The organism is Kribbella sp. NBC_01505 (assembly GCF_045040285.1).
In the GTDB taxonomy this organism is placed as follows: domain Bacteria; phylum Actinomycetota; class Actinomycetes; order Propionibacteriales; family Kribbellaceae; genus Kribbella.
The window spans coordinates 6,994,347-7,052,017 of sequence record NZ_CP109425.1 but is presented as its reverse complement, the minus strand read 5'-3'; the positions used below and the strand labels follow the sequence as shown (position 1 = coordinate 7,052,017).

Annotated in this window: 43 protein-coding genes, 1 tRNA gene and 1 pseudogene (2 of these 45 cut by a window edge); 22 read left to right on the top strand and 23 right to left on the bottom strand. The window is 68.5% G+C overall.

The window, feature by feature from the left end; genetic code table 11:
- Nucleotides 1-1,011, top strand: the 3' portion of a protein-coding gene (locus OG474_RS33250; RefSeq protein ID WP_405057564.1) for an alpha/beta hydrolase family protein. The gene continues 147 nt to the left of window position 1, outside the view; the window shows 1,011 of its 1,158 coding nt (coding positions 148-1,158); the start codon falls outside the window, past its left edge; its stop codon occupies nt 1,009-1,011.
- Here the strand turns inward: OG474_RS33250 and OG474_RS33245 are convergent.
- On the bottom strand, nt 1,008-1,484 hold the full coding sequence (locus tag OG474_RS33245) for a GNAT family N-acetyltransferase (RefSeq protein WP_405057563.1): 477 nt from the start codon (nt 1,482-1,484) through the stop codon (nt 1,008-1,010). The genes OG474_RS33250 and OG474_RS33245 overlap by 4 nt on opposite strands.
- Before the next feature lie 52 nt (nt 1,485-1,536).
- Between OG474_RS33245 and OG474_RS33240 the strand changes: the two genes are divergently transcribed.
- Nucleotides 1,537-2,091 (top strand): TetR/AcrR family transcriptional regulator, encoded by a 555-nt coding sequence (locus OG474_RS33240; protein WP_405057562.1) that lies wholly within the window; start codon nt 1,537-1,539, stop codon nt 2,089-2,091.
- Here OG474_RS33240 and OG474_RS33235 read toward each other — a convergent pair.
- From OG474_RS33235 to OG474_RS33215, 5 genes are all read right to left on the bottom strand, one after another.
- Complete coding sequence (locus OG474_RS33235) at nt 2,080-3,516, bottom strand: RNB domain-containing ribonuclease (RefSeq protein ID WP_405057561.1); 1,437 nt, start codon at nt 3,514-3,516, stop codon at nt 2,080-2,082. The two genes, OG474_RS33240 and OG474_RS33235, sit on opposite strands and share 12 nt — an antisense overlap.
- Before the next feature lie 13 nt (nt 3,517-3,529).
- Entirely contained in the window at nt 3,530-4,648 is a 1,119-nt protein-coding gene (locus OG474_RS33230) for a bifunctional RNase H/acid phosphatase (protein ID WP_405057560.1), read from the bottom strand.
- Complete coding sequence (locus OG474_RS33225; RefSeq protein WP_405057559.1) at nt 4,645-5,253, bottom strand: zinc ribbon domain-containing protein; 609 nt, start codon at nt 5,251-5,253, stop codon at nt 4,645-4,647. The genes OG474_RS33230 and OG474_RS33225 overlap by 4 nt, the downstream gene beginning before the upstream one ends.
- A gap of 169 nt (nt 5,254-5,422) precedes the next feature.
- The gene (locus tag OG474_RS33220; RefSeq protein WP_405057558.1) at nt 5,423-6,556 is read right to left on the bottom strand and encodes a Nif3-like dinuclear metal center hexameric protein; all 1,134 of its coding nucleotides are present in this window, start codon (nt 6,554-6,556) and stop codon (nt 5,423-5,425) included.
- Nucleotides 6,557-6,569: 13 nt separating this feature from the next.
- On the bottom strand, nt 6,570-8,198 hold the full coding sequence (locus OG474_RS33215; protein WP_405057557.1) for a glycoside hydrolase family 13 protein: 1,629 nt from the start codon (nt 8,196-8,198) through the stop codon (nt 6,570-6,572).
- A 93-nt stretch (nt 8,199-8,291) separates the two neighbouring features.
- On the opposite strand from OG474_RS33215, the gene OG474_RS33210 reads away from it, so the two are divergent.
- Complete coding sequence (locus tag OG474_RS33210) at nt 8,292-9,545, top strand: ROK family protein (protein WP_405057556.1); 1,254 nt, start codon at nt 8,292-8,294, stop codon at nt 9,543-9,545.
- Here OG474_RS33210 and nagZ read toward each other — a convergent pair.
- The 4 genes from nagZ to OG474_RS33190 all read right to left on the bottom strand — a co-directional run bounded on the left by nagZ (nt 9,529) and on the right by OG474_RS33190 (nt 14,640).
- Nucleotides 9,529-11,061 (bottom strand): beta-N-acetylhexosaminidase, encoded by a 1,533-nt coding sequence (gene nagZ, locus OG474_RS33205; protein ID WP_405057555.1) that lies wholly within the window; start codon nt 11,059-11,061, stop codon nt 9,529-9,531. The genes OG474_RS33210 and nagZ overlap by 17 nt on opposite strands.
- Nucleotides 11,062-11,094: 33 nt before the next feature.
- A complete protein-coding gene (locus OG474_RS33200; RefSeq protein WP_405057554.1) occupies nt 11,095-11,961 on the bottom strand; it encodes an ornithine cyclodeaminase family protein in 867 nt (288 codons plus the stop codon).
- Nucleotides 11,962-12,014: 53 nt separating this feature from the next.
- Complete coding sequence (locus OG474_RS33195) at nt 12,015-12,254, bottom strand: hypothetical protein (protein ID WP_405057553.1); 240 nt, start codon at nt 12,252-12,254, stop codon at nt 12,015-12,017.
- Between the two features lie 2,134 nt (nt 12,255-14,388).
- Nucleotides 14,389-14,640, bottom strand: a complete 252-nt coding sequence (locus tag OG474_RS33190; RefSeq protein WP_405057552.1) for an aconitase X — start codon at nt 14,638-14,640, stop codon at nt 14,389-14,391.
- 334 nt (nt 14,641-14,974) lie between these two features.
- On the opposite strand from OG474_RS33190, the gene OG474_RS33185 reads away from it, so the two are divergent.
- Nucleotides 14,975-15,892, top strand: coding sequence for an ROK family protein (locus OG474_RS33185; protein WP_405057551.1), 918 nt, complete (start codon nt 14,975-14,977; stop codon nt 15,890-15,892).
- Nucleotides 15,893-16,315: 423 nt separating this feature from the next.
- Here the strand turns inward: OG474_RS33185 and OG474_RS33180 are convergent, their stop codons facing one another.
- The 4 genes from OG474_RS33180 to OG474_RS33165 all read right to left on the bottom strand — a co-directional run bounded on the left by OG474_RS33180 (nt 16,316) and on the right by OG474_RS33165 (nt 28,296).
- Entirely contained in the window at nt 16,316-26,752 is a 10,437-nt protein-coding gene (locus tag OG474_RS33180; protein WP_405057550.1) for an amino acid adenylation domain-containing protein, read from the bottom strand.
- 548 nt (nt 26,753-27,300) lie between these two features.
- Nucleotides 27,301-27,374: transfer RNA gene (locus OG474_RS33175), tRNA-Val, on the bottom strand.
- A 24-nt stretch (nt 27,375-27,398) separates the two neighbouring features.
- Entirely contained in the window at nt 27,399-27,854 is a 456-nt protein-coding gene (locus tag OG474_RS33170; RefSeq protein ID WP_405057549.1) for a peroxiredoxin, read from the bottom strand.
- Between the two features lies 1 nt (nt 27,855).
- Entirely contained in the window at nt 27,856-28,296 is a 441-nt protein-coding gene (locus OG474_RS33165; RefSeq protein WP_405057548.1) for a DUF3052 domain-containing protein, read from the bottom strand.
- Nucleotides 28,297-28,592: 296 nt separating this feature from the next.
- Between OG474_RS33165 and aceE the strand changes: the two genes are divergently transcribed.
- Nucleotides 28,593-31,322 carry a pyruvate dehydrogenase (acetyl-transferring), homodimeric type gene (gene aceE / locus OG474_RS33160; RefSeq protein WP_405064640.1) on the top strand — a complete coding sequence of 910 codons (2,730 nt, stop codon included), beginning with the start codon at nt 28,593-28,595 and terminating at the stop codon, nt 31,320-31,322.
- Between the two features lie 199 nt (nt 31,323-31,521).
- Here aceE and sfnG read toward each other — a convergent pair whose 3' ends face one another.
- The 3 genes from sfnG to OG474_RS33145 form a co-directional block, all read right to left on the bottom strand.
- Nucleotides 31,522-32,634: a dimethylsulfone monooxygenase SfnG gene (gene sfnG / locus OG474_RS33155; protein WP_405057547.1), complete on the bottom strand. Its 1,113-nt coding sequence runs from the start codon at nt 32,632-32,634 to the stop codon at nt 31,522-31,524.
- Complete coding sequence (locus tag OG474_RS33150) at nt 32,634-33,851, bottom strand: acyl-CoA dehydrogenase family protein (RefSeq protein WP_405057546.1); 1,218 nt, start codon at nt 33,849-33,851, stop codon at nt 32,634-32,636. The genes sfnG and OG474_RS33150 overlap by 1 nt, the downstream gene beginning before the upstream one ends.
- A gap of 64 nt (nt 33,852-33,915) precedes the next feature.
- Complete coding sequence (locus tag OG474_RS33145) at nt 33,916-33,987, bottom strand: putative leader peptide (protein ID WP_405064639.1); 72 nt, start codon at nt 33,985-33,987, stop codon at nt 33,916-33,918.
- A 1,465-nt stretch (nt 33,988-35,452) separates the two neighbouring features.
- Between OG474_RS33145 and OG474_RS33140 the strand changes: the two genes are divergently transcribed.
- The 8 genes from OG474_RS33140 to OG474_RS33105 all read left to right on the top strand — a co-directional run bounded on the left by OG474_RS33140 (nt 35,453) and on the right by OG474_RS33105 (nt 42,197).
- A complete protein-coding gene (locus tag OG474_RS33140) occupies nt 35,453-35,977 on the top strand; it encodes a GNAT family N-acetyltransferase (protein ID WP_405057545.1) in 525 nt (174 codons plus the stop codon).
- 100 nt (nt 35,978-36,077) lie between these two features.
- Nucleotides 36,078-37,028 (top strand): Gfo/Idh/MocA family protein, encoded by a 951-nt coding sequence (locus OG474_RS33135; RefSeq protein WP_405057544.1) that lies wholly within the window; start codon nt 36,078-36,080, stop codon nt 37,026-37,028.
- On the top strand, nt 37,022-37,744 hold the full coding sequence (locus OG474_RS33130; protein ID WP_405057543.1) for a creatininase family protein: 723 nt from the start codon (nt 37,022-37,024) through the stop codon (nt 37,742-37,744). The genes OG474_RS33135 and OG474_RS33130 overlap by 7 nt, the downstream gene beginning before the upstream one ends.
- Entirely contained in the window at nt 37,741-38,499 is a 759-nt protein-coding gene (locus tag OG474_RS33125) for an amidohydrolase family protein (RefSeq protein WP_405057542.1), read from the top strand. Before OG474_RS33130 ends, OG474_RS33125 begins: the two co-directional genes overlap by 4 nt.
- On the top strand, nt 38,496-39,587 hold the full coding sequence (locus OG474_RS33120) for a mandelate racemase/muconate lactonizing enzyme family protein (protein ID WP_405057541.1): 1,092 nt from the start codon (nt 38,496-38,498) through the stop codon (nt 39,585-39,587). Before OG474_RS33125 ends, OG474_RS33120 begins: the two co-directional genes overlap by 4 nt.
- Nucleotides 39,584-40,459 (top strand): amidohydrolase family protein, encoded by an 876-nt coding sequence (locus tag OG474_RS33115; RefSeq protein ID WP_405057540.1) that lies wholly within the window; start codon nt 39,584-39,586, stop codon nt 40,457-40,459. The genes OG474_RS33120 and OG474_RS33115 overlap by 4 nt, the downstream gene beginning before the upstream one ends.
- Nucleotides 40,456-41,223, top strand: a complete 768-nt coding sequence (locus OG474_RS33110) for an amidohydrolase family protein (RefSeq protein WP_405057539.1) — start codon at nt 40,456-40,458, stop codon at nt 41,221-41,223. Before OG474_RS33115 ends, OG474_RS33110 begins: the two co-directional genes overlap by 4 nt.
- Nucleotides 41,224-41,240: 17 nt before the next feature.
- Nucleotides 41,241-42,197 (top strand): dihydrodipicolinate synthase family protein, encoded by a 957-nt coding sequence (locus OG474_RS33105; RefSeq protein WP_405057538.1) that lies wholly within the window; start codon nt 41,241-41,243, stop codon nt 42,195-42,197.
- Nucleotides 42,198-42,206: 9 nt separating this feature from the next.
- On the opposite strand, the gene hisD is transcribed toward OG474_RS33105, so the two are convergent.
- The 3 genes from hisD to OG474_RS33090 all read right to left on the bottom strand — a co-directional run bounded on the left by hisD (nt 42,207) and on the right by OG474_RS33090 (nt 45,743).
- Nucleotides 42,207-43,466 (bottom strand): histidinol dehydrogenase, encoded by a 1,260-nt coding sequence (gene hisD / locus OG474_RS33100; protein WP_405057537.1) that lies wholly within the window; start codon nt 43,464-43,466, stop codon nt 42,207-42,209.
- A 9-nt stretch (nt 43,467-43,475) separates the two neighbouring features.
- Nucleotides 43,476-44,864 carry a hypothetical protein gene (locus OG474_RS33095; protein WP_405057536.1) on the bottom strand — a complete coding sequence of 463 codons (1,389 nt, stop codon included), beginning with the start codon at nt 44,862-44,864 and terminating at the stop codon, nt 43,476-43,478.
- Nucleotides 44,865-44,957: 93 nt separating this feature from the next.
- On the bottom strand, nt 44,958-45,743 hold the full coding sequence (locus tag OG474_RS33090) for an IclR family transcriptional regulator (protein ID WP_405057535.1): 786 nt from the start codon (nt 45,741-45,743) through the stop codon (nt 44,958-44,960).
- A 165-nt stretch (nt 45,744-45,908) separates the two neighbouring features.
- Between OG474_RS33090 and OG474_RS33085 the strand changes: the two genes are divergently transcribed.
- The 6 genes and pseudogenes from OG474_RS33085 to OG474_RS33060 all read left to right on the top strand — a co-directional run bounded on the left by OG474_RS33085 (nt 45,909) and on the right by OG474_RS33060 (nt 52,045).
- Nucleotides 45,909-47,888, top strand: coding sequence for an ABC transporter substrate-binding protein (locus OG474_RS33085; protein ID WP_405057534.1), 1,980 nt, complete (start codon nt 45,909-45,911; stop codon nt 47,886-47,888).
- 161 nt (nt 47,889-48,049) lie between these two features.
- A complete protein-coding gene (locus OG474_RS33080) occupies nt 48,050-49,045 on the top strand; it encodes an ABC transporter permease (RefSeq protein WP_405057533.1) in 996 nt (331 codons plus the stop codon).
- Entirely contained in the window at nt 49,042-50,130 is a 1,089-nt protein-coding gene (locus OG474_RS33075) for an ABC transporter permease (protein WP_405057532.1), read from the top strand. The genes OG474_RS33080 and OG474_RS33075 overlap by 4 nt, the downstream gene beginning before the upstream one ends.
- 8 nt (nt 50,131-50,138) lie before the next feature.
- Nucleotides 50,139-50,468 (top strand): annotated as a pseudogene (locus tag OG474_RS33070) (ATP-binding cassette domain-containing protein); the annotation flags it as partial.
- 61 nt (nt 50,469-50,529) lie between these two features.
- A complete protein-coding gene (locus OG474_RS33065) occupies nt 50,530-51,195 on the top strand; it encodes an ABC transporter ATP-binding protein (protein WP_405057531.1) in 666 nt (221 codons plus the stop codon).
- Nucleotides 51,185-52,045 carry an ABC transporter ATP-binding protein gene (locus OG474_RS33060; protein ID WP_405057530.1) on the top strand — a complete coding sequence of 287 codons (861 nt, stop codon included), beginning with the start codon at nt 51,185-51,187 and terminating at the stop codon, nt 52,043-52,045. The genes OG474_RS33065 and OG474_RS33060 overlap by 11 nt, the downstream gene beginning before the upstream one ends.
- Here the strand turns inward: OG474_RS33060 and OG474_RS33055 are convergent.
- Nucleotides 52,005-52,382: a winged helix-turn-helix transcriptional regulator gene (locus tag OG474_RS33055; protein WP_405057529.1), complete on the bottom strand. Its 378-nt coding sequence runs from the start codon at nt 52,380-52,382 to the stop codon at nt 52,005-52,007. The two genes, OG474_RS33060 and OG474_RS33055, sit on opposite strands and share 41 nt — an antisense overlap.
- 85 nt (nt 52,383-52,467) lie before the next feature.
- On the opposite strand from OG474_RS33055, the gene OG474_RS33050 reads away from it, so the two are divergent.
- The 3 genes from OG474_RS33050 to OG474_RS33040 all read left to right on the top strand — a co-directional run bounded on the left by OG474_RS33050 (nt 52,468) and on the right by OG474_RS33040 (nt 55,489).
- A complete protein-coding gene (locus OG474_RS33050) occupies nt 52,468-53,307 on the top strand; it encodes an SDR family oxidoreductase (RefSeq protein WP_405057528.1) in 840 nt (279 codons plus the stop codon).
- 98 nt (nt 53,308-53,405) lie between these two features.
- On the top strand, nt 53,406-54,872 hold the full coding sequence (locus tag OG474_RS33045) for a peptide MFS transporter (RefSeq protein ID WP_405057527.1): 1,467 nt from the start codon (nt 53,406-53,408) through the stop codon (nt 54,870-54,872).
- A gap of 89 nt (nt 54,873-54,961) precedes the next feature.
- Nucleotides 54,962-55,489: a hypothetical protein gene (locus tag OG474_RS33040; protein ID WP_405057526.1), complete on the top strand. Its 528-nt coding sequence runs from the start codon at nt 54,962-54,964 to the stop codon at nt 55,487-55,489.
- A 1,738-nt stretch (nt 55,490-57,227) separates the two neighbouring features.
- On the opposite strand, the gene OG474_RS33035 is transcribed toward OG474_RS33040, so the two are convergent.
- Together OG474_RS33035 and OG474_RS33030 are read right to left on the bottom strand one after the other, a co-directional pair.
- Entirely contained in the window at nt 57,228-57,410 is a 183-nt protein-coding gene (locus OG474_RS33035; RefSeq protein WP_405057525.1) for a hypothetical protein, read from the bottom strand.
- 94 nt (nt 57,411-57,504) lie between these two features.
- Nucleotides 57,505-57,671: the end of a pirin family protein gene (locus OG474_RS33030; RefSeq protein ID WP_405057524.1), read on the bottom strand. The gene runs 841 nt beyond the window's last position; only the last 167 of its 1,008 coding nucleotides appear in the window; its start codon lies off the right edge, out of view; it ends in the stop codon at nt 57,505-57,507.

Sequence of the window (57,671 nt, the reverse complement as noted above, 5' to 3'; positions counted from 1 at the left end):
GTCGGACGGCAGACGTTCGAGTGGACGGACGCAGGCCGGAAGGATCCGTACGTCGCCGGGCCGCGGAAGCTGGCGGTCTTCGTCTGGTATCCGGTGGCCAAGGGCGTGACCGGACGCAAGGCGGCTTATGCGCCCGGGCAGTGGAGCGGCCTGCAGGTGAAAGGGCCGGCCTCGATTCTGGAAGGGCCGGTCGACAGCTTGCAGGATCACGCACTGGATCACGCAGAGGTCGCGCCCGGCCGCTTCCCCGTCGTCGTGCTGATGCCCGGCATGGGACTGTCCGCGCCGATGTACGCGACGCTCGCCGAGGACCTCGCCAGCCACGGATACCTCGTGGCCGGCGTCACGCCGACGTACAGCGCGAATCTCACCGTGCTCGACGGGAAGACGATCGAGAGCATGCCGGCCGCGAACCCGCCCAACCTCGGCGAGAACTCGCCGGGCGCGATCCAGGCCGGTGACCAGCTGGTCGGATTCTGGGCCGCCGACGCACGGTTCGCGGCGACCCAGGTGGCCAAGGTGTTTCCGGACAGCGCCGACCCCGCGTTCGGGCCGTCGTACGTGGGGCATTCGTTCGGCGGCGCCGCTTCGCTGGAGGCCTGCCGGACCGATCCGCGCTGCGCGGCCGCGGTCGACCTCGACGGCAGCCAGTACGGCGAGGTCGTGAAGAAGGGTGTGCAGGCGCCGATCATGCTGCTCGGCGCGGACGACTCGTGTATCACCAGCGTCTGCGGACCGGATGCCAAGGGCGACACCGACCGCGCCCGCGCACTGTCGTTGCTCAAGGCAAGCACCAACACCTCGTGGTGCGCGACGATCCCCGACACCCGGCACTTCAACTTCACCGACTACGGCGCCTACTACCTCGCCTGGCCGCTGCGAAAGCGTCTCCCCCTGGGCAGCGTCGACCCACGCCACGCACTCACGCTGCAGAACGGCTACGTGAGCACGTTCCTCTCCCACGCCCTCCGCAACACCCGGGCCGCCGGCGCACCGGCCTGCGCCTCCTAGAGGTCGAGTTCGTAGGTTTGGCCGTGGAGGCTGTCGCCCCAGTCGCTGTGAGGTTCGGTGCTCGTGAGACGGAAGCCGCGGGCCAGGTAGATGTGGCGGGCGGCGACCAGGGGGTCGTTGGTCCAGAGGACCATCCGCTTGTAGCCGGCCTCGCGAGCGAAGGCGAGGCAGGTGTCGACCAGCTTGGCCCCGAGGCCGTGGCCGCGAGCGGCCGGAGTCAGCAGCAGTAGGCGCAGCTTCGCGGTGGACTCGCCGGGGCCGCGCACGCAGAAGACGCTGCCGACGCGCTCGCCGTCCACCTCGGCGATCCAGGCCGCTTCGCGACTGTCGTCATGATCGGTCGCGTACGCCGCGACGATCTGCGCGATGAGCGTCTCGTACGCGATCCCCCAGCCGTATTCGGCCGCGTAGGTCTCGCCATGCGACTGCACCACCCAGCCCAGATCGCCCGGCACACCCAGCTTCCTGATCATCAAGCCCGTCCAATCTACTGACACGACTGTTTCAGTACGCCATACTAAGCAGGTGCCGACGACGAAGCCAACCCCTTCCGCGCGGGAGCAGGAGCTGCTCGAGCGCGCCTACGAGTACTCGCTCGGCCACGGCCTGGCCGACCTCTCGCTGCGCCCGCTCGCCACCGCGATCGGCTCCAGCCCGCGGGTGCTGCTCTTCCTCTTCGGCAGCAAGGACGGCCTGATCCGGGCACTGCTCGCCCGCGCACGCACCGACGAGCTCGACCTGCTCCAACAGATCCAAAGCCGGTACGACGAACCGCCCGGCCTGACCGTGGTCGCCCGCGAACTGTGGACCTGGCTGGCCGCCCCAGGACACCGTCCCCTGATGGCCTTCTGGGTCGAGGCCTACGGCCGGTCGCTGGTCGTGCCGGACGGCCCGTGGGCCGGCTACGCCAAGTCCACAGTCGCCGACTGGCTCGAGCTGCTCGAGGCCAGTCAGCCGGATGCGACCGAGGCCCGGCGAACCGGCGTACTAGCAATGTTGCGGGGTGCGTTGCTCGACCTGCTGGCGACCGGCGACCTGGATCGCACGACCGCCGCAGTCGAGGACTATTTACGGGATTAGCTCGAAGGTGACGCTGCGCTTGACGATGTCCGCCTCGACGAGCTTGACGCGGACTGCCTTGCCGAGCGGCAGCTCCGTCGTACTGGTGACGCGGCCTTCGACGGCGTGTGCGGAGAGGACGACGATGCCGCGGTTGGGTTCGCGGTCGTCGAGGTCGGTGATGACGCCGTCGAACTCGGAGCCGACCTGGTCCTTCATCAGGCCCGCCTCGACCATGCCGACGATCGCGCGCTCGTAGGCGTTGGCGCGACGATCCGCCTCTTCCATGAGCTTCGGGAGCTCGTCCATGGACTCGCGCACCCAGGCAGGCACCTCGGTCCCGGCCGACAGTGCGAGGCAGATCTCGCCGGCCCAGCGATCGATCAGGCGCCGCAGCGGGGCGGTGACGTGGGCATACTCGGCCTTCATCGCGGCGTGCTGCGGGTGCTCCGGCACACTCCCGTTGAACGTCACGTACCCGGCGCCGCGGAACAGCACCGTGCAGGCCGCGAGCATCGCGGCATGCGCCGGGACCTTCGGATCCAGACCGTGGATGAACTCCGCGTACGTCGTCTCCCGCGGCCAGTCGATGCCCAGTGCCTTGGCGGTGTGGCCGAGCTTGTTGCGCAGGTCGTCGCGGGCCTCGGGGAGGGTCCGCAGGATGCCGATCTTGCCCTTGATCATCAGGCCGGCCGCGGCCATCCCGGTGAGCAGCGAGATCTGCGCGTTCCAGCCCTCGACCGGCAGCGGGGCGCGGAACTCCAGGCTCCACGCGCCGTCGGAGGTGACGACCTCCTGGTCGGGGATCGGCAGGTTCACGCCACCGCGTTCGAGCTCGAGCTGCTCACGGAGCTTGCCGACCTCGCGCAACAGTTGCAGCGACTCCGACGCCGTACCGGCATCGAGGTCCTTCTGCACACCGGCGTAGTTGAGCTTGGCGCGCGACTTCACCAGCGCGCGTTCGCAGGTGACGCCGGTGCGCTCGCCGCGCGCGTCGAGCGGGATCGTCCACAGCACCGCCGGCCGAACCTGGTCGGGCAGCAGCGAGGCCGCGCCCTCCGACAGCTCCGGCGGGTGCAGCGGCGTCCGCTTGTCCGGCGCGTACAGCGTGACGCCGCGGCGACGCGTCTCCACGTCGATCGGGTCGCCGTACTGAACGAACGCGGCGACGTCGGCGATCGCATAGTGCACGACGTAGCCGTCACCGGCGCGCTCGATGTGCAGCGCCTGGTCGAGGTCCATCGAGTCCGGCGGATCGATCGTCACGAACTCCAGATCGGTGCGATCGGGCGCCGGCAACCGCGGCGCCGTACCGGCCTTCAGAGCCGCCGCGACCACCTCGGGCGGGAACTCCGCCGGTACGTCGAGCTCCCGGCGGATGTCCTGCAACGACGACCGGAGCACCTCCGGCACGTCATCGGCGAACCTGACCTTCTGCAATGGCATGGGGTCAGAGTAGCTAGGGGACCACGTTGAAGGACTTCAACGACGCGAGGCCATCGGCGTACCAGTGGACTTCGGTGATAGTGGCCGGTCGGAGTTCCATCCGGAAGATGGAGGCCATCGGGGCCTGGAGGACCGAGCGGACCATCAGCTTGATCGGGGTCACGTGGGTGACCACGACGACGGTTTTGCCCGGGTAGCGAGTGAGTAGGCCGTCGCGGGCCGAACGGGCGCGCCGGGCGCAGGTGTCGAACGATTCGCCGCCGGGCGGGGTGACCGTGGTCGACTCCATCCAGTCGTTGAGCTGATCGGGCCACTTCTCCTGGACCTCGGCGAACGTGTAGCCGTCCCAGTCGCCGAACGAGCACTCGACCCAGCCGTCGTCGACGACCGCTTCGAGCCCGAGCCGGGCGGCGACGGTCTCGGCGGTCTGCCGGGTCCGCACCATCGGCGACGTGACGATCGCGTCGACACCGCCTTGCCGGGCCAGATACTCGGCTGCTGCCGTCGCCTGTGCGAAGCCGGTCTCACTCAGGCCGGGGTTGTCACCCGTGGATCCGGAGAAACGCTTCTCCGCGGTGTGCGGCGTCTCGCCGTGCCGCAGGAAGATCAGGTGGGTCGGCGGCTCGGTCTGGGGACTCCAGCCCGGCATGCTTTTCTGCCGCCCATCCTTGGCGACAACTGTCTTCGCGACCGCGGGCTTGACCGGCTCAGGCTTCAGCGGGATCGGGACCCCGTCGAGCGCGTTGTTCGCCAGCGCGTCGGCGGCCGAGTTCTGCGCGCGCGGCACCCAGGTCCACTCGGTGCCGAACGGCGCGAGCTCCTGCGCCTTGGCCGCCAACGGCTTCATGTCCGGGTGCTTGATCTTCCACCGGCCGGCCATCTGCTCGACGACCAGCTTGGAATCCATCCGGACCTCGATCGAGGCCTCCGGCGCGTACTCCGCGGCCAGCTGCAGTCCGGCGATCAGACCGGAGTACTCCGCCACGTTGTTGGTCGCGACGCCGAGCGTCTTGCCGTCCTGCGCGATCACCTCACCCGTCGCCGGGTCGCGCACGAGAGCGCCGTAAGCGGCTGGTCCCGGGTTGCCCCGGGAACCCCCGTCCGCCTCGACGATCACGTGCGAGTAGGTCATGCCGCGCTCTCCGGCGTGCGCACCAGGATCCGGCCACACTCCTCACAGCGCAGTACGGCGTCCGGGGCGGCGGCCCTGATCAGATTCAGGTCGGACGGGGCAAGCTCCATCCGGCAGCCCATGCAGCGCTTGCCGACGAGCGGCGCGGCGCCGATGCCACCGTTGTGCTCACGCAGCCGCTGGTACTGCTTGACGAGCGGCTCGGGCAGCTCGGCCAGCACGGCGGTGCGCTTCTCGTTGATCCCGGCGCGCTGCTCGTCGAGCTCCTTCAGCGACGCGTCGCGGGTGCTCTCCAGCTCGGCCTGCCGGCCGGCGAACGTCTCGGCGCGGGTGCGCAGCTCGGCCTGGACGACCTCGGCCGCCTCCAGCTTCTCCATCACCTCGAGCTCGGCGTCCTCGAGGTTGGAGATCCGGCGCTCCAGGGAGCCGATCTCGTGCTGCAGGTTCTCCAGGTCGCGCGGCGAGGTGACCTGACCGGAGTCGATCCGCTGCTGGTTGCGCGCCTTGCGCTGGCGGACCTGGTCGACATCACTGTCGGCCTTCTTCTGCTCACGCTGCAGGTCACCGACCGCGGTGTCCGCGGTGACGAACTCGCCGTCGACCACCGACTTCTCCGCGATGAGCTCGGTCAGAGCCTGGTGCTCCGGCAGCGATTTGCGCTTGTGCGCGACCTGGTCCAGCTGCAGGTCGAGATCCTGCAGGTCCAGCAGACGGCGTTGGACGGCGGGCTCGGCGTTCAGAGTCGGCTCCTCTGTTAGTTCGTTCAGTTTGCGCTCAGAGCCGCAGGGTCCATGCGTCAGTGACGAGCGTCGAGATGTGAGTTTCTACCGTACTGCCTTGGGCTGCCAAGCTCTTACCCAGGAGACGCTCGGCGTCCCGCAGCCACGGCCACTCGCTGGCCCAGTGTGCGACATCGACCAAGGCGGGCCCGGCGCCGTACGCCTGGGCCTCGGTCGCGGGGTGGTGCCGCAGGTCGGCGGTGACGTAGGCGTCGACCCCGGCGGCGCGGACCCGGGCGAACTCCGAGTCCCCGGCTCCCCCGACCACCGCGACGCTCTCGATGCGCCGATCGGGATCCCCCGCCACCCGTACGCCGTGCTGTGTCTTCGGGAGGTTGTCCGCCACCAGCTGCGCGAACTCCTTCAGCGGCAGCGGCTCAGCCAGTACGCCGACCCGGCCGCCGCCCCGGTGACCCGGCAACTCGGCCAGCTCGTAGACGTCGTACGCGGGCTCCTCGTAGGAGTGCGCGGCCTTCATCGCCGCGATGACGGTACGGCGTTTGTGCCGCGGCAGGATCATCTCGAGCCGGTTCTCGACGACTCGGGTGCTCTCGCCGGTCCGGCCGATCGTCGGGTTCGCCCCTTCGAGCGGCCGGAAGGTCTGCTCGCCGACTGTGGTCCAGGCAGCGCGGTCGTAGTCGCCGAGCTGCCCCGCACCGGCGGCGGACAGCGCGTCGAGCATCGCCTCGGTCTGAGCGATCGGAACGTAGACGACGAGCTTGTCGAGGGGGTCGGCCGGCATCGGCTTGAGCGGGCGGGTGTCCTGCAGACCGAGGGCGGCGGCGAGGGCGTCGCTGACGCCGGGGTTCGCGTTGTCGGCGTTGGTGTGGCAGACGTGCAGCGCGGTGTTGCTGCGGATCAGGTCGTGGATAACCCGACCCTTGGGGGTCGTCGCCGCCACGCTGTTCACACCCTTGAGCAGCAAGGGGTGGTGGGTGACGAGCAGGTCGAACTCCCCCGCGATCGCCTCGTCCACCACCTCCCGCATCGGATCCACGGCGAACAGGATCCGCCGTACCGGCTGGTCGGGATCGCCGGTCACCAGTCCGACCGCGTCCCAGGACTCTGCCCAGGACGGGTCGTACAACCGGTCGAGTACGGCGACAACATCAGCGAGCCTCGGGTTCACGAGGCCCATCTTGCTAGATGAGCCAGGCCGTGGTGGCGCCGGGGAGTTTGGTGCCTTCGAGGGGGCCGCTGGACAGGACGACCGCCGCGTCGGGCAGCTCGACCGGGGCCTCGCCGAAGTTCGTGATCGACTGCCAACCGCCAGGACGGGTGAAGTGCAGCACCCAGTCGACGCCGTCGTTCCAATCCAGTTCATTGGCGGTCTGCAGCCCACGCCGTACAGCGAGGGCCTTGCGGTAGAGGCTGAGGGTCGACTCGGCGACACCGTCCTGCGCCTCGACCGAGTACTGGCCGAACCACTTGGGCTGCAGCAGATGCGCGCCACCGGCACCGAAGCCGAAGGAGAGCCCGCCGACCGTCCACGGGATCGGCACCCGGCAGCCGTCGCGGCCCTTCTCGGCACCCTTCGAGCGGAAATACGCCGGGTCCTGCAGGTTGGCGGCGGGGAGCTCGCCGACCTCTTGCAGGCCGAGCTCCTCACCTTGGTACAGGTACGCCGAGCCTGGCAGCGCGAGCATGAGCAGTACGGCGGCGCGCGCCCGGCGCAGGCCGAGCTCGACGTCGACGGTCGGCTCGGTGCCGTTGCTGAGGAGCCACGCCTTGCCGTCCTGCCAGCCGCCGGTCGGATCCTTGGGCAGGCCGTAGCGGGTCGCGTGCCGAACCACGTCGTGGTTGGAGAACACCCAGGTCGACGAGGAGCCGTTCTGGTCGGCGAGCGCGAGGTTCTCCTCGATCACCTGGCGGAACTTGCCGTAGTCCCAGTCGGCCTGCAGCAGGTCGAAGTTGAACGCCTGCCCGAGACCGTCCGCGCTCGCGTAGCGCGCCCGGCGTGCGGCCGGCACGAACGCCTCGGCCACCGCCGAGCGCGGCGGGTCGTATTCGTTGAGGACCTTGCGCCAGTCGCGGTAGATCTCGTGGACGTCGTCCCGGTCCCAGAGCGGGTGGACGCCGTTCGACTCTGACTGGCGGGGCAGCTCGGTCTTCGACTTGAACGGCTCGGTCAGGTCCTTCACCAGGGCGTGGGCGACGTCGACGCGGAAACCGTCGACCCCACGGTCGGACCAGAATCGCAGCGTGGTCAGGAAGTCGTCGCGGACCTCGGGGTGCGCCCAGTTCAGGTCGGGCTGCTCGGCGGCGAACAGGTGCAGGTACCACTGGCCGTCCGGGGTCTGAGCCCAGGCGGAACCACCGAAGATCGAGTCCCAGTCCGAGGGCGGCTGCTCGCCGTCCCCGTCGCGGAAGATGTAGCGGTCCCGGGCCGGCGTCCCCGGCTCGGCCGCGAGCGCCTCCTGGAACCAGACATGCCGGTCGGAGGTGTGGTTCGGCACGATGTCGACGATCAGCTTGATGTTCGCCGCGTGCAGTGCCTCGACCAGCTGACCGAAGTCGTCGAGGGTGCCGAGCCGCGGGTCCACGTTGCGGTAGTCGTCGACGTCGTACCCGCCGTCGGCCAGCGCGGACGGGTAGAACGGGCTCAGCCAGACCGCGTCGATGCCCAGGTCGACCAGATACGGAACCCGGCTGAGGATGCCCTGCAGGTCACCCACACCGTCACCGTCGGAGTCGGCGAAGCTGCGTGGGTAGATCTGGTAGACGACAGCCTGCCGCCACCAGTCGGGGTCGGTCGTCTGCGGACTGGTCACAAGTGTGCCTCACTTTGTGATTAATATAGACTCTAAATTTAGGTTCTGCAGTATTCTGCGCGCGGATCTACAGTGAGGTCAAGAGGGGTCACCATGACGAGCGCTCCGGTCACCGCCGCGACACCGGCACTGCTTCGCCGTGTCAACGCAGGCAAGCTACTGGGAGTGCTCTCCACCGCCGGGGTGATGACAGGAACCGGCCTGATCCAGGCCACCGGCCTCACCCGCGCCACCGTGCACGCCGTCTGCAACGACCTGATCGAGATGGGCTGGGTCGTCGAGCTCGACCCGGGTCGCGACGACACCGCGGTCGGTCGTCCGTCGCGGCGGTTCGAATTCAACAGCCGCGCCGGGTTCGTGCTCGGGATCGACATCGGCGCCGGTCGCACGACAGTGTTGGTGGCCGACCTGCGTGGTACGACGCTCGCCAAGTCCGGCCGGTCCCTGTCCGCGGTGAAGACACCGGCCGAGCGAACGGCCCTCGTGCACGAGGCCGTCGTCGAGGCCTTGACCGTCGCCGGTGTCACCGACTCCCAGGTGCTCGCCGCCGGCGTCGGTGTCGCGGCCCCGGTCGACCGCGCGGGCAACATCCTGGTCGACGACGAGTTCTGGCGCCGCTTCGACACCGACCTCGGCAACCACCTCACCTCGTTGCACGGCTGGCCGGTGCTCTTGGAGAACGACGCCAACCTCGCCGTACTCGGCGAACACTGGCGAGGCCAAGGCCAAGGCATCGACGACCTCGCGGTCCTGCTGGCCGGCGAACGCTTCGGCTCCGGCCTGATGGACTCCGGCCGCCTTCTCCACGGCAGCCGCGGCGGCGCCGGCGAAATGCTCTACCTCAAACTGGTAGAAGGCGTCGGCGACACCCACGGCATCGCAAGAATCGCCCGAGACCGAGCGGCCGAAGTGCTCGCCGACCCGACAGTCGAAACCAGCCTCCGCGCGCTGGCTGCCGAACGCCCGGCGGGCTCCACCCCGCCAGACACAAACGCGGGATCCACCGTCAGTGGGGTGACTGCGGAGCAGGTGTTCGCGGCGGCTGCGGATGGGGATGAAGTTGCTCTCGGCATCCTTCGGTCGCTTGCGGCGCGGACCGCACGAGTGGTGGCTACGTTGGGGATTCTGGTGAATCCGGAGTTGGTGGTGATCGGTGGTGCGGTGGCTGAGGCGGCGGGGCAGCTGTTGCCGGAGATCGAGCAACAGCTGGCCGGCTACACCAGTACGCCGCCGCGCGTGGCGGTGTCATCGCTCGGCGACGCGATCGTCTCGGTCGGCGCCGTCCGCCACGCGCTCAACTACGTCGAGCAGCACGCGCTGGATCTGAAGCTCACGCGCTCCGAGTGAGCGCCCGCACGACCGCCTCCAGCACGATCACGTTCCGGCCCGAAGTCGTTGCCGACGGCACCCCGGCCGGGACGAGCGCCTGATCCTCCGGGATACCGGTGCAGAGTACGAAGACGTCATCACGTCGCCCCCGCAGCAGGAACTCCAGCGCCTCGCGGATCCACGGCGTACGGCCGGCATCCTGTACGGCGATCACCAGCGGCCGCCCCTGCGCAGCAGCCGCCGCCTTGGCCAGCGCGTCCTCGGACTGCTCATCCTCGGCGTGGTGGTCCTCGAACAGCGCGGCCTCCTTCTCCGAAAGCCGATGCTGATCACGCAGCACGACACCATCGGACCCCGGTGCGATCCGGGCGAACAGCTCTGGCAGACCGCTGAAGTACGGGTACCACGCCGGGTGCAGTCCCTGCGTCAGATCGATCACGTACGGCGTCGCACCCAGCGCGGGGAACGTCTGCCCGGCCACCACCCGCTCAGCCACCTCACGGATCGCCGCACCGTCGAACGCGGTCTGCCGCTTCCGCTGCGCCAGGGAAGCAGCCAGCACCCGCACCCGCGAGGCCGCATCGGCAACCCGCTCCGCCGCCAGCGAACCGTTGCGCACAGCATCGCCAATGTGCTTGGTCAGCCCCTGCGGATCTGCCGCGCCGATCGCGATCATCGCGAGATCGGCACCGGCCCGGATCGACGCGACGGTCGCATCCTCGATCGACTGGTTCTTGGTGATCGCGCCCATCTCCAGCGCGTCGGTGGTGATCACGCCGTTAAAGCCCAGTTCCTCCCGCAGCAACCCGGTCAGGAGCCGGTGCGACAGGGTGGCCGGCTGGTCGTCGTACGCGGAGAAGATGACGTGCGCGCTCATGATGATGTCGGTACCGGCCGCGATCGCCGCCTTGAACGGCGCCAGCTCGACCGCCTGCACCTCTTCGATCGACCGGTCCACCCGCGGCAGGTCGAGATGCGAGTCGGTGGCGACATCGCCGTGCCCCGGGAAATGCTTCGGGCACGGCGCGATCCCGGCCTCGAGCACACCCTCGATGAACGCGACCCCGTGCCGCGAGACCCGGTCGGCCGTCGTACCGAACGCACGCGTCGAGATGATCGGGTTGGCCGGATTGCTGTTCACGTCCACCGACGGAGCGAGCATCAGGTCGATCCCGAGCGACGCCAGCGTGGCGGCCGCGTCCCGCGCCGAGGCCCGGGTCAGATCCACGTCGTCGAGATCCCCGAGCGTCCGCGGCGACGCGAGCGGCCACGGGTTGGCCGGCGCGAGGTGACTGAACTCGCCGCCCTCGTGGTCGATCCCGATGATCACGTCCGGCCGCTCGGCCCGCAGGCTCGTCGTCAGCGCGACCACCTGCTCGGTATCCGTCACGTTCCGGGTGAACAGGATGACGGCGCCGAGCCCGTCGGCGACAGCACGCCGCAGGTTGTCGGGGGCGGTGGTCCCAGCGAAGCCGACGATCAGGGCGCCGGCGGCATCACGTTCCAGCTCTGTACGTTCCAGGTGGTCGGTCATTCCGACACCCTCTCTCGCGCTGCCCGTCATTCGCTAGCCCCTTTCCGAAATCTCACTCTCAAATACGGCCGTCGCCACGGCGAGGTCCTGCCAGGCCATCCCGACACTCTTGAAGATCCGCCTTCTCGCGGGGTCGATCGGTACGTCGCCGCGCAGCACCGCGCCGAGTTCCACCACCGCATCCGGGGCCAGCGTGCCGGCGGCGACCGCCTGGATCACGTCACCTGCCTCGGTGGTGGCGGCGGTCTGGGACTCGACCACGACCTGCGCGTCCTTGAAGAGACCGGCCGGAAGCTCAGCCGCGGTCGGCGTATGCGATCCGACCGCCACCGCGATCACGTCGGGCGCGAGCGTGTCGGGCACCACCGGCACCGAGGCCGACGTACAGCAGATGACGAGACCAGCGGTCGCCAGGTCAGCCGGCGTACCGGAGGTCGCTCGGGCGCCCAGGGAACGTCCATAGGCTGCGAGCTCCTCGACCGCCTCGGCCCGACGGCCGTGCACCGTGAAGTCGTCGCACCAGCCGAGCTCGACCAGCAACCGCAGATGCGCCCGCGCCTGCACACTCGTCCCCACAATCGCCGCCCGACCGGTCGCTCCGCCAAGGGCCGCAATCCCAACCATCGACACCCCAGCAGTCCGTACGGCGGTCAGCTCCACCGCATCGATCACCGCCACCGCGGCCAACGTGGTCGAGTCGAACAGCACATACACACCCTGCACCCGCGGCAACCCTCGCCCCGGGTTCTCCGGCGCGATCGTCGCCAGCTTCACCCCCGTCAGCCGATCATCAGCCGCCGGCATCAACAACACCTCACCCCCAGGCGCCTGGAACCCCGACCGCGCCGCGCTCCGCTCCAACGTCCGCGGATCAACCGCCGCCCGCCGAATACTCTCCACCACCCGCTCCACCGGAACCGCCAACACGTCATCCCCACTGAACTGCCGCACCCTCAAACCCCTCCAACCAGACGATCCCGAAACCCTGCCAGCGGCAAACTGACCTCGCCCTCGGAAACCAGCATCCCCGCCAGCGTCACCAACTGAGCATCAAAATCCAGCGGTACGTCGACCACGTTCAACGTGAACTCGGCCCCACCGCTCCGCCGCCCATCCAGCTCGGTGAGCAGCAGACGACGTACCGACGCATCCAGCTCCTCCTCGAAGAACCTCCGCTCAAGCTCCGAACCCACGCCAGCCCTCCTCCCGATCCGCTGACCTCCACCAGGCCGCCACTCACCAGACCCACCGATCCTGGCATGAGCCCAACCGCCCACCGCTGCGAGGTCAGCAAGCTCGACCACGGAAATGCCGCGCCGCACAGCTCCTCCGCCACCAACGTCCGAAGGATCCGTACACCCCACCCGCGATTCCTTCGGACGCTAATCAGCACCCCCAGCCAACGTCCGAAGGATCCGTACACCCCGCCCGCGATTCCTTCGGACGTTAGCGAGGCGGATCGCCAGGACCCGCCATGACGGGTCGGGCGCTGTCGTGGCGGGCGGCAACCGAAGCGCGTCGCCCCAGACAAGGGACGTTGGTCGCCGGCGTCTTTCCGGACCGCAACCCAAAGCCCGTCAGCCGTAGGCAACGGGGACTCGATCACCGGCCTCGCCAAGGCGCTGTCGGTACGGCGGTGTGGCTGAGGTTCGCTGGTCTGCGGCCGGGTTCGTCGGTCCCGGGCACCCGCCACAGCGGCCGATTCACAGTGCCGGGTGGCCGGCCGGGCGCGTCGCTGAGGGGAATGGCGCCGTCAGCGCCCAGGTGTCCGTCGGCCCGTAGTCAACGGGCGTGGGTTGCGGCCGACGAACCGAGGCAGTCTGCACAGTGCCGCCAGCAGTAGCTGGGCACTCGATGCGAGGGCGGCGCCTCAACTTCTGCAAGCGCGCCCACCACCCCATGGGTTGCCCACCGACCTGAGGGGTTGCCCACTCGACCTACCAAGGGGCAACCCCCTACAGCGGCGGGCAACCCCCACCCTCCGAAAGGCAACCCCCCACCCCAACGGATGCCCACCGAGCTGGGGGGTTGCCCACTCGACCTACCAAGGGGCAACCCCCTACAGCGGCGGGCAACCCCCACCTTCCGAAAGGCAACCCCCCACCCCAACGGATGCCCACCGACCTGAGGGGTTGCCCACTCGACCTACCAAGGGGCAACCCCCTACAGCGGCGGGCAACCCCCACCCTCCGAAAGGCAACCCCCCACCCCAACGGATGCCCACCGACCTGAGGGGTTGCCCACTCGACCTACCAAGGGGCAACCCCCTACAGCGGCGGGCAACCCCCACCCTCCGAAAGGCAACCCCCCACCCCAACGGATGCCCACCGACCTGAGGGGTTGCCCACTCGACCTACCAAGGGGCAACCCCCTACAGCGGTGGGCAACCCCCGGGACTGTAAGTCACCACAGGGCAAACACCCCACGGCCGTTGCATGGCTCAGAAGCCGGTCCAGCGGAGGCGCCAACCACCCCAGCTACTGCGGCGCCCAGCCATGCTGTCTTCAGATCGACCGGCCGCGGCGGGGAACTACAAGCCCACGTCCCCGGCCGAGTCCTTGCGGCCTGCACCCACCCAACCGCCGCGTGCCAGGTCGGTGGCTGAGCTGGGGTGGCGTGGGCGGACCTGCACCACCCACTAACTCACCTCGGCGAAGGTTTTCGGGCGGCGGTTGAGCGTGGGGAGGTGGATGCCGCAGAGGATGGTGGGTTCCCAGGGTCGCGGTGAGCGCCCAAGGGTGGGTCGGCTGCTCCTTGTGCACGCGGCCCAACTTTGTGCACGCACCAACCACTTCCGGAGCCTCAGAGCGGTTGGTGGGTTCCCAAAGTCGCGGTAGGCGCCCAAAGTCGCGGTGAGCGCCCAAAGGTGGGCCGCCTGCTCCTTGTGCACGCGGCCCAACTTTGTGCACGCACCAACCACTTCCGCGGCCCCGGAGTGGTCGGTGGGTACCCAAGGTCGCGGTAGGCGCCCAAGGTCGCGGTGGGCGCCCAAAGGTGGGTCGGCTGCTCTTTGGGCGCGAGGCGCGTCTTTGTGCACGCACCGACCATTCCGGCGGGCTCGGAGTGGTGGGTGCTGGCGGTCCGCGGCGCGGGTGGTTCGACGCCACGAGACGTCGTTGCGGTCGACCTTGGCGCCCTGAGGGGGTTGCGTCAGTCGGTGGGTTTTGGGGACCCGGCGACGACGACCCAGCGGCTAAGGCAGATCCGGCTGGGGCGGTGGGGCGGACCGCCGGCACTGACTAACTTGCTTTGGGGGCGGTTTTGCGGGGGCGGCTGAGCGTGCGGCGGCGGGCGGGGCAGTGGTTGATCAGTGGGGACGGTCCGGGGTCAGCGCCAGGTGGCTTCGTCTCGGGTGACTTTGACGGTGCGGGCTGAGGTCGGGCCGGCGTGACGGTGATGGAGGCAACCGTCGACGTGGGCCGAGGTGATCGGCACCAGCGAACGTGCGTCCAGTGTGCGGGCCAATCCGGTGAGCAGCCGCATCGCCGGTGCCACCGCAGGGCGCGCCTCACCGGCGTGCATCTCACGCTCGAGCGCGGTCGACGTCATGTCCGCCGTCCGACCTTCCACGGGCCTCATGCAGCTGGTCGAAATCCTTCCCGCCTGAGGGTCTTCAGGGGCTCTGGGTGGCATCGTTGTCAGGGCGCGTCAAGGCCTCGCGCGAGCGTCTTTGTGCAGGTTCAGCGCGGATTGACCCCGATCACCACTCGCCGATCCGGCCGGATACAGATAACGTTGTCTCTCGACCTGGACCGCCCCCGACGGAGCCCGACACCGTGACCGAGCAGAACCCTCACCACCCCGCGCCGGGACCCTCCCCCACACCGGAGGATCTCGGCTCGACACCCCCTGCGCTGCTCAGCACCCGTCGGCACCTGGTGGCGACATCTGTACGGCGACTGGCGGGGGGACGATGAGCGGCGACACGATGAGCACGGTTCTCGGGATCGACATCGGCGGCACGAAGATGGCCGCCGCTCTGGTGTCCGCAGACGGAACGATCGTCGTCGGCGACCGGATCGCGACCCCGCAGGGTGATGCCGACCAGGTGTTCGCGGCGCTGGGTGAGCTGGTCGGCCGGGTGCTGGGTGACGCCGCGCCGCTGGCGGTGGGGATCGGTTCGGCCGGTCCGCTCGACGCCACGCACGGGCTCGTGTCGCCGGTGAACATCACCGGCTGGCGGAACTTCCCGCTCGTCGACCGGGTTCGCGCGATGGTCGACGTACCGGTGACGCTCGGGGTGGACGGACATTGCTTCGCGCTGGGTGAGTTCTGGACCGGCGCCGGGCGGGACGCGCAGACGCTGCTCGGCATCGTGGTGTCGACCGGGGTCGGCGGCGGGCTGGTGGTCGACGGCAGGCCGTTGCGCGGCCAGTCCGGGAACGCCGCCCACATCGGCCACGTCGTCGTCGATCAGAACGGCGAGGCGTGCGCCTGCGGTTCGTACGGGTGCGTCGAGACGTATGCGAGCGGGCCGCGGATGGTCGCTCGGGCGCAACGCCGGGGCTGGCGGACGGGCGAGCGGGTGGACGCCGCCGTACTGGCTGCTGACGCGGCTGCCGGTGACGAGCTCGCGCTGGCCGCGTTCGACGACGGCGCCCAGGCCCTGGCGGCCGGCATCGTTGCGACCGCGGTCACGGTCGACCTGACCACCGTCGTGATCGGTGGCGGGGTCTCGAAGGCGGGGCCGGTGCTGTTCGACCCGGTCCAGGCCTGGGTGAAGCGGCTCGCGCAACTGCCCTTCGTCGCTGACCTCACCGTCGTACCGGCGCAGCTGGACAACGCCGGCCTGCTCGGCGCGGCCCATCAGGCCTGGTCGTCGATCGGCTGACCTCCCACTGCCCCGATCCCACGCTGCCCTTTCAGGTTGCCTGATCGGGCAGCCTGTTTTGCCTGTTCCGGACAACGCGGTGCGTAGGGAAGGCTTCTCCTGCGCATCTTTGCGCAATTCTTACGCAATTGCTTGGATCCGTGTAACGGCGACCCCTTCCCACGCGATGCAACGGATGGATGGGGTGGGGGCACGTCATCCAAGGTTGGTCAGGGGGGCCTGGACCAGCCGGCAAGGTCGGTCGATGGGGGGCCGTGGACCGACCGGAATGCGTGAGCGGCGGAGAGGAGACTCTCCGCCGCCCTCGCGTGTGGAGTACGAGCCGGCGATCGGTCCTCAGGAGGGTGGAGGACCGCTCACCACCCTTTACGTCCGAAGAGGCGCAGTACATGGTCGGCGTGTTTTCGGACGTTGGCGGCTGCCTTACGGGTGCAGCCACTCCGGTTCGGGCAGGCGGGTGCGGTCGAGGCGGCCGTTGTCGTCCAGCGGGAGCTCCTCGATCGGGATCAGGTCCGCCGGGACCAGGTAGATCGGCAGTTCCTTGCCCAGGTCAAGCATCAGCCGGGCGAGCGTGGCCGGGTCGCTGTCCTCGAGCACCACGTAGCCGATCAGGCAGGTGTCGCCGCCGTGGTCGGAGATGGCGATGACGACGGCGTCGATGACGCCGGGCTGGTCGGCCAGGACGTGCTCGGTCTCGCCGGGCTCGACGCGGTGCCCACGGATCTTCACCTGGTCGTCGGCACGACCGAGGTACTCGAGGGTGCCGTCGGGACGCCAGCGACCGAGGTCGCGGCTCCGGTACAGGCGACCGCCCGGGTGGGCCGGGTCCGGCACGAAGGCCGTCTCGGTCTCGTCCTGACGCCCAAGGTAGCCCTGGGCAACGGCCGCACCGCCGAGGTGGATCTCGCCGACCCCGCCGACCGGCACCGGCCGCAGGGCCTGGTCCAGCAGCCGTACGGCGACGCCGTCCACCGGACGTCCGATCGACGGCCGGTCCTCGGTCGGGTCGACCTCGTGGATCGTGGTGACGATCGACGCCTCCACCGGGCCGTACTCGTTGTACAGCCGGCATTCCGGGTGCGCGTCGAGGAAGTCCCGCACCTTGTGGGTCAGCACCATCGCCTCGCCACCCGCGACGATCTCCCGCAGCGCGGGCAGCTCGGGCAGCTTGCGCATCGTGGCCAGCAGCGCGGTCAACGGGCTGAACGCCATGAACAGCCGCTCGACCCCGTGGTCGCGCAGCGCCGAGATGACCGAATCCGGGTCGTACCGGTCGTCCTCACCGATCAGCACCAACGCGGAACCGGACGCCAGCGTGGTGAACATCTCCTGCACGTGAACGTCGAAGCCGAACGAGGTCCACTGCAGCGTCCGCAGCGAACTCCGCGTCCGCAGATAATGCCGGACCAGGTTGACCGGCCCGCGATGCGGAACCAGCACGCCCTTCGGATTCCCGTTCGAGCCGGACGTGTAGATGCAGTAGGCAACATCATCGGCCGCGGCCTGCACCGGCGGCGCCTGCCGCGCACGCGAATCACCCTCGACCGCCGCGACCGGGACGAGCCGCAGCCCGAGCCGGTCGGCGAGCGCCGCGTCGTCACCGACGAGCGCGACCGCCGAAGCGTCGTTCACCATGAACGCCCAGCGCGATTCCGGTACGCCGGGATCCAGCGGCAGGTACGCCGCACCCGACTTCAGAACCGCCAGTACGGCGACCACCAGCTCGGTGCCGCGGGCAACCCGAACCGCGACCAGCTGACCGGGCTTCACCCCGAGATCCGTCAGCTGCCAGGCGATCGCGTTCGCGCGGCGATCCAGCTCGGCGTACGAGAGCTCGCGTTGGCCCTGGATCAGCGCGATCGCATCCGGTGTCCGGGCGACCTGCTGCTCGAACAACGTGTGCAGCCCGCTCAGCTCACCGGCCACCACCGCGTCCCGCCGACCGCGGCCGATCGGGCCGACCGGCTCGAGGTCGCCTTCGAGACGACGCAATGCTTCCAGGTCGGCAGCGATCGGCATCATCAACTGGGGAAGGCGAAGTCGCGGCTCGGCCGTTGCCCTGCGCAACACAGCCTGCAGATAACTGAGCAGCCGATCGATCGTGCTGCGGTGGAACAGCCCGGCGCGGTAGTCCGCCGTACAGGTGATTCCGGCGCCGTGGTGCGTCAGCCGCAACCGTAGATCGAGCGGCTCGGGCAGCTCCTCGTCGCCGTCCTCGAACTCCACCAGGATCTGGAAGAGCGGATCCCGCTCGAGGATCGCGAGATCCGTGCCCGCGTGGTCGAACGCACCGGTCGTCACATCCCGCACCCGATGCGCGAGCTCGCCGAGATCCGGCTCACCCGACAAGTCGATCCGGATCGGCAACGCCCGGCGAATCCCCGCCGAGGTGTCACCCTGCGGCCGGATCAACGCGGACCCGATCGTCACATCCTCCTGCGCCGCGAACCGCCCCAGCACAGTCCCGACAGCCGCCAGCATCGTCATCAGCGGACTGATCCGGCGCTCCCGGCTGAACACGAACACGGCATCGCCGAGCTCGTCCTCCAGCTCCAGCTTCACCGAAGCGACCTCACCCCGCCGCCCACCATCAGCCGGCAACACCAAGGGCTCCGCCCCCGCCAAAGCCACCTGCCAATACCCGACATCCCGACGCCGCCCACCCACCGCAGGCGCCATCTCCCCCTCAACCACAACCCGCCGCAACTCGCCGACGCGACCATCCGAATACACAACCGGTACGACGGCGCGCTCGCCGATGGGAAGGGGGCTCACAGCAACCGCACCGCCGTCCAGGCGCTCGCTCACAGGAAGGTTGCTAGCAGCAACAGCTCCCGCGGCCTCGACGCCACCATCTCCGGCAGGTGCATCCCCCACCGGATCACCTTCGGCGCCAGCACCCTCGTCCTCGGCACCAGCCTCCGCCTCAGCTCCCTGATCTCCACCGGGACCTGCAGGCGCACCATCCGTGTGCTCACCCTCGCCATCAGCAGCGTCGGTTCGAGCCGTGCCTGAGGTCTCGGGACCGAAGGTGCCGCCGACCAGAGGGCTGCTGTCGGGCGCGGCTTCGGGCGTGTCCGCGGCGATCGAGTCGCTGAGGAGGGAGAGCTGCTCGCGCATCAGCTTGGTGACGCCGTCGACGAGTTGGCCGGCGACGCGCAGCTGCTGGGACATCAGGGCAGCGACACCACTGTTGGGAAGGTCAGCAGCACCGGTCGCGGTAGCCGCCTCTTCAACCCGAGCAGCAAGCTCAGCAAGCCCGGTCCCGAGGACAGCCAGCGCCACCCGAGCATCGGGTTCACCCGCAGCTTCATCAGGCTCGGGCTCAACCGGAGCAGGCTCGACCTCAGCCACCGCGATCTCGACCGCAGCCTCGACCGGCGCCGATTCCTCTTCCTGGACAGGCGTTTCAGAAGCTTCGTTGCCGTCCGCAACATGTTCGTCGTCCGCGCGTGTGGTCTGCACAGCCACGGCCGTCGCGAGCTTGTGGGGAGTCGTGTACGACGAGAACAACGTCTCCGCCGACAGTTCCACCGAGAACTGCTCGTTGATCCGATCGATCACCGGCGCCATCAACTCCGCCGTACCGCCGAGCTCGGCGAACGTGTGGTCAACCGTCAGATCGTAAGGATCGAGCTGCAGCGCCTCACACGTCAGATCGAGCACCGCGTCCAGCGACTCCCGATACCGCTCAGCCGACACCTCGTCGCCCGACAGCGACCCGGCCTGCGCCAGGTAGTCCGCGTCGACCGAATGCGTCTCCGCCGGCAGCGCGAACGGCGACTCCTCGTCCGAGTTGTCATCAACCGCGGCAACCTCAGCCACCTCGGCCGGCGGATCCAGCGGGATCCGCTTCACGGCCGCACTCGACGGCGCGAACCCGATCGCCTGCGCCCGAGCAGCCCGCTCGAACGCGCTCACCGACCCGCGCACCACCCCATCCGCCACCGTCGCGGGGGCGGCCGACGAGGTGTCGACCGGGTGGTGCACACGACGGAACGGGTACGTCGGCAGCGGCACCCGGCCGCCGAACGCGTACACCTTCGACCACGTGATCTCGGTGCCCTGCTCGTACAGCTCGGCCAGCCCGTTCATCGTCGCCAGCACCGGGTCCTGCCCGAGCCGCTGCGCCGGGATCCACGTGCTGTTCGGCGCGATCCGCCGGCCGGCCGGGCTCAGCACGGCGTCCGGACCGAGCTCCAGGAACCGCCGGCACCCAGCCGCGGTCACCGCCTCGACCGCATCGCCGAACAGCACCGGCTGCCGCAACTGACCCACCAGGTAGTCGCCGTCCAGCACCGTCCCGGACTCGAGCAGCTCGCCCGACCAGCTCGACACCATCGGCGTCCGCAACGGCTTCAGCGTGATCCCGCGAACGATCGCCGCGAAGTCCGCCAGAATCGGATCCACCAGCGAACTGTGGAACGCCCGATCGACATCCAGCCGCTGCCAGGCCACCTGCAACTGATCCAGCTGCTCGGCCAACTGCCCGACGATCACCTCGGACCCGGTCAGCACGAACGACTGCGGACCGTTGCCCGCGGCAATCTCTACCCCAGAGATCTGCGCCAGCTCACGCACGCGATCCGCATCCGCGCGCACCGACACCATCGCGCCCGGTGCCGTTCCACGCTGCATCAGCTCGCCGCGCTTCGCAGTCAGCCGTACGCCGTCCGCCAGCGACAGCGCCTCGGCGACGCACAGAGCGGCGTACTCACCAACGCTGTGACCCACGACAAGCGCAGGCTGCACACCGAACGACTGCCACAGCCGGGCCAGCGCGAGCTCGAACGCGAACAGCGCCGGCTGCGCGGTCTCGGTCGGCCAGACGCCCTCGGACTGATTGGCCGGGGTGAGCAGCAGGTCGAGCAGGCTGCCGCCGGTCTCCTCGGCGTACACGCGATCGCACTCGTCGAGGACCGACCGGAAGACCGGGAAGCGCGCGGCCAGCCCAGCGGCCATGCCGCGGCGGGCGGCGCCTTGACCGGTGAACGCGTAACCGAGCGGGCCGGGGCCACCACGCGGTACCTCGGTCGCCTGCGCAGAGCCGAGCGCGTCGACCAGCTCGGCCTCCGATGCGCCCGCGACGGCGATGCGATGCCGATGCGCCGGTCGGCCGAGCGCCGCCGTACCGGCGAGGTCGATGAGGCGGTGGCCGGTCCCCTGGTCGAGGTCGGCGCGGTAGAGCTCGACGAGGTCGGTGAGCGCGTCCGGGTCGGGAGCCGACAGCGGCAGTACGACGGGGCCGTCGTCACCGCGGCGGATCTGGCGCGGCGGCTCCTCCAGGATCACGTGCGCGTTCGTACCGCCGGCGTCGAGAGCGCTCACGCCCGCGCGCAACGTCGTACCGGCCTGCCACTCGTGGGCCTCGGTCGCGATCACGAACGGGCTGCCGTCGAGGGCGAGTTCCGGGTTGGGCTCGGTGTAGTTGATCGTCGGGACCAGCGTCCGGTGCTGCAGCATCAGGATGGTCTTGATCAGACCGGCCATCCCGGAGGCGCTGTCGAGGTGGCCGATGTTCGGCTTCACCGAACCGATCGTGCAGAAGCCGACCTTGTCGGTGTGGCGGCGCAGCGAGGTCGTCAGCGCGCGCACCTCGGCGGAGTCGCCGGCGGCACTGCCGATCGCGTTCGCTTCCAGGTAGCTCAGCGAATCCGCGGCGAACCCGGCACGCTCGAGCGCCCGTTCGATCAGATCCTGCTCGCCACCGGCGGTGTCGTCGTTGCTGACCGCGGTTCCGCGAATGACCGCGTACACGGTGTCACCGTCGGCGACCGCCTGGTCGAGACGCTTGAGCAGTACGGCGGCGACGCCGTTGCCACCGACCGTGCCGTCAGCGGCGGCGTCGAAGGCACGGATGTGACCGGACGGGGAGAGGATCGATTCCGACGACGGCTGGTAACTCGTTGCCTGCGGCACCTGTACGGCGGATGCGCCCGCCAGCGCGAGGTCCGCGTCGCCGGAACGCAAAGCCTGGCAGGCCAGGTGCACCGCGACGAGCGAGGACGACCAGGCCGACTGCACGCCGATCGCCGGGCCGGTCAGGCCGAGACGGTACGCAACGCGGGCGGCAAGCGAGTCGCGCGCCTGCGGCTGGCGGTTGTAGAGGTTCATGCCGGAGCCCGCGAAAACGCCGACCCGGTTGGTGGTGCCGCCGTACCCGGCGTGCTCGAGTGCTTGGTGACAGACCTCGAGGAACAACCGCTGCGCCGGATCCATCAACTCGGCCTCACGGTCACTCAACCCGAAGAACTTCGCGTCGAACGACTCCACATGCTCCAGCACACCGCTGACCGCGAGCTCATCGGACTCGTCGGTGGCGAACCGCCGGACGCTCTCCACTCCCCCGACCAGGTTGTCCCAGAACTGCTCCAGCGTCTCCGCCCCCGGGAACCGCCCAGCCACCCCCACCACGGCCACCGGCTCCACCAAAGCCACCGCAACCTTCGCAGGCTCCGGTACGGCGCTCGCCACCTTCGGCTCGTCCGCCGCAACGAACGCGGGTTCGCCCACCCGCTTGGCCGTCGGCAACTGCGCCGCAGTAGGAGCCTGCACCAGCCGCGTGTCCGAAGCCTGCTCTTCGGCCAGCTCGCCGGACGCCGTACCCGAAAGCTCCTGGTCCGACTCCGACGCCTGACCGGCGACCGGCTCCGGCGTCTGCTCAGCGGACTGTGCTGTGAGCTCGCCGCTCGGCTGGCCGGCGACTACATCCGCAGACGTCGCAGCCGCAGAAGCAATCGCAGCCTGCTCGTCGTCGGCAACCGCGGGACCCTCAACCGCCAACTCGGGGTCAACGTCAGCCGACCCGGAGGTAGGTCCTGCCTCCTCATCAGCGGGTGTGGTGACCGCCGCAGCAGCAGACACCTCCGGCTCGCCATCAGCAGCACCCAACTCGGACGTGACACCGCCCGATGCAGCGTCGGCACCCGCCGAAGCCGCATCCGCCTCAACCTCAGCAGCCACCACAACCGCTTCTGCCTGAACGTCAGCAGGCACGGAAGCCTCATCTGACGCGGGGTCCACCGAACCGTCAGCGGGCGCGGGAGTGGAGGCGTGCGCGGCGTCGACCGTCGCGGCTCCCTCGTCTGCCTGAACTTCACCAGACTCGAGTGCTGGGTCGGCCTGGGTGTCAGCGGACGCGGGGCCGGGCTCGACGTCGGCCGCGGATCCCTGCTCTGCCTGAACGTCAGCCGACGTGGGTGCCGGAGCTACCTCAACCTCATCGGGCGCTACCGAAGCCGTGGCGTGCTCGACGGGACCTTGTAGGGCATCCGTTCGTGCTGCTGCGCCGGACTCGGCGCTGCCTGCCGGACCATCCGCTCGCGACGCCTCATCAGCACGCGCCCCGACGGAATCAGCCAAGGCGTTGGTGCCAACGGGTACGTCGGAGCCGGACTCGCGCGCAACGACCTCGGAGTCGACGGAGGCAGCCTCGGCCTCGGATCCGGACTCGCCAGATGCAGACGGTGCAGGGCCAGACTCGGCCACAACTGCCGGAGCAGCCGCTGGCGACGTGTGGTCAGCGTGCGCCTCGGCGGGATCGCCTGGGGTGTGTTTGCCAGCAGGTACGCCGGGTGCGGCCTCAGAGGCAGTCGCGGACTCGGACTCGGTAGACGCAGCTGCTGCGGAGTCGGACTCGGCCACAACTGCCGGAACAGCTGCTGCTGAAGCGTCGTCGGTGTTCGCCGCGGCGGGATCGGCCACGGCGTCGGTGTCTGCAGCCAGTGCGGAACCGGGCTCGGTGGTGTCAGAACCGGACGCGGAGTCCGAGGCAGGCTCCGTGGTCTCCGCGACGGACTCGGCGAGAACAGGCTCGGCAGTCGCCGCGACGGACCCGGCGACCTCGGCGGCGGGCCCGGGGGTCTCGGCGGTCTCCGCGGCGGACTCGGCGGACTCGGCGAGAGCAGGCTTGGCGGTCTCTGCAGTAGGCCCGCCGAGGGCAGGCTCGGTGTCGGAGGCAGAGTCGACGTGGGCGGGTGCCTCGGAGGCAGGCTCGGCGTCGGCGTCGGCGTCGGCGGAGTGTGCTGATGCGGGGGCGGGTTCGCTTGGCGCGGGCTCGGAACCGGCGGACTCGTTCTGGGCCTTGGCGGGCTCCGGTGAGGATGCTTCGGGCGCGGTGGGCTGGGTGTCGCCGGAGGTGGATGCTTGGGCGTTGGGCGTCGGTGCCTTGCCGTCGGCGGGCGTGGGCTCGGCGGCAGCGGTCGGCTCAGGTGTGACGAGACCCGATGCGGCGGTCTCCGACGGAGCATCCGAGCTAGGTGCTGCTGGGACGGAATCACCTTGGAGAGCATCCGCGTGGGCGGGCTCCATCGGCGTCGCGGCATCCGGGTCGGCCAGGTTCGTGACGGCATCGTCCGCGGCCGTCTCCGGCGCATCAGCGGCGGGAGCGGCCGAGACCGGTCGACCGTCGGCCGCCACGGCAGTCGGCTCGGGCGACGTCGTGGCGGTCCGCTCGGGCGGCGTCGCGAGGGCGTCGACGGATGCCGGCTCGGACTGGGGCGGGGCGGGCTGGCTCGGACGGATGTCGGCTGCTGCGGACGACTGCGCACCCGGCGTCGCTTGGGTGTCGGCGGCGTCCGATTCGGACGGCGTCGCCGGACCATCAACAGCGGCGGGGGCGGCTGACGTGGACCGAGTTTCGGCTAGCGCGGCGGCCTGCTCGCCCGGAGCAGGGGTGGCCTGCGCGGGCTGGGTGTCGGCTGGCGCGGAGGACTGCTCGGCTGGCGTTGCCGGGGAGTCGTCGGAAGGCTGCACAGCGCGGGCGTCGGCAGCGGCCGGCGTGGACTGGGTGTCGGCTGCTGGGGACGACTGCTCGCCATGCGTCGCCGAGGACTCAACAACAGCCGAGTCGACCGGGGTGGCGGCGGGCGTGGGCTCAGGCGGGGTTGGGGTGCCGAGGGTGGGGCGTTGGGGTGGGGTGGGGATGGATTGTTGGAGGGTGCGTTGCCACGCCAGGCGGACGGTGGGGAGTTCGGTGGTGCGTTCGCCGGCTTCTACGTCTTCGGTGGAGATCTGGGTGTCGGCGGTGGCTGATTCGGGGCCTTCGCCGGTGGGGCCGGAGTACGAGGTGGCTCCGGCTGGTTCGACGTACGGGTGGGGCGGGGTTTCGAGGGTGCCGTCGAGCCAGCGTTGTTTGAGGAGGGGGCGGAGGATCTTGCCGCCGGGGGTGGTCGGGAAGTCACGGCGCGGGACGCCGACGACCTCGGCGACCAGCTGGAGACGGGTCTGGATGAGGCTGCGGATGCCCTGGTCCATGCCGGGGATGGAGTCCGGCGTGAGCGCGTAGAACACCACCAGCCGATCGGTCCCGGACTCGACATCGGGCACCGCGCACGCAGCGACGAGACCCTGCTCGGCACCGACGACCGTCGCAGCGACGGCCTCGATGTCGTGGGCGTAGTACAGCGTGCCGCGCATGATGATGCGCTCGCTGTCCCGCCCGGTGATGACGACCTGGCCGCCGGTGATGAACCCCTGGTCCCCCGTCGAGAGCCATTTGCGCATCGGCCAGTTGCCGACCGGGAACGCGTCGCGGTCGGCCTCGAGACTGCCGAGATAGCCCGGTGTGACCCGGGCCGAGGCGACCTGCAGCTGGCCGATCCGGCCCTCCGGCAGTACGGCGCCGTTCGGTGCCACGATGCGGACCGTCGTACCGGGGGCGGGTGCGCCGACGGAGACCAGGCTGAGCACGCCGGGGGTCTCCGCGCGCGTCTTGCCCGGCCGCGCGACCGCGACCTTGCCGGAGGACGGGCGCTGGTCGACCCATTCGACGATGCCGGTCGGTGGGACGCGGACGCGGTGCACGTTCGGCGTCAGGCCCGGCCGGGCGAATGTGATGCCGGTGACGGTCTCGGTCATGCCCCAGGCGGCGACGAAGGTCTCCGGTACGACGCCGAAGCGGTTCGTGAGCCGGAGGAACTCGGTCATCACGGGGACGGTGATCTGCTCGCCGCCGCTGACCAGGCTGCGTAGCGCGGACAGGTCCCAGTGCCGGTCCGGCTCGCCCGCGATCGCTTGGGTGGTGAGCCGATAGCCGAAGTTCGGCGACCAGGAGTGGTTGACGCGGTGCTGGTCCATCAGGTCGAGCCAGCGCAGCGGGTCGGCGAGCACCCAGCCGGTGCTGACGTGGATGTTGGTGCAGCCGGTGAAGACGGGCAGCAGGTGGTAGAGCAGGAACGCGCCGCTCTGGTCCAGCGGCAGCCAGTTCAGCGTGGTCTGTCCGGGGCGGACCGGCAGCATCGCGGGAGTCCCCGCCGCGAACTCGACCAGCCCGCGATGCGTGAGCTGCACGATCTTCGGCGTACCGGTGGTGCCGGAAGAAAGCATCAGTACGGCGACGTCATCCGCGGCCGGACGGTGGAATTCGTTGGTCGGCTCGTGGCCGGCGAGTGCGTCCGGGTCGAGGACGGGCAGGCCGAGGTCGTCGGGCAGGTCCGACGGGCGTCCGATCAGGACGGTCCAGCCGAGCAGGTCGGTGACGGTCCGCAGTCGCTCGCGGCCGGCCTCGGTGCGGTCGCCCTCCGGCGACGGTGCGAGCAGCAGCGGGCGGATGCCGCCCAGCGTGCAGGCCCAGAACGCGGCGAAGAACCCGACCGGCTCGGTGCAGTGCACGACCGCGGGATCACCTGCCCGTACGCCGTTCGCGCGCAGGCCGGCCAGGATCCGGGCGGCGAGTTCGAGCAGCGTCGGGAAGTCGAGCTTGGTCTCGCGACCGTCCGGGCCGATCTCGACCACGCCGGCACCGCTGAAGTCGCGGGCCGCACGCAGCAGCGCACTCGGCAGATCGCGCGGATATCCGGCGGGAATCATCAACGCCGGCCCGGTGCTGATCGCCGGCCGGTCCGCACTGCTCCTCACCACGCCCGCTCCACCACCAGTGCATCAGAGCGGGCCCACCCGTCGGAGAAAGCAGGGGAGATCACAATGACGCGAGTCGGTCGGTGACCCACGGACAAGCGCCTCCCCAACTGGACGGAGCCGGGCTCAGGGCAGACCCGTCTCGCTCTCACCGACACGAAGCCCCGTATTTCGGACAGCCGGACCGATGCCGTCACCAGATGGTCCCGGTGCGTCATCGTGCCGACCGACAGCCGTGAACCCTACCAGCCGTCCCGGCCCCAGCAGCAGCCCGTTCCAGCCAGCAAAGAGTTAAGAATTCCACAACCCGCCGACACCGAACACAACGAGTGGCGAGCGCATCAGATACGCCCCCGAAACCAAACCGTGAACACCGACACGAACCGCACGGATCACCGCGCCCCCGCAGATCGCCGCGACGCTCAGCCACAGCTCGGGGGGTCCGGGGGGCGAAGCCCCGCCGGGCGGGCGCTGGGGGTCGCACCCCCAGAAGAAACAACGAACGGAACCAGCTCGTGCCCTCCGCGAGCACACTGCTCCCATTCCGTTCGTGGGCTGTGAGGGACTCGAACCCCCGACCCCCTCGGTGTAAACGAGGTGCTCTAACCAACTGAGCTAACAGCCCTTGCGACGGCAAACCGTATCACTTTCAAGGCCTCAAACTTGCCAAGGCCTGCGCGTAGTCGTCCGGATTACGTGCTTCCGGAATGGGGTTCAGGACCGACCACCGGACGATGCCGTCGCCGTCGATCACGAAGGTGGCTCGGCGGGCACACCCGCGATCTTCGTCGAGGACGCCGTACGACGACGCGATGGCGCCGTGCGGCCAGTAGTCGGTGAGCAGGCTGAAGCCGAGCTCCTGGGAGTCGGCGTACGCGCGGAGCGTGAACATGGCGTCGCACGAGATCGCCAGGAACTCGGCTGACGCCAGCAGCTCCGGGCGGTCTCGCAGGGCCGCCAGTTCACTGGTGCACACCCCGCTGAAGGCATAGGGATAGAAGACCAGTACGACGGGACGTCCGGCGTACTGGCCGAGCCGGATCTCCTCGCCGTACTGGTTCCGCGTGTTGAAGTCCGGGGCCGGGCTGCCGACGGCAGCAGTCACCTCAGCCTCTGCGGCCCGACTTCGGCACGACCAGTTTGGTCGCCGACCAGTCGTCGGTGACGCTCAGTGTGCTCGTTGTGGACAGTCCTGCGGTCGGAGCGGCTTCAGCGATCTCGCTGCCCTCGACGTAGCCGTCCCGGCCGACCTTCGGCGTCATCAGCCAGACGACACCACCGGCCTTCAGGTCGGTGAGGATGTCGAAGAAGGCGTCGACCAGGTCGCCGTCCTCCTCGCGGAACCAGAGCAGTACGACGTCGACGACCTCATCGGTCTCGTCGTCGACGAACTCTTCGCCGGTGACCGCCCGGATCGCGTCACGCAGATCGTCGTCGCAGTCGTCGTCGTAGCCGATCTCCTGGACGATCCAGCCGGCCTCCAGGCCGAGCCGGGCCGCCAGATTCGGCTGCTCCTTACCGTCCGCGTGGTCCGCGGTCGCGCTCACGTGTCCTCCTCGGTGATCCCCGTCGGAGCGGGGGTATGCGTCAGTAGCAGTAGTCCATCGTGACCTACCGCGTCGCGCAAGTATGCACGAGGTATCCGTGACGTGTCCGGTATCCGCGCGGCGCGCACTGTCCGTGTCCGCTGAGATCACGCTCCGCGAGGCGGATTCGGGCCCCGATCGAAGGCGAAGTAGAACGCATTCCGAACAGGTGACAGGATTGCGGTGAAGACAACCAGAGAGAACGGCAGGACACCGTGGCTTCCGGACACGAACCACCAGCCATCATCACCGAGGGGATGCCCACCCAGCTCCCCGACATCGACCCCGACGAGACACGCGAGTGGGTCGAATCGCTCGACGCCGTGCTGGACGAACGCGGCAAGGCGCGAGCGCGCTACCTGATGCTCAAGCTGATCGAGCGGGCTCGGGAACGGCAGGTCGGCGTTCCGGCGCTGCGCAGCACCGACTACATCAACTCGATCCCGCCCGAGCGGGAGCCGTGGTTCCCCGGCGACGAGCACATCGAGCGCCGGATCCGGGCCTTCATCCGCTGGAACGCCGCCGTGATGGTGAGCAAGGCGAACCGCAAGGGCCTCGAGGTCGGCGGTCACATCGCCACCTACCAGTCGGCGGCCAGCCTGTACGAGGTCGGGTTCAACCACTTCTTCCGGGGCAAGGACCACCCGGGCGGCGGTGACCAGGTCTTCATCCAGGGCCACGCCTCCCCCGGTATGTACGCCCGGGCGTTCCTCGAGGGCCGGCTGAGCGCCGACCAGCTGGACGGGTTCCGCCAGGAGGTCTCGCGCGGCCCGCACAAGGGCCTGTCGTCGTACCCGCACCCGCGGTTGATGCCGGACTTCTGGGAGTACCCGACGGTCTCCATGGGTCTGGCCGCGCTGGACTCGATCTACCAGGCGCGCTTCAACCGGTACATGCACCACCGCGGCATCAAGGACACCAGCCAGCAGCACGTCTGGACGTTCCTGGGTGACGGCGAGATGGGTGAGCCGGAGTCGCTCGGCGCGATCGGCCTGGCCGCCCGCGAGGAGCTCGACAACCTCACCTTCGTGATCAACTGCAACCTGCAGCAGCTGGACGGTCCCGTCCGCGGCAACGGCAAGGTGATCCAGGAGCTGGAGGCGTTCTTCCGCGGCGCGGGCTGGAACGTCATCAAGGTGGTCTGGGGCCGCGAGTGGGACTCGCTGCTCGCCCAGGACCACGACGGCGCGCTGGTGAACAAGATGAACACCACGCCGGACGGCCAGTTCCAGACCTACTCCGTCGAGTCCGGCGAGTACATCCGGAACAACTTCTTCGGCGGCGACCAGCGGCTCGCGCAGATGGTCAAGAACCTGTCCGACGAGGACCTGCGCAAGCTCCCCCGCGGTGGTCACGACTACCGCAAGGTCTACGCGGCCTTCAAGAGCGCCACCGAGCACGTCGGGCAGCCGACCGTCATCCTGGCCCAGACGGTCAAGGGCTGGACGATCGAGTCGCTGGAGGGCCGCAACGCGACCCACCAGATGAAGAAGCTCACCTCCGACGACCTGAAGACCTTCCGCGACCGGCTCTACCTGCCGATCGAGGACAAGGACCTCGAGGACGCCTACAACCCGCCGTACTACCACCCCGGCAAGGACTCGCCGGAGTACCAGTACATGATGGAGCGGCGTTCGCAGCTCGGCGGCTTCCTGCCCGAGCGGCGGGTCAGGCCGAAGACGCTGAAGCTCCCGGGCGACGACGTCTACAAGCCGCTCAGCAAGGGCAACGAGAAGACCCCGGTGGCGACCACGATGGCGCTCGTCCGGCTCTTCCGCGACCTGATGAAGGACCCGGAGATCGGGCACCGGATCGTCCCGATCGCCCCGGACGAGTACCGCACGTTCGGCATGGACTCGATGTTCCCGACGGCGAAGATCTACTCGCCGCACGGTCAGCAGTACGAGGCGGTCGACCGCGCGCTGCTCCTTGCCTACAAGGAGTCCGAGAAGGGTCAGCTGCTGCACGAGGGCATCAGCGAGGCCGGTGCGATGGGCTCGATGATCGCGGCCGGTACGGCGTACGCGACGCACGGCGAGCCGATGATCCCGTTCTACATCTTCTACTCGATGTTCGGGTTCCAGCGGACCGGCGACCAGCTCTGGGCGCTCGGCGACCAGCTCGGCCGCGGCTTCGTGATCGGCGCCACCGCGGGCCGGACGACGCTGACGGGCGAGGGTCTGCAGCACGCGGACGGTCACTCGCCGCTGCTCGCCTCGTCGAACCCGGCCGCCGTGCACTACGACCCCGCGTTCGCCTACGAGGTCGCGCACATCGTCAAGGACGGCCTCCGCCGGATGTACGGCTACGGGCTGGACAAGGACAAGCCGTACGGCGAGGACGTCTTCTACTACCTCACCGTCTACAACGAGCCGGTCGCGCAGCCGGCCGAGCCGAAGGATCTCGACGTCGCGGCCCTGCTCAAGGGCATGTACCGCTTCGAGGAGTACGAGACGGCCGCGGGCGACGACGTACCGCGGGTCCAGCTGCTCGGCTCGGGTGTCGCGTTGCCGTGGATCCGCAAGGCACAGCAGATCCTCGCCGAGGAGTACTCGGTCGCGGCCGACATCTGGTCGGTGACGTCCTGGAACGAACTGCGCCGGGACGCGATCGCGGCCGAGGAGCACAACCTGCTGCACCCGGAGGAGGCGGAGCAGGTTCCGTTCATCACCGAGCAGCTGAAGGACTCCAAGGGTCCGGTCGTCGCGGTCAGCGACTTCATGCGCGCGGTGCAGGACCAGATCTCCCGCTGGGTCCCGAACGACTACACGTCGCTCGGCACCGACGGCTGGGGCCTGGCCGACACCCGGGCCGCGGCCCGGCGCCACTTCCAGGTCGACGCCGAGTCGGTCGTCGTGGCGGCGCTGCAGATCCTCGCCAAGCGCGGTGACGTCAAGCCGGAGGTCGCGGCCGAGGCGGCCCGCAAGTACCGGATCGACGACCCGACCGCGGTTGCCGGTGTGAAGCAAGAGGGCGCCGGCGCCTGACCGCACGGCAAACCAGCGGGCCCATCACCCTGTGCACAGGGAGGTGGGCCCGCTGCCGTGTGCCGACCGGTCGGTGGGCCGGTCGGCACGGGTGCGGCCGAGCCTGGTGACCCCGGCCGAACCTGTTCCTGGGACCGGTACGACGTCGCCGCTGGCGACTGTGGGCGGCGGCGTCGTACCCGACGTTGCGCGGATGTCGTCAGACCGCCGCGAGCTCCAGTTCGGCGGTGTGTTCGGCCGCTTCGAGTTCGCGGACGAGCGGTAGGACGCGGGCGCCGAAGTACTCGATCTCCTCCTGGAAGTGCAGGAAGCCGCCGAGGATCAGGTCGACCCCGCGCCGCCGGTAGGCGACGATCCGTTCCGCGATCTGTTCCGGTGTCCCGATGAGCTGCGATCGGAAGCCGTCGTTGTACTGGACCAGGTCCTCGAAGGACGAGTCCGCCCACATGCCCTTGCCATCAGGCGCTGACCGGCCGGCCTGGGTCACGGCGTCCCGGAACCCTTCGACGGCAGGTTTGTTGGCCTTGGCAACGATCTCGCGCAGGGTGTCCTGGGCTTCCTTCTCGGTGTCCCGCGCGATGATGAACCCGTTCAGCCCGAACCTCACCTCACGACCACCCGCCGCGCGGGCAGTCCGCCGTACGTCGAGAAGTTGTTCGGTGACGCCGTCGAAGTCCTTGCCGTTGGAGAAGTACCAGTCCGAGTGCTTGCCGGCGTTGTCCCGGGCCGCGGTCGAGTTGCCGCCCTGGAACAGCTCCGGGAACACGCCGGGCTTCGGCTTCAGCGTGAAGTCGCGGATCCGGTAGAAGTCACCGGCGAACTCCACGTTGTCCTCGGTCCACAGCTTGCGCAGCACCTGCAGGAACTCGGCCGACCGCCGGTAGCGCTCGTCGTGCTCCAGCCACGGCTCCCCCAACGCGGTGAACTCACCCTTGAACCAGCCGCTGACCACGTTCACCGCGAACCGCCCACCTGATAGGTGGTCCGCAGTGGCGCCGAACTTCGCCAGTACGCCGGGTTGCCACAAACCGGGATGGACCGCGGCAATGACCTTCAGCCGCTCGGTCGCCAGCAGCAGGGCCAGACTGAAACTCGTCGACTCGTGCTGGAACTCGGCACCGTAGCTCGCGGTGTAGCGAACCTGGCTGAGTGCGTACTCGAACCCGACCCGCTCGGCCGTCTGCGCCAGCTTCTTGTTGTACTCGAAGTCCCAGCCCGTCCGCTGCTCGATGTCGCTGGTGACGAGACCACCGCTGACGTTGGGAACCCAGTAGGCGAATTTGACCGCGTCCGCGACGCGTTCGGTCGACATCAGCTGTACCAGGTCGGCTCGGGCAGCTCACCCACGAGCAGGTGCCGGCCGACTTCGCGCCGCTTGTACGCGACCGGGTCATGCAGCGTGTGGGTCCGGACATTGCGCCAGAACCTGTCGAGTCCTTCGATCGTGGCGGTCGACCGGGCTCCGGTGACCTCGAAGATCCGGCTGGTCACTTCGAGCGCGACCTCGGTGGCCCGAGCCTTGACCGCAGCCACGCGGACCTCATGCTCACCACGCTGCTGCTCGGTCACCTCCCACGCGTTCTCGTGGATGACCTGAGCTTCCAGCGCGACCGCATCGGCGAGCGCTTCGACCGCCCACAGCTTCGACTGCAGATCGCCGTACGCGTCGATGACGGCCGGTTCGTCGACGGCGGAGGCATAACCGCCGTGCAGCCAGGAGCGGCTCTTCTCCCGGGTGTAGGTGACCGCGGTCTCCAGGGCGCCGCGGGCGATGCCGAGGTAGAAGTTCACGAAGACCAATTGGATCGTCGGAACGTTGAGCGTGTTGTAGACGCGCGGCTGGAATGTCTTGCCGACGAACCCAGCGGCTTGCTCCCAGCCGACGCGCACGTGGTTGAGGCTGACGCTGCCGCTCTCGGTCAGTCGCTGGCCGATGTTGTCCCAGTCGTCGTGAAAGGTCAGCCCGTCGATATCGGACGGGACGATGGCGAAGACGTGGGTGCCGCTGTCGAGCAGCGTGCCCTCGAGGACCGTCACATCGGAGACCTTGCTGCCGGTCGAGAAGTTCTTCCGGCCGCTGAAGGTGATCGTGTCGCCTTCGTCGGTGACGACCACGTCGGCGTCGCGCGGGTTCACCGCACCACCGAAGAACCACTTGTTCGTCGTGGCCTGCTCTTCGACGGCAGCGATCTGCTCCTTGGTACCGACCAGGCGCGCGGCCCAGAACCACAACAGGTGATAACCGAGCAGCTGCCCGATCGACCCGTCGGCCTCCGCGACCGTGCGGATCACCTGGTACGCCGTTGGCCAGCTCTGACCGCCGCCACCATGCTCGGCCGGACCGAGCAACGTGACGAGCCCAGAGTCCTTGAGCAGCTGGACTTCGTCGTACGGCGTAGCACCGGCCCGATCACGTTCAGCCGCGTCAACGGCCAGGATCGCAGCCACCTCGGCGGCCCGCTGGATCCACTCCTGCGGGCTGGACGGGGTACTTTCGGACAGGGCAGGGCGAAGCTCTGAGGTTGACATAGTGGGTGAAACTCCTTGTTTCCCAGGGGATTCCGGATGGGTGGGTTGAGGCCGACCGCTGGAATCAACACGCCTGGGAGGCGACGCGCAGCAGGTCGATATGGCGGCGCTGCACCAAGATCAACTCGCATGTCATGGTCCTATTGTCGACTCACTAACTAGACATTCGTCAACCAGTCCCCGCCTCATCTCACCCGCTGGACCGGGCAGAGGGATGGCGAGGTCAGCGACCACCATCCACGCCGCCCGGCCGCAGCGATCCCCGCGGATGGGACATTCACGGGGATGTACTGCCGCTGGGTGCTTGTTGCGATTTGGCGGCTGCTCTTTCCCGAACCGGTTTCGGGGAGGGAGATCGCGGCAGGGTGGGATCGGTGGCGGTGGCTGGGCACTTCGGCTGGCCAGGAACTCCGCCGTCCCGAAGGTGCTCGTCCCGTCCGTCCGCTCGGATTCGGCCGGCGGCGTACGCGGTGGCTGGTCGCCGCTGCGGCCGGATCTACTGAGACGGGTGGCTGGTGCGGTCTACGGCTGAGGGGGATGGTGCGGTCGGCGATCGCAGTTCCCGTTGCCTGAGGTTCCGGGCTTCGGTTGCCGCCAGTGACGAGGACGCCTGTCAGGTGGCCCGTCTGCGGTGGTTACTGCAGATCTGTGGGGATCTACTGCCTCTGAGGGGCAGCGGATCCCCGCAAAGACGCGATGAACGGCCGCGCCGAGTCTGCAGGTTCACGGAGTCTTCCTGCCACTGGGTGCTGGTTGCGGTATCGCTCCCCAAACCGCTTCGGGGAGTGTTTCGTCCTCCCGGAGGGCGAACCGGGGAGCGTTCACCCCCCGAATCCGTACAAAATCCTCCCCAAACCGGTTTGGGGAGGATGCCGCCTGCCACATCGCAACAGGCTCCGAGCCGGAGTAGATATCCGTGAACCCCACAACCAGCACCTCTCGAACGACCGCAACCCACCAGCAGCTACCGAAGCCCGGAAGCCCGGGCAACCGACACGCGATCACCGGCCCCACCAACCACCTCAGCCAAAGGGGCCGCCCGCCACGCTTGCCGTTACAGAGCGGCCGCAGCGGCGAGCAACCACTGTCTGCCCAGTCGGCCTCCGGTGACGCGCGATCTGTGGACTCCTATTGCCACGGAGCGACCGCGAGACTCCACAAACCGACCATCACCGGCCGCCCGACCCTTTCGGCGAACCCTGCGGTTCGGTGGTCGCCCCCGCGTCTGGGGGGTTGCCCACTCGAAACACAGGTGGGCAACCCCTCAGTCGGGTGGGCAACCCCTCGGCTCCGGGGTTGCCCCCGCGTCCAGGGGGTTGCCCCCGCATCACTGGGGTTGCCCCCGCATCCGGGGGGTTGCCCACTCGAAACACAGGTGGGCAACCCCTCAGTCGGGTGGGCAACCCCTCGGCTCCGGGGTTGCCCCCGCGTCCAGGGGGTTGCCCCCGCATCTCCGGGGTTGCCCCCGCGTCTGGGGGGTTGCCCACTCGAAATACGGGTGGGCAACCCCTCGGTCTAGTGGGCAACCCCGGCGGGTGGAGGGTGGAGGGTGGGTGGAAATCGGGTGGGCGGGGGGCGGATGGCCTTCTAGGCTTGGGGGTATGGCTGAGCTGGTGGTGCCGGGTGTGGGGTGGCAGGAGTCGTGGCTGGAGTCCATGGCTGAGTGGGGGGATGTTGCGCAGGACGGGTCCGGGTATCACGCGGAGCTGCACGATGTGCAGAGTGCTGAGGGGTTTGCGGCCTGGGTTCGGTATCTGCGGGAGCGGAGTGATCCGCGGACGCCGATGCGGGCGGGGTTTGTGCACGCTACGCACTGGTGGATCGTCGAGGGCGACGAGTACCTGGGCGCGATCACACTGCGGCACAGCTTGACCGACAAGCTGCTCGAGGGTGGTGGACACATCGGGTACGGCGTTCGCCCGTCGGCCCGTGGTCGCGGGCTCGCGGCGTGGGCGCTGGGGGAGGTTGTGAAGCACGCGCGGGAGCAGGGGCTGGAGCGCGTGCTGGTGAGCTGCGACGACGCCAACATCGCCTCGGCGAAGACGATCGAGCGCAACGGCGGCGTACTGGAGGACATCCGGGAGACCTGGCTGGGGACGACCCGGCGGTACTGGATCACCACCTGACTGGTCTACCCGAAGTCGCCCGGAGCCGTTGCCGGGCGACCGAACCATCACTAAACTTCGGAACTCAGGAACTATCTACGAGATCTCGAAGGATGGTGCGATGCGGGTCGCGCTGGCAGGGCTCGGGGACATCGGTGTCTCCGCCCACCTGCCTGCCCTGCTGAGGCATCCCGGGATCGAGCTGGTCCAACTCGTCGACCCCGATCCCGGCCGCCGCGCAGAACTCGCCGGCTTGGGCATTCCGCTGAATGCCGAGCTGGACGCCACAGCCTGCGACGGCGTGGTTCTTGCGACGCCACCCTGGGTCACTCCGCAGCTGACGGTGGACTGCGCGCGGGCGGGGTTGTTCGTGCTGGCGGAGAAGCCGGTGGCTACTTCGATGGCAGCTGCCAAGGTCTATGACCAGCTGGACGAGCGGTGGCGAGTGCAGGTCGGGCTGACGTATCGGCATGATCCGGCGATCGGCCAGCTGGCCGCCTGGATCGCCGACGGCACGCTGGGCGAAACCGTTCTGGTCCGTGCACACATTTACGACGAACCGTTCCGCCCGGGCGACGCCGAGCACACCGCCCGAATCACCGCCACCCTCGAACACGGCCCGCCGCCGGTTCACGAGGGCGCGCACGTATTCGACTGGCTGACCCACCTGCTAGGTGGTGAATGGACAAGCATCGACGACCAGTGGGCGATGCAGACGCGCAAAGATCTCCCCACGCCAAACCTCGGCGGCGCGCGCCTTACCTACCCCGGCGGACATCAGGCGCTGGTCGAGTTCGGCTGGTTCACCGGCGCACTCCCCCGCTGCGAGCTGAGCGTCCTCGGCGACCGCGGCCTCGCGGTGCTCGACGGGTTCACCTTCGACCTGACACTGACCACCGCCGAGGGCGAGCGCGTCGTCCGCTTCCCCGGTGATCGAGCAACCAGATGCTTCGACCGGCAGCTCGATCGATTCGTTGCCCTGTACAACGGTGCGACCGCGGACCCGTCGCTCGATGACGGCCTGGCTGCGCTCCGCACCGCCCAACTCGTCGCGGGGAGGCCCGCATGCTGATCTCCTGGCACCACACCAACCGCAGCGAACTCAACGAGCTGTTGCCCGAGGCAATCGTCATCCTGCCGATCGGCGCCACCGAACAGCACGGCCCGCACCTCGCCACCGGGACCGACTGGATCCTCGCCGAGGCCGTCACCAAGCAGGCCGCCCAGCTCGTCCACGACCGCGCCGCCCGCCCGCTCGTCCTCGCACCAACCCTCCCGTACGGCGCCTCCGACCACCACCTGCCGTTCGGCGGCACGCTCTCGCTCACCCCGGAGACGCTCCTCGCCGTCCTGCTCGACCTAACCCGCTCACTGGCCGCCTCAGGCGGACGCCGACTCCTCCTGGTCAACGGGCACGGCGGCAACATCGGCATCTGTCACGCCGCAGCAGCGGCCGCCTCCAGCCGGTACGACGTCAACGTCGCGCATCTCGACTACTGGCAACTGGCCCGCGACACCGGCGACACCCCGGTCCCAGGCCACGCAGGAATCTTCGAGACCGCCCTCGTACTGGCGCAGGACGAAGCACTTGTCGCAGAACGCCACCCGCGCTCCGAACCATTGAGCGGGCCGGCGATCGACGGTGTGCATTCGGCAGAGTCCTGGCGGCGGATTGACGGCTACACGGATCATCCAGAGCGAGCCACCACCGAAGCCGGACGGATCTGGTTCGAGCAGTTGGCAGGTGCGCTTGGGGATCGTTTGCTTGAGCTTGCGGAGGCGCTGTGATCGACTTTCACACCCACACGCCGGCGTGGGAAACCGCGACCTGGTTGGGCGGAGCCGCGTTCGGCGCGGATGAGTTCGTCACGTTCATGGACTCGGCCGGCATCGACCAGGCGGTCGTGCTGAGCCACGACGGGTTGTTCGATCCGACCCCGGAGTCGAACGATCGGCTGGCTGAGTTCGTCCACAAGTACCCCGATCGGCTGACCGGTTTCGGCACAGTCGCAGTACGACGCAAGACCGCCGTACAGGAGGCTGAGCGGATGGTCGGCGAGCTCGGCCTGCGCGGTCTGAAACTGCATCCGTGGCTGCAGGGGTTCAGCATGCACGAGCGCTCGCTCGACCCGATCTGCGAGGTCATCACCGCAGCAGGTGGCGTCCTGCTCAGCCACGACGGCACCCCGCCGTACTCGACCGCAGGGCAGATCGCCGCCCTGGCTCGCCGGCATCCGAAACTGCGCGTGGTGCTCGGTCACGGCGGGCTGCACGACCTCTGGCGGGAATCCCTCGCCATGACCCAGGAGACCGAGAACCTCTACCTCTGCCTGTGCGGAACCCCGCCGTACGCCGCCCGGCGCATCCTCGCCGAGGCTCCCCCGCACAAGGTCCTGTTCGGCACCGACGCCGGTCTGTCCGACAAGGCCAGCCAGGACTATGCCGTTGCCCGGGTCAAGGAGATCGACGGCTGGGGCATCACCGACGCCCAACGCCAGGCGATGCTGATCGACAACCCCCGCCGCCTCCTGGCCAAACCATGAGCACGATCGCAGCGATCCAGACCGCATCCATCAGCCTCGAGGCGGACCCCGAACTCCTGGTCCGGGGCGCCCGAGGCGCCCACGACCGCTCAGACTTCCTGCTGGTCCGCGTCATCACCAGCGACGGCATCGAGGGGTACGGCGAGGTCAGCGCAACGCCACTGTGGTCGGGCGAGGACGGCACCTCAGCCGATCACTTCATCCGCACCATCCTCGCCCCTGCGCTCATCGGCTCCCCGCTCACCCCGGTCGGCGCCGCGGACGAGCTGATGGACAAGGTTCTGCACGGCAACCCGTTCACCAAGGCCGGCGTCTCGATCGCCCTCTGGGACGCGTTCGCCCGCACGCTCGACGTTCCGTTGGCTGTCGCGCTCGGTGGTCCCTATCGCACCGAAATCCCGATCAAGCTCTCCCTCTCCGGCGACGGCGAGCACCTCGAACGCGCCTACCGGGCAGCCACCGCGGCAGGCTTCGGCGCCTTCAAGGTGAAGGTCGGCCTCGCCAACGACCTCCAGCGCGTACGGCGCGCACGCCAGCTGGTCGGCGACGCGTTCCTCGGCACGGACGCGAACGGCGGCTGGTCCCGTGCGGACGCCACCCGCATCATCCCCGAACTCGCCGCCCTGCACGTCGACTTCGTGGAGCAACCCCTCGAACCGCGCGACCTCCAGGGCCTCCGCGAACTCCGCCAGCTAGGTCTCCCGGTCATCGCCGACGAGTCCGTCTTCGGCCTGCACGATCTCGTCGACGTGATCGACGCCCGCGCCGCCGACGTCATCAGCCTGTACGTCGGCAAGTCCGGCGGCCCCGGGCGCGCCGTACAGATGGGTCAACTCGCCACCGCGCACGGCCTCGACATACTGATCGGCTCGAACGGCGAACTCGGCATCGGCGCCGCGGCCCAGTTGCATGTCGCGGCCGCGTTACCCCGGCTGTCGGCGTACCCGAGTGACATCATCGGCGCCCACTACTACACCGAAGATGTGCTGGCGAAGCCGCTGGACAGTGACGGCCGGACGGTTCGGCTGAGCGGTGAACCCGGCCTGGGAGTGACCTTGCGAGCCGACCTGTTGCGGGAGTTCCGATGATCGTCGATGTCCATGCGCACACCCCGACCCACCGCGACGTGGTGCCCGACGACGAGCGCCAGGTGTTCACGAGCTGGCGCAACGACCGGCCGGTGGTGACGACCAACACGTGGGCCGAGTACGACGACGCGATGGCCGCCGCCGATGTGTCGATCGTCTTCAACATCGCGGTCGACGACCCGCTGGCCGCGACCGGCCTCCCCTACCTGCCGGAACGCTGCAACGACAACACCATCGAGTTCGTCCAGGCCAATCCGGCCAAGCGGATCGGATTCATGTCCGTGAACCCGACCGCACCCGGCGCTCTCGACGAAGCCGACCGTTGCCGTGAGCAAGGACTCGTCGGCGTGAAGCTCGGCCCGAACTACCAGAACTTCGACCCGCTCGGCGAGCCCGCCCTCGCGTTCTACGACTACTGCCAGCAGCACGGTCTGCCGATCCTCTTCCACTCCGGTGCCTCCCCGATCCGCGAAGCCCCGCTGCGCTACACCTATCCGCTCGTCACCGACGAGATCGCGCTGCGGCACCCGGAGCTGCGGATCGTGATGGCGCACATGGGTCACCCGTGGAGCCGCGAGACCGTCGTGACGATCCGCAAACACCCGCATGTGTACGCCGATGTGTCGTCCATCTACCTCCGTCCGTGGGTGCTGTACCAGTCGCTGATCAACGCGGTCGAGTGGGGCGCTGCCGGCAAGCTGCTGCTCGGGTCGGACTTCCCGATCGCCAACACCGGCGAAGCGATCGCTGGCCTGCGCACGGTCAACGACATGCTCGAAGGGACCAAGCTGCCGCGGGTTCCGGACGAGGTCATCGACGGAATCATCCACGCCGACGCCCTCGGCGCTCTCGGGTTGAAGGTGCCGCAATGATCGACCGGGGCGGTGGGGCGGGGAAAGAATTGAGACTAGATGCGCACTGCCGGATCGGAGACAGTCGGGAAGCCGAGCTGAAACCCATCGACCTGATCGCGACGATGGATGCCCTCGGCATCGATCAGGCACTGGTCGCGCCCGGCGAACGCTGTATCGCCTACGACAACCGCGAAGGCAACGAGACCACGACCACGGCCGCTGCGGAATCGAACGGCCGGCTGCTCGCCTACGCCGTGGCCAACCCGTGGCGCGGCCGAGCGGCCCTCGACGAGCTCGACCGAGCGCGCGATGCCGGTGCAGTCGCGCTGGCCGTCGATTCGATCCTCCAAGGCTTCGACCTGCTCGACGGACTACTCGACCCACTCCTCGACTTCGCCGCGACCGCCGGCTGGTTCGTCTACGTCCGGACCGGTACGCCGGCCACCGCGCTCCCGCTGCCGTTGGCGACCCTCGCCCGGCGTCGACCCGAGCTGCCGGTGCTGATGGGCAAGAGCGGTGCGACCGACTTCTGGATCGACGCCATCCCGGCCCTGCTGCACGCTCCTAACCTGTACGGCGATACGTCGTACGCGCCGTGGGACACCGTGCTGAACGGTTTCCTGGCCGAGCCCGAGATCGGGGCCGGCCGGCTGATGTTCTCGACCGATGCGCCGTACACGGTGCCGGTCGCCGAAGTCGATCGGATCCGCGACTGGCCGATCGGCGACGACCAGAAGTCCGCGGTATTCGGCGGCAACCTCGCCCGGCTGCTCGCCCGGTGACCCTTAGGGAGGACGAAATGGCCACCACAGCAATCGGTTCCGCACGGCCCACCGACGCGTCTTTACTCGTCCGCGGGGTGTCCCCCGTGCTCGAAGTCCCGTTCACCGCCGACGGCGCGGTGGACTACGCCGGCTTCGACCGCGTCGTCAGCTACGTGCTCTCGACCGGCGTCACCAGCGTGATGTTCCCGGGCTTCGCATCCGAGTTCCACAAGCTGTCCGAGGACGAGCGGCGGAAGCTGACCGGCATGCTGCTGGAACACACGCGCGGCCGCAACGACGTGGCCGCGGTGGTCGCCGTACAGGATCATGCGACGCGGCTTGCCGCGCAGCGTGCGATGGAGTCGGTGCAGGCCGGGGCCGACCTGATCAACCTGCTGCCGCCGCACTTCCTGTCGCCGTCGCGCAACGCACTGGCCGATCATGTCCGCACGGTGCTGACCGCGATCGACCCGATCCCGATGGTGCTGCAATACGCGCCGAGCGAGACCGGTACCAGCCTCGACGCCGACCTGCTGCGCTCGATCGCCCAGGACCACCCGAACCTCCGCCTGGTCAAGGTCGAGTCGAGCCCGCCCGGCCCACTGATCGCCGAGCTCGCAGCCGGTACGCCGTCCCTCGCCGCACTGGAGGGGTACGCCGGGGTCCAACTCCCCGACGCGATCCGCCGCGGCGCGGTCGGCACGCAGCCGGGTTGTTCACTCACCGAGATCTACGTGGAGATCTGGCGCCACTTCGCCACCGGCGACGAGGCCGGCGGGGTCGACCTCCACCGCCGCCTGCTCCCCTACATCTCCTACTGGATGCTCGACACCGAGCGCATCATCGCCGCCGAGAAACTCATCTCCGTCCGCCGCGGCCTCTTCGACTCCCCCTACTGCCGCGAGCCCGCCCACCACCTGGACACCGAAGAGATCCGCATGGTCGACCAGGCTCTCCTCGAGTTCGCCGACCTCCTCCCGCGGCTCGGTTGAAGAGCTGCCTCACTGGCGAAGGCGGGCGGTGAGGGCGTGACCGTGCATGAGTTCGGCGTCGGCGATCGCGGCGGTCGAGGGCGCGACTATGCGTGCGCCACCTGGGGTTAGGCGCTGGTAGGTGACGGTCTTCAGGAACTTGCCGACCCAGAGACCGCCGGTGTAGCGGGCGGCGCGGCCGGTGGGCAGGACGTGGTCGGTACCGATCGACTTGTCGGAGAACGCGACGGTCGCCTCGGGGCCGATGAACAGCGAGCCGTAGTTGCGCAGGTTGGCCGCGTACCAGTCGTCATCGCTGGTCTGGATCTCGAGATGTTCCGGAGCATAAGCATCCGAAACCTGAACGGCCTCTTCGCGCGACTCGCAGACCACGACCGTGCCGTGATCACGCCAGGCCGCGCCGGCGACCTCAACCGTCGGCCAGTCACCGGCCAACCAACGCTCCACCTCCGCGATCACCGCCGTACCGAAGTCACGGGAGGTGGTGACGAGCAAGGCCGGGCTGTTGAAACCGTGCTCGGCCTGGCCCAGCAGATCGGCGGCGACCAAGCGCGGGTCTGCGGTCTCGTCGGCGATCACGGCCACCTCGGTCGGCCCCGCCAGCAGATCGATGCCGACCGTGCCGAAGAGCTGCCGCTTAGCCTCGGCGACGTACGCGTTGCCGGCTCCGACGACCAGGTCGACCGGGGGAACGTCCTCGATCCCGAAGGCCATGGCAGCAAACGCTTGGACACCACCCAGACAGACGATCACGTCCGCGCCGGCCAGGTTCATCGTGTAGAGCTGCGGACCGTAGATGCCCTGGCCGTCCCGCGGCGGCGCGACCGCGACCACCGTGTCGACCCCGGCGACCTTCGGCACGGTCACGGTCATGATCGACGACGCGATCAGCGGGTACCGGCCACCCGGCGAATACGAACCGACCTTCGCGACCGGCACATGACGATGCCCCAGTACGACGCCCGGCAGCGTCTCGAGCTCCAGATCCTGCAACGTGTCCCGCTGCGCCCCGGCGAACCGCTCGACCTGACTCCGCGCGAACTCCAACTGCTTCGCAAGCTCGTCGTCGACCGTCTCCGCGGCCGCCTTGATCCGCTCCGCCGGTACGACGAAGGTCGGCGGCTCCCAGCCATCCAGCTGGGCCGACCACCGCCGAATCGCCGGCTCCCCCTCGTGCTCCACCTCGCGAAGGATCCGGCTGACGGTGTCGATCACCTCCTGCTGCCGCACGACCTGCTGCGGCCAGCCGGTCTTGAGGTGCTCGGCCATCAGGTCTCCTCAGGTCGTTGCGAAACAGCGTGAGATCGCTGTGAAGATACGTGCCGGACGGTCGGCCAGGTAATGGTCGATGACGGACACGAGTGGACCACTCGTGCGCAGCGTCCAGTCCCCGCGCTCCTCGAATCCGCCGTTGCGGATGTCGAGCCCGAGCCCCTCGACATGGTCGACCCCGACATCGATGTACTGCCCGGCAATGTCTTTCAGGACCCGTAATCGGAAGGTCACCTCGACCTCGTTGCGATCGGCAACGTATTTGGTGACGTCGACCGGCCCTTCCATCCCATCCCCGTTGGTCCACACCGGCCAGCGTTGCTCGTGCAGATCCATCGTCCACACGACGGCTCCGTCGATCAGCAGCTGAAGCTCGTAGATCCCCGGATCGATGCCCGATGCAAGGAACCATCGGTGGTACCAGAACGACACCTCGTACCGGCTCAGCCGCGGATCGACCCGCACCCGCTGCGAGGCCGAGGCGGACGACGTGGCCGGTGTCTTCGCCCGATTGTTGATCAGCGCGAGCCGACCGGTCCCGTAGAGAGCCTTGTTGTCCACCGAGGGCGCCGGGCCGTCGTCCAGCTGGGTTCCGTACGCAATCACGCCGGGGATCCGACCGGCAGCGACGTACTGGGCAGTGGTCGTCAGGGTCGCGGTGCAGTACTCCGGGGTGGCGTGCAGCGGCGCGTCGAGGAATCGGCCGGTGTAGATCAGCGGGATCAACTCGAGTCCGCGCGGTTCGGTGTGCTCGAGGATCTCGTCCAGGCACGCGCCGAGCGAGTCCGCCACGGTCGTGTTCTCGTGACGACCATCGAGGAACGGATAGATGATCCCATCCACGTACGGCGCGTACTTGTCCAGGAACTCCGGATCCGTCGCCTTGCCGAAGTACGCACAGGTGTAGAACCGCAGCTCCGGACTGATCGCCTCCGCGACATCAAGAAACTCGCGCATGTACGTCGGCGTGAACAGCTCGGCGTTTTCACCGACCTCGAAGTCGTCGATCGCCCAGGCCGTGAAGTTCCGGTACTTCACCGCGAGCTCAGCGAACGCCTTTGCCCAGCTGACGTAGTCGAGCCGATAGGGACGCGAGGCACGCCCGTACGCCGAAGTCTCGCTGGGCGGAACGATGTACGGGATGACGTCGATCCCGGCGATCGCAGCGGCCGGCAGGAACTCGTTGCAGAGATCGTCGAAGTCGGTCGCGGAGTCCCAGATGCAGAACAGGTAGGTGTTGACCCGCAACTGCAGCAGCCGGCTGATCAGCGCCGGGGTGTCGAGGTGCCGGTAGCCGTCGGCGCGCGGTGCACGTTCACGCAGCGCGGCTCCGACGGTGTTGCCGCCGGTCAGGGTCGCCTTGATGCCACCGGCCGGCGAGGGATACGAACCCATCGGGAATCACCGTCTTCGGGGATGGGAAATCGATTTCAGATTCCCGAAGCGTAGACACCCCGACGACCGCAGGCAAGACCGGGCGGAAACCGGTTAGACCACTTCGGCGCCGAGGCGCTCCGAGATCGTGGCGGCGAGCTGGACGAGCGCGGTCTGCGCCTGCTTGCGCTTGTCGCGGGTCAGATCGCGGGCGAACGAGGTCACGCCGACCGCACCAGCAACGTGGCCGCCGGCCGCGAAGAATGGAGCGGCGACACAGGAGATGTCGGCCTGCTCCTCCTGGTCCTCGACCGCGAATCCCTGCTTGTGCACCTTGGCCAGCTCGGCCCGGAAGGTCTCCTCCGTGACCGGCTTCGCCTTCGGCCCGTAGCCCTGCTCCAGATGACCGAGCAACGGCGTCAGTTCGTCATCCGGCAGGTACGCCGCGATCGCCTTACCGAGGGCGGTCAGGTTGAAGTGCGAGACCTTCCCCGGGTAGGTGTCGAACTGGATGAACCCGGGCAGCGCGGCCTTGGCGACGTACACGATCGAGGTTCCGGTGAGGACGCCGATGTGCACCGGCATCCGGAGCCGGTCGGCGACGTCGCGGAGCTCGCGGTTGGCGACCGAGGACAGGTCGACCTTGCGGATCAGCTGGGTGGCCAATCCGTACAACCGCAGGGTCGGCCGCCAGAAGTGGCTGCGTCCGACCACTCGCCGGCTTGCGTAGTCGCGTTGCTCGAGGGTGTAGACGATCGACGCGCAGGTGGCGAGTGGGATGTTCGCCTTCTTCGCCAGCGCGGTCAGCGTCAGCTCCTCGTCGGAGGTGACCAGGGTCTCGAGCACCGTCAGCGCCCGCGCCACCGCCGGTGACGGCGACCGCTCCTCAGTGCTTCCCATACCGGCTCCTACCTCCGTCTGAAACTGGCTCGCAGTGTAACCCGCGGCTCCGGGGCCGCCCGAAGGTTTCTGCCCCAATTGGTATATACGGAATCACAGAGATCAACCTCAGATCTTGAAGTCTTCGGCGAATCGTGTCACCTTCCGTGCAAAAGGAGGAAATCGATGTCCGAACCCCTGAACCGCCGGACCTTCCTCCGGGTGTCCGGTCTGTCCCTGTCCGTCGCCGCCGTCGCGGGCTGCTCGTTCTTCTCTACCGACGCGAAGAAGACCACGACCTCCGGCGTGGCCGCCGACGCGGGCGCCAAGGAGTCACCGGCGCTGGCCCGCCTGGTCAAGGACGGCAAGCTGCCACCACTCGAGCAGCGGCTGCCGAAGACCCCGATGGTGCTCAAACCGATCCAGTCCCCCGGCAAGTACGGCGGGGTCCTGCAGCGCGGGTCGATCGACCGCAACGCGGCCCAGAACGGGTACGTCGAGTTCGCCGGCCTGGTCGAGTGGACGCCGACGACCCCGGCCAAGGTCGGCCCCGGACTGGCCGAGAAGTGGGAGGTGCTGGACGGCGGCAAGGTCTACGTCTTCCATCTCCGCGAAGGCCTGAAGTGGTCCGACGGCAAGCCGTTCACCACCGACGATCTGATGTTCACGTACGAGAAGTCGTACCTGAACAAGGAGCTCAACCCGATCTTCCCCGGCTGGCTGAGTCCCGGTGGCAAGCCCGGCAAGTTCGTGAAGGTCGACGACCACACGCTGCGGATGGAGTTCGCCGTACCGCACGGTCTGCTGCTGCGCTATCTGTGCTTCATCGGGCTGACCGGTTTCGACTCCAGCTCGGCGCTGCTGCTGCCGGCGCACTACCTCAAGCAGTTCCACAAGGACTTCGCCACGCCCGCGCAGATTCAGGCGGAGATGAAGAAGAACCCGGCGCCGACCTGGGCCGACTTCTTCAAGAGTCGCCGGCACATCTGGAAGAACGCCGACGTACCGGTCCTCGGCCCGTGGAAGCTCGTCGCACCCTTGCGCGGCTCGGGTGTGACCGCACGCCTCGAACGCAATCCGTACTACTGGAAGGTCGATGAGCAAGGCCGCCAGCTGCCGTACATCGACAGCCAGCAGTACACCGTGATGCCGGCCGAGACGCTCGGGCTGCGTGCGGCGAACGGCCAGCTCGACCTGCAGGTCACCGACATCCAGGCCGAACAACTTCCACTGTTGATCCGCAACCAGGAGTCCAAGGGCTACAAGGTCAACCGTTGGGTCGCCGAGCCGAATACATCGCTCAACTTCAACCAGAGTCACCCTGATCCGGTCCTCCGTGAACTGTTCCAGAAACTGGACTTCCGCGCCGGCCTCTCGCATGCGATCAACCGCAAGGAGATGAACGACGCCTTGCTCGCCGGGCAGGGGTTCGTCCGGCATCCGTGCGCCCAGCCCGAGGACGAGTACTGGGAAGACGGCATGGGCCAACGCTTCATCGCGTACGACGTTGCCGAGGCCAACAAACGCCTGGACGCGGCCGGTCTGATGCGGCGCGGTGCTGACGGCATGCGGCTCCGGCCGGACGGCAAGAAGCTCCAGCTGGTCGGCCGCTGCTTCGAGGTCGGCGTCGGCATCGCCGCGATCACCGTGCTCGAGTACGCCCGCCGGTACTGGAAGGCGGTCGGGATCGATCTGGTCCCGAAGCCGATCTCGCTGGACCTCTGGTACGAGGAGATCCCGCACGGCGACTACGACCTGGTCGCCTATCCCCCGGCCACCATCCTCTGGGACATCGACTCGCTCTGGTACATCCCGACCAGCGGCCTGACCTACTGGGCGCCGAAGTACGGCAACTGGTACGGCGATCCGAAGGGCAAGTTCGCGCTCGAACCGACCGGTGACATCCGCAAACTGCAGACCACCTACGACGAACTGCTGATCACCGCCGACGACACCAAGCGCCTCGACCTCGGCCGGCAGATCCTGCGGCTGCACGACGAGAACGTCTGGATCATCGGCACGGTCGCGACGCCGTTCCAGCCGTTGATCTCGGCCGGCGACCTGCGCAACGTCCGGCCCGATGCGATCGCCAGCTTCCGCACCCACTACGAGAACGCCTCGGCACCCGAGCAGATGTACTTCGACAACCCGGACAAGCACGTTTGATGCCTCCTCAAGGGACGTTGGTGCCTCTAGCGGTGGTCCAGTCGTTCGCTGGCAGAGCGGAGGAGGAGAGCGATGCGGAGCATCTCGCGACGACGACAACGCCGCCAGCGGGCGTCTGGGGCGCCGCTAGAGGTGCCGAACGTTCCTTGAGGAGGCATTAAATGGGCGGCTATCTCGTACGTCGAGTGCTCGCGATGCTGCCTACCGTCGTACTGATCTCGTTGGTGTCGTTCCTGATCATCCAGCTGCCGCCGGGCGACTACCTGACCACGGTGGTCGCCAAGTTCCAGGCGCAGGGGCAGTCGCTGCCGCCTGAGCAGTTGGTGGCGTTGCGGCAGCAGTACGCGTTGGACGCTTCACCGCTGGAGCAGTACTGGCGGTGGATCACCAACATCGTGCTGCACGGCGACTTCGGTACGTCGTTCGAGTACAACAAGCCCGTCTCGACTCTGCTCGGTGAGCGGCTGCCACTGACCTTGGGGCTCGGGCTCGTCACCTGGATCGTCGGGTGGAGTATCGCGCTGGTGGCCGGGATCTACTCGGCGGCTCGGCGGTACTCGAAACTCGACTACGTCATCACGACGCTGAGCTTCCTCGGCCTCGCGATCCCCGGCTTCCTGATCGCCCTGACCGCGGTCTACCTGCAGTTCAAACTGTTCGGGCGGACCGTGTCGGGCATCTTCTCGCCGGAGTTCGAGGGCGCGGCCTGGAACCTCGGCAAGCTGCTCGACCTGTTCGGCCATCTCTGGTTGCCCGTGCTCGTGCTCGCTTCCGGCGGGATCGCGGGCACCGTCCGGGTCCTCCGGGCGAATCTCCTCGACGAGCTGCACAAGCCGTACGTGACCGCCGCTCGTGCTCGCGGTCTCACCGAGCGACGCCTGCTGATGCGCTACCCGACCCGGGTCGCGCTGAATCCGTTCATCGCCACCATCGGCTGGACCATCCCCGCGCTCTTCGACGGCGAGGTCCTGGTAGCGACGGTGCTCGGCCTCGAGACCACCGGCCCGCTGCTGCTCAACGCCTTGAAGAGCCAGGACATGTACCTGGCCGGTGGCATCATCCTGATCGCCTGCATCCTGACCGTGATCGGCACGCTTCTCTCCGACCTCCTCTTGGCAGTCGTCGATCCACGCGTCCGCGTCGGGTACGTCGGATGAGCGAACCCACGCTGGCCTTGGCCTCGCAACGCACGCTGGTCTGGCGCCGCTTCAAGCGCAACAAGCTCGCGGTGGTGTCCCTCTGGATCGTCGGCTTCATCTACTTCGTCGCCGTCTTCTGCGAGTTCCTCGCTCCGCACGCACAGGACACCTACGCCGCCGACCGCGCCTTCGCGCCGCCTCAACTGCTCAAGGTCTCGCTCACCTCAAGCCCGCATCTCTATGTCAACGGCTACCAGGGCACGCCGAACCCGGAGACGCTGCTCCGCGACTACACCGTCGACAAGACTCAGCGGTACGGCGTTCGCCTGTTCGCGAAGGGTGATTCGTACAAGCTGTGGGGGCTGATCCCAGCCGATCGGCATCTGTTCAGCACGAGTCGCACCGATGCGCCGTTCCATCTCCTGGGAACCGATGACCAGGGACGCGACCAGTTCTCCCGACTGATCTACGGAACCCGGATCTCGATGTCGGTCGGCCTGATCGGGGTCGCTGCCGCCCTCATCCTCGGCCTGCTGCTCGGCGGGATCTCGGGGTACTTCGGTGGGCTGACCGACGGGATCGTGCAGCGGGTGATCGAGTTCTTCATGTCGATCCCAACCCTGCCACTCTGGCTCGGCCTGGCCGCCGCCGTACCGCCGGGGTGGAGTCCGTTGAAGACGTACTTCGCGATCACGCTGATCCTCTCGCTGATCGGGTGGACCGGGCTGGCGCGGGTGATTCGCAGCCGGTTCCTGCAGATCCGGGGCGAGGACTTCGTGCTGGCGGCCGAGCTCGACGGCGCGCGCTGGCATCGGGTGGTCGGACGGCACATGCTCCCGGCGTTCACCAGCCACATCATCGCGTCGCTGACGCTCGCCGTACCGGGGATGATCCTCGGCGAGACCGCGCTGTCGTTCCTCGGCCTCGGGCTGCAGGCACCGGTGGTCAGTTGGGGCGTGCTGCTCGGGAGCGCGCAGAGCATCCGGGTGCTGACCGCGGCGCCGTGGCTGTTGTCGGCCGGGGTCGCGGTGGTGATCGCGGTGATGGCACTCAACTTCGTCGGCGACGGGCTGCGCGACGCCGCCGACCCCTACGAGTCGTGAGGCCACTGATGAGTCTGCTGGAGATCTCCGGGCTGAGCACCCACTTCGCCACCGCCGACGGTGTGGTGCGCGCGGTCGACGACGTCAGCCTGCGGATCGAACCCGGCCAGACAGTGTGCGTGGTCGGCGAGTCCGGGTGCGGGAAGAGCGTCACCGCGCGCTCGATCCTGCGGCTGGTCGATCCGCCCGGACGAATCGTTGCCGGGAGCATCCACTACCAACCGCCCGGCGGCGCTTCCCGTGTCGACTTGGCGGCATTGGACCCCGCCGGTACGGCGATGCGGCGGATCCGGGGCAAAGAGATCGGCATGGTCTTCCAGGAACCGATGGCCGCGCTCAGCCCGGTGCACACGATCGGCCGGCAACTGATGGAGACGCTGCTCCTGCACGAGCGGCTGAGTGCGCAGCGTCGGCATCCCGCAGCCGGAACAGCGGATCGACGCCTACTCGTTCCAGCTCTCCGGCGGGATGCGGCAGCGCGCGATGATCGCGATGGCACTTGCTTGCCGTCCGCAACTACTGATCGCCGACGAACCGACCACTGCCTTGGACGTGACGACGCAGGCGCAAATCCTCGACCTGCTGCGTTCGCTGCAGGAGGAGCGCGACATGGCGATGCTCTTCATCACGCACGACCTGGGCGTCGTCGCCGAACTCGCCGATCGGGTCGCCGTCATGTACCTCGGCACGGTCGTCGAGGAGTGCGATGTCGACTCCCTGTTCCACGACCCCCGGCACCCTTACACCCGCGCGCTGCTCCGAGCCGTGCCCCGAATCGAACGCCGCGTCCGCCGCCGCCTCCCCACGATCCGCGGCCAGGTCCCCCACCCCCAGCAACGCCCCACCGGCTGCGCCTACCGCACCCGCTGCGACCACGCCGTACCGGATATCTGTGCCGCAACGTCCGAAAACACGCCGACCACGTACCGCGGAGCTTCGGACGTTAGCGGGGTTTGGCCGCCGGCTGTCGGCGACGGGGAGCGGGAGGTGCGGTGCGTGCACTACCCGACCGCCGAGAGCATCCGCGACGGGCATGAGCTTCCGGAGCCGACCCATGTCGAGTGAGGAGATTCTGCGGGTGGAGAACCTGTCGATGCGGTTCTCCAGCGGGTCGGGGTTGTTCGGCCGGCGAACGTCGGTGCAGGCGGTCGACGACGTGAGCCTCGCCGTACGGCGGGGTGAGACGCTCGGACTCGTTGGTGAGTCCGGCTCGGGGAAGACCACACTCGGTCGATGCATCCTGCGCGCGTACCAACCGACGAGCGGGCAGCTGTACTACCGCCGTACCGACGGTTCGGAGGTCGACCTCGCCGTACTGTCGCGCGCCGAACTGCGGCCGTTGCGGACGGAGATCCGGACCGTCTTCCAGGACCCCAACTCGTCCCTCAATCCACGGATGACGGTGCAGCAGATCGTCGCCGAGCCGCTCGTAGTGAACAAGCTCGCGAGCGGCAGCGCACTGGTCGATCGGGTCGCCGACGCGCTCCGCCGATGCGGCCTGCGACCGGAGCTGATGCGGCGCTACCCGCATGCGTTCTCCGGTGGGGAGCGACAGCGGATCGGGATCGCGCGGGCGCTCGTCACGCAACCGCGGCTCGTGGTCGCGGACGAGGCGGTGAGCGCGCTCGACGTCTCCGTGCGGAGTCAGATCCTCAACCTGCTCGAGGACCTGCAAGACGAGTTCGAGCTGACCTACGTCTTCATCTCCCACGACCTGTCGGTCGTCCAGCACCTGTGCGACCGCGTGGCCGTGATGTACCACGGCAAAGTCGTCGAGGAGGCCACGACCGAAGACCTCTTCGACCAACCCCAGCACTCCTATACCCAAACCCTGCTGGCCTCGGTCCCGGTCCCGGACCCGCGGATGCGCCGGGTCAGGAGACCGGCTTGTACTCCTGAGGCAGTCGAGTCGTGATGCGGTCGAACAGTTCGCGGAGGGGTTCGCCGATCTCACGGCCGAAGTCGGTCAGGCCGTAGGTGACCTGAGGCGGGGTGGTGGGCTCGACCTCGCGCCAGACGAGCCCGTCCTGGACGAGGACGCGCAGCGTTTGGGACAGCATCTTCTCGCTGATGCCGTGGATGCTCTCGCGCAGTTCGTAGAAGCGCAGCGCGTTGGTGCGTAACGAGATCAGCACCCAGACGCCCCACCTGCTGGTGACGTGATCGACCACGTCACGCGCCAGGCAGTCGGTGTGAAACACCTCATAGCGGAGCCCGGGCTCGACCGGTGTGACCTGCACGCCTTCATCCACGTGGGGAGCTTACCTGCAGGTACGTCCTTACGAAAGGTAAGCCCGGCTCCTAGCGTCCTCTCCACAACGACACGAGGAGCACGAAATGATCGTAGTAACTGGCGCGACCGGAAACATCGGCCGGCCGTTGACGCAGACCCTGGCCGCGGCCGGGCAGCAGGTGACCGCGGTCTCGCGGCGCACAGCCGCCGTACCGGATGGGGTTCGGCATGTGACGGCTGATCTGGCCGAGCCGGCGAGCCTTCAGCCGGCGTTGGCCGGGGCGAAAGCGATGTTCCTGCTGCTGTCCGGCGATCTCCACGCTGCCGGCGCGAACCCGGCCGATCTCATCAGGTTGGCGGCGGCTCAGGGGGTACGGCGGCTGGTGCTGCTCTCCTCGCAGGGCGTTTCGACCAGACCGTTCGGCGAGACGCGGATCGCCATGCAGGCCCTGGAGGATGTACTGCGGGAGTCCGGCCTGGACTGGGCGATCCTGCGGCCGGGCGGCTTCGCCTCGAACGCTTTGTGGTGGGCCGAATCGATTCGCACCCAAGGAGTCGTCGCGGCGCCGTTCGGTGACGTCGGGCTGCCGCTGGTCGACCCGGCCGACATCGGCGAGGTCGCCGCGGCTTGTCTCGTGGATGACCAGTTCAGCGGTGGTGTGTACGAACTGACCGGGCCAGAGCTGATCACGCCGAACCAGCAGTCGTCCGTGATCGCCGCTGCGCTGGGCACCGCCGTACGGTTCCATGACCTCAGCCGTGCTGAGGCCAAGGCGGCGATGACTCACCAGATGCCGCCTGAGCTCGCCGACGACACGCTGGACATCCTCGGCGCTCCCAATGCCGCCGAACTGCGCATCAGCCCCGACGTGCAGCGGGTCCTTGGCCGCGCCCCGCGTTCCTTTGCTGACTGGACCGAGCGCAACCTCGCCGCCTTCCAGTGACTTCGGTCGCACCCGCCCGCGCTCCGGCTGGCGAGAGGTCGTACTGACGCGTTACGGTCGGTGCGTTTGCCAACAAGTTCAGCAGGGAGTAGTGGACCGTGTCGGTATCGCAGTCGGCAGAGCGCCCGGAGAAGACCTTCTTCGGGCATCCGCGTGGGTTGATGACGCTGTTCACGACCGAGCTGTGGGAACGGTTCAGCTACTACGGGATGCGCGCCATCCTGCTGCTCTACTTGACCGACAAGGCGCACGGCCTCGGCCTGGGTGAGTCGCTCGGGCAGGCCGTGGTCTCGATCTACGGCGCCTCGGTCTACCTGCTCTCGGTGCTCGGCGGCTGGTTCGCCGACCGCGTCTTCGGCGCCCGCCGCACCGTCCTGTACGGCGGGACCGTGATCGTTGCCGGCCACCTCCTGCTGGCACTGCCCGCGACCGGTACGGCGTACTTCGGGATCGCGCTGGTTGCCCTCGGCACCGGTCTGCTGAAGCCGAACGTGTCCACGATGGTCGGCACCCTCTACGAGCAAGGCGATGCGCGCCGCGACTCGGCGTTCTCGATCTTCTACATGGGGATCAACATCGGCTCGTTCTCGGCGCCGTTCGTGGTCGGGTTCCTGCGCCGGGAGTTCGGTTTCCATGTCGCGTTCGCGGCTGCCGCGGTCGGTATGACGCTGGCACTGATCGCCTACGTGCTCGGCCGCCGTACTCTGCACGGCCGCGGAGATACCCCGCCGAACCCCCTCACCGCGGCGGACCGACCGGGCATGATCAAGGTGACTGTCGCCGTACTGGCGTTGCTGGTGGTTGTGTTCTCGCTGTCGGCCTGGCTGTCCGGAGGCTTCGGGCCGAAGCCCGTCGTCGACGCGATCTCGTATCTCTGTTTCCTGGCCCCGATCGCCTACTTCACCATGCTGCTTCGCAGCCCGCTGGTGACGCCGGTCGAGCGGCAGCGCGTGCGCGCGTACATCCCGCTGTTCATCGCGGCGATGCTGTTCTTCATGGTCTTCGAGCAGGCCGCGACCACGCTGACCTCGTTCGCCGTCGACCGGACCGACCTGAACCTGTTCGGCGCCACGATCTCGCCGGAGTTCTTCGCCTCGGTGAACCCGTTCTCGATCATCATCCTGGCGCCGGTCTTCGCGGTGATCTGGATCAAGCTCGGCGATCGCGGCCCGGGCATCGGCCAGAAGTTCGCCACCGGCCTGCTGCTGGCCGGCATCTCGTTCGCCGTGATGGCGCTCGCCTCGAACGTCGCCGGCGCCAAGCTCGCGTCCCCGCTCTGGCTGGTCGTCGTCTACGTCATCCAGACCCTCGGTGAGCTCTTCCTCTCCCCTGTCGGCCTCGCGGCAACCACGGTCCTCGCTCCGCGCGCGTTCCTCAGCCAGATGATGGCGCTCTGGTTCCTCGCCCCCGCGGCCGGCCAAGCCATCACCGCCCAACTCGTGCAGGCCACGGAAGGCACATCCGACACCGCCTACTTCGGCGGGCTGGCAATCGTCACCATCGCCTTCGCGCTCGTCCTCTACTTCCTCGCGCCCTGGATCAAGCGCCACACCAAGCAGGACTGACGCTCTACAGAGGGCTGAGGCTCTACAGAGGGATGGGCTTCACTCCCGCGGGTGAGGCCCTTCCCTCCGCAAACGTCGATGCTCGAACCATGGAAGCAACCGACCGCCCCGTCCCCCGCTGGGCCTACCGTCTCGCCCACGCGATCCCGTTCGTCGTACTGCCCTCGAGCCTGTGGCGCATCGGCCTGGTCTTCGGCTCCTCGATGGGCATGCTCGACGCCACCGGCCAACCGACCTACGTCACCGGCTTCGGCGCCAAGCTCTATGTCCTGGGCCTGTCGCTCTTCCTGGAAGCACTGGCCCTACTCAGCCTCGGCCTGGTCCAGCCCTGGGGCGAACGAGTCCCCCGCTGGATCCCCCTGATCGGCGGCCGCCGCGTCACGCCGTACGCCGCCGTCATCCCCGCCACCCTAGGCAGCCTGGCCCTGATCGCCATGTGGACCTTCACCATGCACAACCTCTACACCGAAGGCGCTCTCTACTTCACCAGCACCTTCTGGCAATACCTCATGGTCGGCAGCTACAGCCTCCTCCACCTCTGGGGCCCGGCCCTCCTACTCGTCACCTGGTCCTACCACCGCCGCCGCACCGACACCCGTGTCCACGCCTTGGTGTGATTGGGCCGGTCAACCACTGTGGCCGGGTGCACCCGGCGGTGGCTCGTCGATTGCGGTGGCTTCTCGGGCTAGCCAAGAACCCCGCCTTCCCGAATGTGCTCGTCCCATCCGATCGCTCGGATTCGGCCGGCGAGGTCGGCGGTGGCTGATCGCCGCTGCGGCCGGTATTACTGAGGCGGGTGGCTGAGCAGGTCTACGGCTGAGGGGGATGGCGAGCCCGGCGACCGAGGTTCCGGTTGCTTGAGGTTCCGGGCTACGGCTGGGGTCGGCAGGGTGACGGTAGTCGGTACGTTCCGGTTGCTATCCCCAGAAAAAAGTACCGGCCAACAAACCGGGCAGGCGGCCGGTCTCGCGCCACCACTGGTGGCGCGAGACACCTTGTGACGGCCGGAGACCTGTTGCCACAGGTCTCCGGCCCCCGCTCGGTGTCTCCGGCCCCCGCTCGGTGTCTCCGGCCCCCGCTTGATGTCTCCGGCCGCCAGTGGCGGCGCGGATCCAGCGGGCCAGCGGGATCTGGGGAGTTCTACTGGCCGACTCGGCAGGTCAGGCTCCCCAGTCCGCCAATCACCGCCCCCGCCGAGTGAAGCCACCGTGCAGCCAGCACCCGAGTGTGAGGACCGTGCCGCCGGATATCGATTTCCGGCGACCTACTCCTCACACTCGACGCCCCACTCCTCACACTCGCACGATGGCTTCACTCGCGGCCGGCACGGTAGGTTCACTCGGCCGGAACGGAGGGTTCACTCGGGCAGCACGGTGGCTTCACTCGCCGACCGCACGGTGGCTTCACTCGCGGGCAGCACAGAGGGTCCACTCGCCGACGGCATCCCCTGGCCAACTGCTTTTGCCGGCAGCAACCACCCCGACGGGTCAGCCACCAAGCCTCCTGATCGTCGGCGGAAAGCACAGCACGTCAGCCGAAGGCAACGGGGAACCTCGGTCGCCGACCGCACCATCCGGCCCAGCCCAAGACCACCCCAGCCACCCGTCTCAATCAAACCGGCCGCAGCGGCGACCAGCCACCGCGTACGTTGCCGGCCGGATCCGAGCGGTCGGATGGGACGAGCGCCTTCGGGGCGGAGGGGCTACTGACCAGCCGAAGACCTCAACCCCCGCGACGGATCACCTGCCAAGCCTCCTCATCGTCGGGCGCAACCACAGCCCGTCAGCCACAGGCAACGAGGACCTCGGTCACCAACCGCACCACCACCCCCAGCCACTGACCGCCTCAGCCACACCGCTTCAGTAGAACCGGCCGCAGCGGCGAGCAACCAGTGCGTACGTCGTCGGCCGGATCCGAATGGTCGGATGGGACGAGCGCCTTCGGGGAGGCGGGGCTTCTGCTAGGCACAGGAGGTGGAACTGCCAGCACCTGCTGCACCCATCTTTGTGGAGATCTACTGCCGCTGGGTGGCAGTAGATCACCGCAAACCTCCCAACCAGGCAGATCGGATGCGGGTGGCGGCGTACACGGCGGGTTCGTCCCGGCCACAACTCGGGGGTGCGCACACCCGGCGGGGGCCTTGAACAGGTCCTACCTTGTTCACGCCCACCGTTTCCTGTTCACGCCCCCGGGATGCGACCGGGGATCGACAACCGGTTGAACGCAGTGGCGTCGATGCTGATCCGGCCGCCACCGACGAGGCCGGCGGGTTCGTCCCGGCCATAACTCGGGGGTGCGCACACCCGGCGGGGGCCTTGAACAGGTCCTACCTTGTTCACGCCCACCGTTTCCTGTTCACGCCCCCCGGATGCGACCGGGGATCGGCGACCGGTTGAACGCAGTGGCGTCGATGCTGGTCGGGCGGCCATCGACGGGGCCGGCGGAGTTCGCGTGGTTGATGCCCGCGCCTAGCGTCGCGGCGATCAGCAGGGCCGCGACGACGCCGGCGATCCGGCGGAACAGTTTGCCTGAGTTCACGAATCCCAGCGTTGACGCGACGGCAGCGCGGAACAACCGACCGGGATCGTTCGTGCACGATCGGACGGCGGTACGGCGTGATCGGGTAGCGCGGTCAGCGTGCTCGGGGACGGGGCTTCAAGGTGGTGCCGGGGAGGGGCGGGGCTGGCAGCGGGTCACCTTCGTAGCCCGGGACCATCGGGAAGCGTTCAGACCCTCCGGTGCTGATGGCGGCCTGCCACGCGTCGCGGGCTTCGACGATGTCCTCGTGGCTGCGGCCGA

Bases quoted from the DNA above. Each gene is read 5' to 3' on its own strand.
- OG474_RS33245 (WP_405057563.1), bottom strand. From the start codon at position 1,484: ATGATCAGGAAGCTGGGTGTGCCGGGCGATCTGGGCTGGGTGGTGCAG.
- OG474_RS33235 (WP_405057561.1), bottom strand. From the start codon at position 3,516: ATGCCATTGCAGAAGGTCAGGTTCGCCGATGACGTGCCGGAGGTGCTC.
- OG474_RS33230 (WP_405057560.1), bottom strand. From the start codon at position 4,648: ATGACCTACTCGCACGTGATCGTCGAGGCGGACGGGGGTTCCCGGGGC.
- OG474_RS33210 (WP_405057556.1), top strand. From the start codon at position 8,292: ATGACGAGCGCTCCGGTCACCGCCGCGACACCGGCACTGCTTCGCCGT.
- nagZ (WP_405057555.1), bottom strand. From the start codon at position 11,061: ATGACCGACCACCTGGAACGTACAGAGCTGGAACGTGATGCCGCCGGC.
- OG474_RS33190 (WP_405057552.1), bottom strand. From the start codon at position 14,640: ATGAGGCCCGTGGAAGGTCGGACGGCGGACATGACGTCGACCGCGCTC.
- OG474_RS33185 (WP_405057551.1), top strand. From the start codon at position 14,975: ATGAGCGGCGACACGATGAGCACGGTTCTCGGGATCGACATCGGCGGC.
- aceE (WP_405064640.1), top strand. From the start codon at position 28,593: ATGCCCACCCAGCTCCCCGACATCGACCCCGACGAGACACGCGAGTGG.
- sfnG (WP_405057547.1), bottom strand. From the start codon at position 32,634: ATGTCGACCGAACGCGTCGCGGACGCGGTCAAATTCGCCTACTGGGTT.
- OG474_RS33150 (WP_405057546.1), bottom strand. From the start codon at position 33,851: ATGTCAACCTCAGAGCTTCGCCCTGCCCTGTCCGAAAGTACCCCGTCC.
- OG474_RS33140 (WP_405057545.1), top strand. From the start codon at position 35,453: ATGGCTGAGCTGGTGGTGCCGGGTGTGGGGTGGCAGGAGTCGTGGCTG.
- OG474_RS33135 (WP_405057544.1), top strand. From the start codon at position 36,078: ATGCGGGTCGCGCTGGCAGGGCTCGGGGACATCGGTGTCTCCGCCCAC.
- OG474_RS33130 (WP_405057543.1), top strand. From the start codon at position 37,022: ATGCTGATCTCCTGGCACCACACCAACCGCAGCGAACTCAACGAGCTG.
- OG474_RS33120 (WP_405057541.1), top strand. From the start codon at position 38,496: ATGAGCACGATCGCAGCGATCCAGACCGCATCCATCAGCCTCGAGGCG.
- OG474_RS33115 (WP_405057540.1), top strand. From the start codon at position 39,584: ATGATCGTCGATGTCCATGCGCACACCCCGACCCACCGCGACGTGGTG.
- OG474_RS33110 (WP_405057539.1), top strand. From the start codon at position 40,456: ATGATCGACCGGGGCGGTGGGGCGGGGAAAGAATTGAGACTAGATGCG.
- OG474_RS33105 (WP_405057538.1), top strand. From the start codon at position 41,241: ATGGCCACCACAGCAATCGGTTCCGCACGGCCCACCGACGCGTCTTTA.
- hisD (WP_405057537.1), bottom strand. From the start codon at position 43,466: ATGGCCGAGCACCTCAAGACCGGCTGGCCGCAGCAGGTCGTGCGGCAG.
- OG474_RS33095 (WP_405057536.1), bottom strand. From the start codon at position 44,864: ATGGGTTCGTATCCCTCGCCGGCCGGTGGCATCAAGGCGACCCTGACC.
- OG474_RS33090 (WP_405057535.1), bottom strand. From the start codon at position 45,743: ATGGGAAGCACTGAGGAGCGGTCGCCGTCACCGGCGGTGGCGCGGGCG.
- OG474_RS33085 (WP_405057534.1), top strand. From the start codon at position 45,909: ATGTCCGAACCCCTGAACCGCCGGACCTTCCTCCGGGTGTCCGGTCTG.
- OG474_RS33080 (WP_405057533.1), top strand. From the start codon at position 48,050: ATGGGCGGCTATCTCGTACGTCGAGTGCTCGCGATGCTGCCTACCGTC.
- OG474_RS33075 (WP_405057532.1), top strand. From the start codon at position 49,042: ATGAGCGAACCCACGCTGGCCTTGGCCTCGCAACGCACGCTGGTCTGG.
- OG474_RS33060 (WP_405057530.1), top strand. From the start codon at position 51,185: ATGTCGAGTGAGGAGATTCTGCGGGTGGAGAACCTGTCGATGCGGTTC.
- OG474_RS33050 (WP_405057528.1), top strand. From the start codon at position 52,468: ATGATCGTAGTAACTGGCGCGACCGGAAACATCGGCCGGCCGTTGACG.
- OG474_RS33040 (WP_405057526.1), top strand. From the start codon at position 54,962: ATGGAAGCAACCGACCGCCCCGTCCCCCGCTGGGCCTACCGTCTCGCC.